At 72.1% G+C, this 56,047-nt stretch carries 56 protein-coding genes and 1 tRNA gene (2 of these 57 running past the window's edge); 32 read left to right on the top strand and 25 right to left on the bottom strand.

What is annotated here, in order from left to right; genetic code table 11:
* Positions 1-209 carry the start of a zinc-dependent metalloprotease gene (locus EV385_RS09135; protein WP_130509078.1) on the bottom strand. It extends 1,057 nt beyond the left edge of the window, so only the first 209 of its 1,266 coding nucleotides appear in the window; it begins with the start codon at positions 207-209; the stop codon falls past the left edge of the window.
* Between the two features lie 144 nt (positions 210-353).
* On the opposite strand from EV385_RS09135, the gene EV385_RS09130 reads away from it, so the two are divergent.
* From EV385_RS09130 to EV385_RS09120, 3 genes are all read left to right on the top strand, one after another.
* Positions 354-1,382, top strand: a complete 1,029-nt coding sequence (locus EV385_RS09130) for a YlbL family protein (RefSeq protein WP_130509077.1) — start codon at positions 354-356, stop codon at positions 1,380-1,382.
* A gap of 184 nt (positions 1,383-1,566) precedes the next feature.
* Positions 1,567-4,518 (top strand): UPF0182 family membrane protein, encoded by a 2,952-nt coding sequence (locus EV385_RS09125; protein ID WP_130509076.1) that lies wholly within the window; start codon positions 1,567-1,569, stop codon positions 4,516-4,518.
* A 128-nt stretch (positions 4,519-4,646) separates the two neighbouring features.
* Positions 4,647-4,723 (top strand) — tRNA-Met (locus EV385_RS09120).
* 94 nt (positions 4,724-4,817) lie between these two features.
* Here EV385_RS09120 and EV385_RS09115 read toward each other — a convergent pair.
* Positions 4,818-5,285, bottom strand: coding sequence for a site-specific integrase (locus EV385_RS09115; RefSeq protein ID WP_130509075.1), 468 nt, complete (start codon positions 5,283-5,285; stop codon positions 4,818-4,820).
* Between the two features lie 171 nt (positions 5,286-5,456).
* Between EV385_RS09115 and EV385_RS09110 the strand changes: the two genes are divergently transcribed.
* The 4 genes from EV385_RS09110 to EV385_RS09095 all read left to right on the top strand — a co-directional run bounded on the left by EV385_RS09110 (position 5,457) and on the right by EV385_RS09095 (position 9,876).
* Positions 5,457-5,876, top strand: a complete 420-nt coding sequence (locus EV385_RS09110; RefSeq protein WP_130509074.1) for a DUF6578 domain-containing protein — start codon at positions 5,457-5,459, stop codon at positions 5,874-5,876.
* Positions 5,877-6,852: 976 nt separating this feature from the next.
* Positions 6,853-7,929, top strand: a complete 1,077-nt coding sequence (locus EV385_RS09105; protein WP_130509073.1) for an ATP-binding protein — start codon at positions 6,853-6,855, stop codon at positions 7,927-7,929.
* Positions 7,930-8,067: 138 nt separating this feature from the next.
* Positions 8,068-9,168 (top strand): hypothetical protein, encoded by a 1,101-nt coding sequence (locus EV385_RS09100; RefSeq protein ID WP_130509072.1) that lies wholly within the window; start codon positions 8,068-8,070, stop codon positions 9,166-9,168.
* A 66-nt stretch (positions 9,169-9,234) separates the two neighbouring features.
* A complete protein-coding gene (locus EV385_RS09095; protein ID WP_130509071.1) occupies positions 9,235-9,876 on the top strand; it encodes a winged helix-turn-helix domain-containing protein in 642 nt (213 codons plus the stop codon).
* Between the two features lie 96 nt (positions 9,877-9,972).
* Here EV385_RS09095 and EV385_RS09090 read toward each other — a convergent pair whose 3' ends face one another.
* Complete coding sequence (locus EV385_RS09090) at positions 9,973-10,734, bottom strand: hypothetical protein (RefSeq protein ID WP_130509070.1); 762 nt, start codon at positions 10,732-10,734, stop codon at positions 9,973-9,975.
* 268 nt (positions 10,735-11,002) lie between these two features.
* Between EV385_RS09090 and EV385_RS09085 the strand changes: the two genes are divergently transcribed.
* Together EV385_RS09085 and EV385_RS09080 are read left to right on the top strand one after the other, a co-directional pair.
* Positions 11,003-11,425, top strand: coding sequence for an ArsR/SmtB family transcription factor (locus tag EV385_RS09085; RefSeq protein ID WP_130509069.1), 423 nt, complete (start codon positions 11,003-11,005; stop codon positions 11,423-11,425).
* The gene (locus tag EV385_RS09080; RefSeq protein WP_130509068.1) at positions 11,418-12,050 is read left to right on the top strand and encodes an SRPBCC family protein; all 633 of its coding nucleotides are present in this window, start codon (positions 11,418-11,420) and stop codon (positions 12,048-12,050) included. Before EV385_RS09085 ends, EV385_RS09080 begins: the two co-directional genes overlap by 8 nt.
* A gap of 67 nt (positions 12,051-12,117) precedes the next feature.
* Here EV385_RS09080 and EV385_RS09075 read toward each other — a convergent pair whose 3' ends face one another.
* Both EV385_RS09075 and EV385_RS33815 read right to left on the bottom strand, forming a co-directional pair.
* Entirely contained in the window at positions 12,118-13,674 is a 1,557-nt protein-coding gene (locus EV385_RS09075; protein ID WP_130509067.1) for a GGDEF domain-containing protein, read from the bottom strand.
* A 141-nt stretch (positions 13,675-13,815) separates the two neighbouring features.
* Positions 13,816-15,009 (bottom strand): lamin tail domain-containing protein, encoded by a 1,194-nt coding sequence (locus EV385_RS33815; protein ID WP_165449426.1) that lies wholly within the window; start codon positions 15,007-15,009, stop codon positions 13,816-13,818.
* A gap of 286 nt (positions 15,010-15,295) precedes the next feature.
* Between EV385_RS33815 and EV385_RS09065 the strand changes: the two genes are divergently transcribed.
* Positions 15,296-16,249 (top strand): pentapeptide repeat-containing protein, encoded by a 954-nt coding sequence (locus EV385_RS09065; protein WP_130509065.1) that lies wholly within the window; start codon positions 15,296-15,298, stop codon positions 16,247-16,249.
* Positions 16,250-16,931: 682 nt separating this feature from the next.
* On the opposite strand, the gene EV385_RS09060 is transcribed toward EV385_RS09065, so the two are convergent.
* Complete coding sequence (locus EV385_RS09060; protein WP_130509064.1) at positions 16,932-17,783, bottom strand: spermidine synthase; 852 nt, start codon at positions 17,781-17,783, stop codon at positions 16,932-16,934.
* A gap of 181 nt (positions 17,784-17,964) precedes the next feature.
* Here EV385_RS09060 and EV385_RS09055 point away from each other — a divergent pair, with 181 nt between their 5' ends.
* Positions 17,965-18,330, top strand: a complete 366-nt coding sequence (locus EV385_RS09055) for a hypothetical protein (RefSeq protein WP_242624787.1) — start codon at positions 17,965-17,967, stop codon at positions 18,328-18,330.
* A 20-nt stretch (positions 18,331-18,350) separates the two neighbouring features.
* Here EV385_RS09055 and malQ read toward each other — a convergent pair whose 3' ends face one another.
* Entirely contained in the window at positions 18,351-20,324 is a 1,974-nt protein-coding gene (gene malQ / locus EV385_RS09050; protein ID WP_130509063.1) for a 4-alpha-glucanotransferase, read from the bottom strand.
* Positions 20,325-20,417: 93 nt separating this feature from the next.
* On the opposite strand from malQ, the gene EV385_RS09045 reads away from it, so the two are divergent.
* Positions 20,418-20,669, top strand: a complete 252-nt coding sequence (locus EV385_RS09045; RefSeq protein ID WP_130509062.1) for a hypothetical protein — start codon at positions 20,418-20,420, stop codon at positions 20,667-20,669.
* Between the two features lie 21 nt (positions 20,670-20,690).
* Here the strand turns inward: EV385_RS09045 and glpK are convergent, their stop codons facing one another.
* The 3 genes from glpK to EV385_RS09030 form a co-directional block, all read right to left on the bottom strand.
* Positions 20,691-22,175 (bottom strand): glycerol kinase GlpK, encoded by a 1,485-nt coding sequence (gene glpK, locus EV385_RS09040; RefSeq protein WP_165449425.1) that lies wholly within the window; start codon positions 22,173-22,175, stop codon positions 20,691-20,693.
* A gap of 59 nt (positions 22,176-22,234) precedes the next feature.
* Complete coding sequence (locus tag EV385_RS09035) at positions 22,235-23,464, bottom strand: glycoside hydrolase family 16 protein (protein WP_130509060.1); 1,230 nt, start codon at positions 23,462-23,464, stop codon at positions 22,235-22,237.
* A gap of 123 nt (positions 23,465-23,587) precedes the next feature.
* Positions 23,588-24,238, bottom strand: coding sequence for a carbohydrate-binding protein (locus EV385_RS09030; protein WP_130509059.1), 651 nt, complete (start codon positions 24,236-24,238; stop codon positions 23,588-23,590).
* 205 nt (positions 24,239-24,443) lie between these two features.
* Here EV385_RS09030 and macS point away from each other — a divergent pair, with 205 nt between their 5' ends.
* Entirely contained in the window at positions 24,444-25,592 is a 1,149-nt protein-coding gene (gene macS, locus EV385_RS09025; RefSeq protein ID WP_130509058.1) for a MacS family sensor histidine kinase, read from the top strand.
* 34 nt (positions 25,593-25,626) lie between these two features.
* Entirely contained in the window at positions 25,627-26,256 is a 630-nt protein-coding gene (locus EV385_RS09020) for a response regulator (RefSeq protein ID WP_130513176.1), read from the top strand.
* A 15-nt stretch (positions 26,257-26,271) separates the two neighbouring features.
* Here EV385_RS09020 and EV385_RS09015 read toward each other — a convergent pair whose 3' ends face one another.
* The 6 genes from EV385_RS09015 to aroA all read right to left on the bottom strand — a co-directional run bounded on the left by EV385_RS09015 (position 26,272) and on the right by aroA (position 31,966).
* The gene (locus EV385_RS09015; protein ID WP_130509057.1) at positions 26,272-26,829 is read right to left on the bottom strand and encodes a DUF5709 domain-containing protein; all 558 of its coding nucleotides are present in this window, start codon (positions 26,827-26,829) and stop codon (positions 26,272-26,274) included.
* Between the two features lie 10 nt (positions 26,830-26,839).
* Entirely contained in the window at positions 26,840-27,613 is a 774-nt protein-coding gene (locus EV385_RS09010) for an ATP-binding protein (protein ID WP_130509056.1), read from the bottom strand.
* Positions 27,614-27,738: 125 nt separating this feature from the next.
* Positions 27,739-28,611, bottom strand: a complete 873-nt coding sequence (locus tag EV385_RS09005; RefSeq protein WP_242625261.1) for a hypothetical protein — start codon at positions 28,609-28,611, stop codon at positions 27,739-27,741.
* Positions 28,612-28,673: 62 nt separating this feature from the next.
* Positions 28,674-29,477, bottom strand: coding sequence for a histidinol-phosphatase (hisN, locus tag EV385_RS09000; protein WP_130509055.1), 804 nt, complete (start codon positions 29,475-29,477; stop codon positions 28,674-28,676).
* 93 nt (positions 29,478-29,570) lie between these two features.
* Positions 29,571-30,629, bottom strand: coding sequence for a ribosome small subunit-dependent GTPase A (gene rsgA / locus EV385_RS08995; RefSeq protein WP_207230078.1), 1,059 nt, complete (start codon positions 30,627-30,629; stop codon positions 29,571-29,573).
* 2 nt (positions 30,630-30,631) lie between these two features.
* Positions 30,632-31,966 carry a 3-phosphoshikimate 1-carboxyvinyltransferase gene (aroA, locus tag EV385_RS08990; RefSeq protein WP_242624786.1) on the bottom strand — a complete coding sequence of 445 codons (1,335 nt, stop codon included), beginning with the start codon at positions 31,964-31,966 and terminating at the stop codon, positions 30,632-30,634.
* An 86-nt stretch (positions 31,967-32,052) separates the two neighbouring features.
* Between aroA and EV385_RS08985 the strand changes: the two genes are divergently transcribed.
* The 5 genes from EV385_RS08985 (at position 32,053) to rsrA (ending at position 35,423) form a co-directional block, all read left to right on the top strand.
* Positions 32,053-32,733, top strand: coding sequence for an SOS response-associated peptidase (locus tag EV385_RS08985; protein WP_130509053.1), 681 nt, complete (start codon positions 32,053-32,055; stop codon positions 32,731-32,733).
* A 251-nt stretch (positions 32,734-32,984) separates the two neighbouring features.
* Positions 32,985-33,380 (top strand): WhiB family transcriptional regulator, encoded by a 396-nt coding sequence (locus EV385_RS08980; RefSeq protein ID WP_130509052.1) that lies wholly within the window; start codon positions 32,985-32,987, stop codon positions 33,378-33,380.
* 166 nt (positions 33,381-33,546) lie between these two features.
* Positions 33,547-34,167 carry an alpha/beta hydrolase family protein gene (locus EV385_RS08975; protein WP_130509051.1) on the top strand — a complete coding sequence of 207 codons (621 nt, stop codon included), beginning with the start codon at positions 33,547-33,549 and terminating at the stop codon, positions 34,165-34,167.
* Positions 34,168-34,329: 162 nt separating this feature from the next.
* A complete protein-coding gene (locus EV385_RS08970) occupies positions 34,330-35,139 on the top strand; it encodes a sigma-70 family RNA polymerase sigma factor (protein ID WP_130509050.1) in 810 nt (269 codons plus the stop codon).
* Positions 35,136-35,423 (top strand): mycothiol system anti-sigma-R factor, encoded by a 288-nt coding sequence (gene rsrA, locus EV385_RS08965; protein ID WP_130509049.1) that lies wholly within the window; start codon positions 35,136-35,138, stop codon positions 35,421-35,423. The genes EV385_RS08970 and rsrA overlap by 4 nt, the downstream gene beginning before the upstream one ends.
* A 73-nt stretch (positions 35,424-35,496) precedes the next feature.
* Here rsrA and EV385_RS36080 read toward each other — a convergent pair whose 3' ends face one another.
* Positions 35,497-35,571 carry a 50S ribosomal protein bL37 gene (locus tag EV385_RS36080; RefSeq protein ID WP_369752275.1) on the bottom strand — a complete coding sequence of 25 codons (75 nt, stop codon included), beginning with the start codon at positions 35,569-35,571 and terminating at the stop codon, positions 35,497-35,499.
* Between the two features lie 154 nt (positions 35,572-35,725).
* Between EV385_RS36080 and EV385_RS08955 the strand changes: the two genes are divergently transcribed.
* Positions 35,726-35,947 (top strand): biotin/lipoyl-binding carrier protein, encoded by a 222-nt coding sequence (locus tag EV385_RS08955; RefSeq protein WP_207230076.1) that lies wholly within the window; start codon positions 35,726-35,728, stop codon positions 35,945-35,947.
* Here the strand turns inward: EV385_RS08955 and EV385_RS08950 are convergent.
* Positions 35,928-37,643 carry a tetratricopeptide repeat protein gene (locus EV385_RS08950; RefSeq protein ID WP_130509046.1) on the bottom strand — a complete coding sequence of 572 codons (1,716 nt, stop codon included), beginning with the start codon at positions 37,641-37,643 and terminating at the stop codon, positions 35,928-35,930. The genes EV385_RS08955 and EV385_RS08950 overlap by 20 nt on opposite strands.
* A 200-nt stretch (positions 37,644-37,843) precedes the next feature.
* Between EV385_RS08950 and EV385_RS08945 the strand changes: the two genes are divergently transcribed.
* On the top strand, positions 37,844-38,878 hold the full coding sequence (locus tag EV385_RS08945; protein WP_130513174.1) for an SIS domain-containing protein: 1,035 nt from the start codon (positions 37,844-37,846) through the stop codon (positions 38,876-38,878).
* Between the two features lie 24 nt (positions 38,879-38,902).
* The gene (locus tag EV385_RS08940; protein WP_130509045.1) at positions 38,903-40,435 is read left to right on the top strand and encodes a sensor histidine kinase; all 1,533 of its coding nucleotides are present in this window, start codon (positions 38,903-38,905) and stop codon (positions 40,433-40,435) included.
* 64 nt (positions 40,436-40,499) lie between these two features.
* On the opposite strand, the gene EV385_RS35635 is transcribed toward EV385_RS08940, so the two are convergent.
* Entirely contained in the window at positions 40,500-42,764 is a 2,265-nt protein-coding gene (locus EV385_RS35635; RefSeq protein ID WP_130509044.1) for a glycosyltransferase family 39 protein, read from the bottom strand.
* Positions 42,765-43,108: 344 nt separating this feature from the next.
* On the opposite strand from EV385_RS35635, the gene EV385_RS08930 reads away from it, so the two are divergent.
* From EV385_RS08930 to EV385_RS08915, 4 genes are read left to right on the top strand one after another with little or no spacing between them, the layout of a single operon-like run.
* Positions 43,109-44,803 (top strand): nitrite/sulfite reductase, encoded by a 1,695-nt coding sequence (locus EV385_RS08930; RefSeq protein ID WP_130509043.1) that lies wholly within the window; start codon positions 43,109-43,111, stop codon positions 44,801-44,803.
* Complete coding sequence (locus EV385_RS08925; RefSeq protein WP_130509042.1) at positions 44,800-44,997, top strand: IS1 family transposase; 198 nt, start codon at positions 44,800-44,802, stop codon at positions 44,995-44,997. Before EV385_RS08930 ends, EV385_RS08925 begins: the two co-directional genes overlap by 4 nt.
* Positions 44,994-45,755, top strand: a complete 762-nt coding sequence (locus EV385_RS08920; RefSeq protein WP_130509041.1) for a phosphoadenylyl-sulfate reductase — start codon at positions 44,994-44,996, stop codon at positions 45,753-45,755. The genes EV385_RS08925 and EV385_RS08920 overlap by 4 nt, the downstream gene beginning before the upstream one ends.
* Positions 45,737-46,594, top strand: a complete 858-nt coding sequence (locus EV385_RS08915) for a sirohydrochlorin chelatase (protein WP_130509040.1) — start codon at positions 45,737-45,739, stop codon at positions 46,592-46,594. The genes EV385_RS08920 and EV385_RS08915 overlap by 19 nt, the downstream gene beginning before the upstream one ends.
* Positions 46,595-46,855: 261 nt before the next feature.
* On the opposite strand, the gene EV385_RS08910 is transcribed toward EV385_RS08915, so the two are convergent.
* Together EV385_RS08910 and EV385_RS08905 are read right to left on the bottom strand one after the other, a co-directional pair.
* Positions 46,856-47,110 carry a WhiB family transcriptional regulator gene (locus EV385_RS08910; RefSeq protein ID WP_020513708.1) on the bottom strand — a complete coding sequence of 85 codons (255 nt, stop codon included), beginning with the start codon at positions 47,108-47,110 and terminating at the stop codon, positions 46,856-46,858.
* Positions 47,111-47,527: 417 nt separating this feature from the next.
* The gene (locus tag EV385_RS08905) at positions 47,528-48,478 is read right to left on the bottom strand and encodes a diacylglycerol/lipid kinase family protein (protein WP_130509039.1); all 951 of its coding nucleotides are present in this window, start codon (positions 48,476-48,478) and stop codon (positions 47,528-47,530) included.
* Between the two features lie 68 nt (positions 48,479-48,546).
* Between EV385_RS08905 and EV385_RS08900 the strand changes: the two genes are divergently transcribed.
* Entirely contained in the window at positions 48,547-48,945 is a 399-nt protein-coding gene (locus EV385_RS08900) for a hypothetical protein (RefSeq protein ID WP_242624785.1), read from the top strand.
* 100 nt (positions 48,946-49,045) lie between these two features.
* Positions 49,046-49,798 carry a FadR/GntR family transcriptional regulator gene (locus tag EV385_RS08895; RefSeq protein WP_130509038.1) on the top strand — a complete coding sequence of 251 codons (753 nt, stop codon included), beginning with the start codon at positions 49,046-49,048 and terminating at the stop codon, positions 49,796-49,798.
* A 28-nt stretch (positions 49,799-49,826) separates the two neighbouring features.
* On the opposite strand, the gene EV385_RS08890 is transcribed toward EV385_RS08895, so the two are convergent.
* The 3 genes from EV385_RS08890 to sodN are packed head-to-tail and all read right to left on the bottom strand — an operon-like array spanning position 49,827 to position 51,183.
* Positions 49,827-50,240, bottom strand: a complete 414-nt coding sequence (locus tag EV385_RS08890; protein ID WP_130509037.1) for an ATP-binding protein — start codon at positions 50,238-50,240, stop codon at positions 49,827-49,829.
* Positions 50,241-50,269: 29 nt separating this feature from the next.
* Complete coding sequence (locus tag EV385_RS08885; RefSeq protein WP_130513172.1) at positions 50,270-50,722, bottom strand: GNAT family N-acetyltransferase; 453 nt, start codon at positions 50,720-50,722, stop codon at positions 50,270-50,272.
* 56 nt (positions 50,723-50,778) lie between these two features.
* The gene (sodN, locus tag EV385_RS08880) at positions 50,779-51,183 is read right to left on the bottom strand and encodes a superoxide dismutase, Ni (protein WP_130509036.1); all 405 of its coding nucleotides are present in this window, start codon (positions 51,181-51,183) and stop codon (positions 50,779-50,781) included.
* A gap of 85 nt (positions 51,184-51,268) precedes the next feature.
* On the opposite strand from sodN, the gene EV385_RS08875 reads away from it, so the two are divergent.
* From EV385_RS08875 to EV385_RS08865, 3 genes are all read left to right on the top strand, one after another.
* Positions 51,269-51,577 (top strand): S26 family signal peptidase, encoded by a 309-nt coding sequence (locus EV385_RS08875; RefSeq protein WP_130509035.1) that lies wholly within the window; start codon positions 51,269-51,271, stop codon positions 51,575-51,577.
* A gap of 152 nt (positions 51,578-51,729) precedes the next feature.
* Positions 51,730-52,983: an NAD(P)-dependent malic enzyme gene (locus EV385_RS08870; protein WP_130509034.1), complete on the top strand. Its 1,254-nt coding sequence runs from the start codon at positions 51,730-51,732 to the stop codon at positions 52,981-52,983.
* Positions 52,984-53,282: 299 nt separating this feature from the next.
* Positions 53,283-54,233: a zinc-binding dehydrogenase gene (locus EV385_RS08865; RefSeq protein WP_130509033.1), complete on the top strand. Its 951-nt coding sequence runs from the start codon at positions 53,283-53,285 to the stop codon at positions 54,231-54,233.
* Between the two features lie 132 nt (positions 54,234-54,365).
* On the opposite strand, the gene EV385_RS33810 is transcribed toward EV385_RS08865, so the two are convergent.
* Positions 54,366-55,802: an alpha/beta hydrolase family protein gene (locus EV385_RS33810; RefSeq protein WP_165449424.1), complete on the bottom strand. Its 1,437-nt coding sequence runs from the start codon at positions 55,800-55,802 to the stop codon at positions 54,366-54,368.
* 134 nt (positions 55,803-55,936) lie between these two features.
* On the opposite strand from EV385_RS33810, the gene EV385_RS33805 reads away from it, so the two are divergent.
* On the top strand, positions 55,937-56,047 hold the 5' portion of the coding sequence (locus EV385_RS33805; protein ID WP_165449423.1) for a hypothetical protein. The gene runs 54 nt beyond the window's last position; the window shows 111 of its 165 coding nt (coding positions 1-111); the start codon lies at positions 55,937-55,939; the stop codon falls past the right edge of the window.

The raw sequence follows: 56,047 nt of genomic DNA, 5'->3' as shown, positions 1-56,047 counted from the left end.
TTGCGCTCGACGATGGTCACCGCGGGGTCACCCGCCGCGGCAAGCTGACTGGCCGCCACCTGGCGGGCCAGGTCCCAGTTCACCGGGCCGTCGCCGGGGGTGGCGAACATCTGCTGCAGCTGAGCCATGAACTGCTGCATCTGCTGGGGGTCGGAGGGGTCGGGCGGCTGGGCGCCGGGCAGCGAGAAGCCGAACGGGATATCAGGCACGAGTCCACGGTACGCGTGAACCGCCCGCCCGGACCTGACGCAGGTGTCCGCTCAGAGAGAACTCAGCAGGTTGCCAGCCACGGCCCAGCACGGCTCAAGTCCCAGCTCAGGGAGAACTCAGCATGGTTGGATACGCTTCCGCGCATGAGACGTCGCGGTGTCACGGTCATCCTCGGCGCCCTGATCACCGCGCTGCTCGCCGTCGGTGTCATGGCCACGCCCCTGCCCTACGTGGTGCTCAAGCCGGGGCCGACGGTGAACACGCTCGGCACGGACAACGGCAAGGAAGTCATCCAGGTGACGAACGCCGCCACCTCGACCTCCGCCGGCCAGCTGCGGATGACGACGGTGGGGGTGCAGCCCGACGTCGAGCTGATCTGGGCGATCCGGGGCTGGTTCAGCAAGGAGCAGGCGGTCGTGCCGCGCGAGCTCATCTACCCGCCGGACCGCAGCGAGAAGCAGGTCGAGCAGGACAACAAGGAGGAGTTCCAGTCGTCGCAGAGCACCGCCGAGACGGTGGCGCTGCGCGAGCTGGGCTACCCCGTGCAGACGTACGTGAAGAAGGTCACCGCCGGTGGCGCGTCGGAGGGCAAGCTGCGCGACGGTGACGTCGTCACGACGGTCGACGGCACCGCGGTCACCAGCCCGGCGAAGCTGACCGAGCTGATCCGGGCCAAGCCGGCGGGCGCCACGCTGGCCGTGGCCTACACCCGGGACGGCAAGCCGGGCACGGCCTCGATCACCACCAAGGCGGACAAGGACGGCAAGACGCCGCGAATCGGGGTGGAGATCGAAAAGCGGCAGCCGCACCCCTTCAAGGTCGCGATCGCCCTGGACGAGGTCGGCGGGCCCAGCGCGGGACTCATGTTCACGCTCGGCATCATCGACAAGCTGACCCCGGCGGACCTCACCGGCGGCAAGATCATCGCCGGTACGGGGACGATCGACGACGACGGCAACGTGGGGCCGATCGGGGGAATCCCGCAGAAACTCGTGGGCGCCAAGGAGGCCGGGGCGCAGCTCTTCCTCGTGCCGGCCGACAACTGTGCGGAGGCAATGCGCAACTCCGTCCCGGGCCTGCCGATGGCCAGGGTGGCCACCGTGGACGACGCGCTCACGGCGGTGAAGACGTTCACCAGCGGTGGCACGCCGGCCCCGTGCCCGGCGGCGTGAGTGGGGGCCGCCGTGTGGCCTCGCCGAGCATCGCCCGGCCGCGCAAGAATCGGTCCGGGTGTACCGGGTACTACACCCGGGCGGCATCGTAATGTGAGTCACCGGCCGGCCGCCGCGGCCGGCGACCGGCGAGACCGAGTGTGTGGAGCCAACGTTGGTCATGCGTAACAGTCCGCTGCCGAGGATGAGCCGTCGTGGTCGCGTGACCGTGGGCGTCCTGGTGGGGGTCTTCCTCCTTTTCACGCTGCTCGGCTGGGGCATCGACGCGTACACCGACTGGCTGTGGTTCAACGAGGTCGCGTTCACGAACGTCTTCACCGGGGTCCTGCTGACCCGGTTGCTGCTGTTCGTGGCGATCGGCCTCGCCATGGCCCTGATCATCGGCGCGAACCTGTACCTGGCGTACCGGCTGCGGCCCATGCTGCGTCCGCACTCCGCCGAGCAGGCCACCCTCGAGCGGTACCGCATGATCATCGCCCCCCGGATCGGCACCTGGATCGCGGTGGTCTGTGCCGTTATCGGACTCTTCGCCGGGCTGAGCGCGCAGAGCCGCTGGAAGGACTGGATGCTGTTCCGCAACGCCCAGCCCTTCGGCGTCAAGGACCCCCAGTTCAAGGTGGACATCGGGTTCTACGTCTTCGAGTTCCCGTTCTGGCGCTACCTGCTCGGGGTCGGCTTCACCGCGATCGTGCTGTCGGTCATCGGGGCGCTGGCCGTGCACTACATCTTCGGTGGCGTCCGGCTGCAGGGCGTCGGGGACCGGATGACGGCGGCCGCACGTGCCCACCTGACCACCCTCGTGGCCTTCTTCGTGCTGCTCAAGGCGGTCGCCTACATCCTCGACCGGCGGGCCCTGCTGCTCGAGCAGCACGTCTCCCCGGGCCTGTACGGCGCCGGCTACACCGACGTCAACGCGCTGCTGCCCGCCAAAGAGATCCTCGTCTACATCTCCATCGTCGTGGCGATCGCGATCATCGTCTTCTCCAACGCGGTCATGCGTAACCTCGTCTGGCCCGGCGTCGCCCTCGGCCTGCTGGCCATCTCCGCGGTCGCGATCGGCGGCATCTACCCGCTCGCGGTGCAGAACTTCCAGGTCCAGCCGAGCCTGCAGGACAAGGAGGCGCCGTACATCGCGCGCTCCATCGAGGCGACCCGGGCCGCGTTCGGCCTGGACAAGACACAGGTCAGCGAATACCCCGCCTCGAACGCCGTCCCGCCGGCCAACCTGCCCGCCAACATCAGCGCGCAGAACGTCCGGCTGATCGACCCGCAACTGGTGTCCGAGGCCTTCACCCAGTCCCAGCAGGTGCGCGGCTTCTACGACTTCGGCCAGAAGCTCGACGTCGACCGCTACGACATGAACGGCACCACCCGCGACTACGTGGTCGGCGTCCGCGAGATCAACGACAGCCAGCTCACCCCGCAGCAGCGCAACTGGCTCAACCGGCACACCGTCTTCACCCACGGGTACGGGCTGGTGGCCGCCCCGGCCAACCAGGTCTGCGGCGGCGGCCTGCCGTACTTCGTCTCCGGCTTCCTCGGCACGGGCCAGCAGGCCAACTGCTCGTCGCCGAAGGAAGAGATCAAGGTCGACCAGCCGCGGGTCTACTACGGCGAGCAGGCCTCCGAGTACGCCATCGTCGGGCAGGCCGACAAGAACAAGAACGTCGAGTTCGACCGCCCGCAGCCCGGCGACAACAACGCCGAGGAGCGGTACACCTACACCGGCACCGGCGGCGTGCCGATCGGCTCGACGTTCCGCCGCTTCGTCTTCGCCATCAAGAACGCGGAGAGCAACTTCCTGCTCTCAGACGCGGTCAACAGCAAGTCCCGGCTCATGTACGTGCGCGACCCGCGTACCCGGGTGGAGAAGGTGGCGCCGTTCCTGACCATCGACGGCGACCCGTACCCCGCCGTCGTGGACGGGCGGATCAAGTGGATCCTGGACGGCTACACGACCTCGTCGTCGTACCCGTACTCGCAGCAGATCAACCTGCAGCAGCAGACCCGCGACGAGCTGACGAACCAGGGCACGTTCGCGCTGGCCCGCGACAACGTCAACTACATGCGCAACTCGGTCAAGGCCACCGTCGACGCGTACGACGGCACGGTCACCCTGTACGAGTTCGACGAGCAGGACCCCGTGCTCAAGGCGTGGAACAAGGCGTTCGGCGGGCACCTCGTCACGCCCAAGGCCGACACCCCGCCCAACCTCGCCGAGCACTTCCGGTATCCGGCCGACCTGTTCAAGGTGCAGCGCAACCTGCTGGCCCGCTTCCACGTCACCAAGCCCGCCGAGTACTTCAGCGGGCAGGACTTCTGGCAGGTCCCGAACGCGCCGGACAACCCCGACCGGCAGGTCCAGCAGCCGCCGTACTACCTCAACGTGCAGCTGCCGGGCCAGGAGGGCACCCGGTTCCAGCTCACGTCGGCGGTGACCCCGAACAACCGGCAGAACCTGGCGGCGCTGATCTCCGGCTCGTACGTGGACAACGAGCCCCGCCTGGAAGTGCTGGAACTACCGGACCAGACGGCGATCCCCGGCCCGGTGCAGGTCCACCAGAAGATGACCAACAACGCGGCCGTACGTTCCGAGCTCACCCTGCTGTCGAACAGCAACCAGAGTCAGGTCCTGTTCGGCAACCTCATCTCTCTGCCCATCGGCAACGGGATGCTGTACGTCGAGCCGGTGTACGTCAAGAGCGGGCAGGAGAACGCCGTACCCCTGCTGCAGAAGGTCCTCATGTCGTACGGCGACGGCGGCGAGTACGTCGTCCTGGCCGACAGCCTCAAGGCGGGTCTCGACGAGCTCGTCGCGCAGGGCAAGAACCAGAGCGGCCCCAGCACCGGCACCCCGGCCAAGCCGCCTACGTCGGGCACCCCGCCCGCGTTGACCGGGCAGCTCGCCCAGGCCGCCGCGGAACTGGATCAGGCCATCGCCAACGTCAAGGCCGCCCAGCAGTCCGGGGACTTCACCCGCTGGGGTCAGGCCATGCAGGCACTCGACCAGGCCATGGCCAACTTCCAGAACGCGCAGAAGGCGGCCGGAACCGGCACGCCGTCCGCCAGTCCGTCCACACCGGCATCCGCAGCCCCATCGGCACCACCGTCCGCGAACCCGACACCGGGTAGTTGAGCTGCTCGTTTGTGGTGAAGGCCCCGTCGCTTGCGCGGCGGGGCCTTCGTCGTGAGGGGGGTGTGGCGGGCGTCTCGGGGGGTGGTTTTGCGGGCGGCTGCGGGGGTGCGCTAGTGTTAACGAGCCGACGCGGGGTGGAGCAGCTCGGTAGCTCGCTGGGCTCATAACCCAGAGGTCGCAGGTTCAAATCCTGTCCCCGCTACCAGGGAAAAGGCTCCCGGAGAGATCTTCTCCGGGGGCCTTTCGCATGGGGATGTAACCCGATCGGTAACCATCGGGCCTCGGTAACCGTGTGCCGGTTACGTCCCGGTGTTGTTCTTCTCGTCCTCGTCGGGCTCCGCGGGCAGTTGCCACGCATCCCCGAAGATCACCCCGGCCACCTTGTCGGCGGCGGGCTGATCGCGGCCGGTGGAGCGGTGGGTGTAGACATCAGTGCGTACGCCATGTTGGCGTGCCCGATCCGGTCGGCGACCACCTTCGGCTCGACCCCCGCGTCGAGCGAGAAGCGTGGCGTAGGTATGTCGCACGTCGTGCAGCCGGATCAGGGGAACGTCGGCCCGGTCCACCCTGAGCCAGGCGTTCAGTTCCTCAGCGGTCCAGGTCTTGCCGCGTTGCCGGGCGCTGGTGCGTCGTTCGCGCGGCAGGCTGGCGTGTACCGCTGGATTGGACGCCAGGTATCCCCACGCCACCGCGTCGCTCAGTGCCCGGTGCAGCATCCGGTGCACGTTCTTGACCGTCTTGGGTGCCAATCCCGGTGTAGTTGCCACCGGGAGGCGTCCGCGCCGGCTCGGCAGCCAGGTCGTACCCGGCAGCGGACACGACAGTTCTCCTTTGCAGGTTAACGCGGGTCGGGATCTCGGTCAGCGGCACCCGAGAGCGGCGTGGGGCTCCCGGGTATTGGCGTGGCGCGGGGTGGATCAAGGCAGCAGACTGCGGGGGTGGAGTTGAACGTTTGGGTGGACGGGTGGCAGATGCAGTGCTGCGGGGAGCCGTTCTCTGTCGGGTCGGATGTGTCGTGGACGCTGCGTTGGGAGCCGGACTGGGAATGGCTGTCGGTGCTGCTCGGCGACCAGGGCGCTGCGTCGATGGACGCTGCTGAGGACCACCACGAGGACGTCCCGGAGGGCACCCCGGAAACCGTGGGGACGGTGCGGTCGATCACGGCAGTGCATTGCCGGTACGCGCCGTCGGGCGCCCCCCGTGAGCTGGTCCCGGTCCCGGGGTCTGGGGTCCTCACACCGCTGTCCAAGGCGGACGGCTGGACGAAAGACCGCGACGAGCTGCGGTTCGTCGGCTACCTGGTGCGGATCGCCACCGATGCCCAGCCGCCCGACCCGGCGAGGCCCGCTCTCGGCTGAGCACCGTGACCCCTTCACGCGACCGGGCGAGTTGAACCGCGTGGGAGAGCAGGGCGCGCAGGTCGGTCAAGGCGGCGTGGAGCTGGGCCCGGGCGGTGCCCAACACAACGCTTGCTCCGGTCGGCATTCCGGGACTGCGGGTACGCATGTCATGTTGAGCGTTCGCAGAACGGCGCGTAAGTCATCGGCGGTGTAACCAGACCTGTAACCGGGGCGTCCTGGTACGGGGTGGCACCGGCGGGCCGGCGTGAGACGCTCGCGAACGATGACGCTGGTCAGGTGGGAGAAGGTCGGAATCCTCGCGACGGTCGAGACGGCTAAAGATCCGCTCATAACCCAGAGGTCGCAGGGTCAAATCCTGTCCCCGCTACCACGGGAAACGGCCCCTCAGAGATCTTCTGAGGGGCCGTTTCCATGCCCGTTGGGAACGGATCAGGGCACCTTAAGCCGCCAGAGGCTGACGAGAGCGCCGAACGAGACGAGGACCCCGACGTCGAGCACCCCGGCGATGAGGACGCGGACGACGACAGCCCAGTTGAGAGCTCGGCCCTCTCGACTATTGGGCGGTGGATCAAGATCTGGGTACGGGCATGGCGATTTGAACCATTGATGTTGGTGTCGCCGCTGCCTGTGGAGACGGTTCGGGCCGCGGCTGATCGAGGGCCGCACCACCTATCTGTCGGATCACGTTGGAAGCCGCCATGGGAGGAGTCCGGAACTCCTGGCGGCCGGTGATGCGGGGCCGTCTCGAACCGTGTGGCACACAAATCGGCCTTCGTGAGGGAACCTACTTGCGGTCGTAGCTGACGAGCCGGGTGGAGACCGGGGAGGCCGGCATCCCCGGGTACCGGCCATGGCGGGGCGAAAAGCGGCGCTGACAGTCCCCGGCGACGGTCGACGATCAGGAACCAGCCGCGATCCGCGCCGCCGCGAGACAGATCCTCATCCTCCCCGGCTCGCGGCCGATGAAACTGCGGTGAACCGGCAGGGGGTGAACCATGGTGCGGCTGGTGCCGAGGAACTCTCGGCTGCCCTGCTCGCCTTGGAGGACCGGGTCATCGTCGACGCTGCCGCGGGCTACTCGGCCGCGGTAGAACTCGAACGCCGGGCCGACGCTCAGGGCGACGAGGCCCTGCTCATGCGGGCCCGCCTGTGCTGGATCGACATGCTGCGGCGTACGGGTGACTTCCGGGAAGCCGCCCGGCAGATCAAGGGCATCCACGCGTGGGCCCGTAAGCGCGGCGACCGCCGGCTGCAGGCGCGTATCCACCTGGTGTGGGCGAACATCGAGTGGCTGTCCGGCAACCGGGCCAGGACCCTGAGGCACGCGCAGAGCTCTGTCGAGCTGCTCGATGAGACGGCCACCCCGCACATGCGGATCTGGCACCGGCTGAGGCTGGCCAGTGCCCTGGCCGAGAACGGCGGCATGGACGCGGCGCGGCCGTACTACCGCCAGGCCGAGGAACTGGCCCGGGAGCTTCACGAGTGGGAACGGCTCACCGTGGTGCTGAACAACTGGGCCTACGGTGAGTACAGGTCAGGTGACTTTCCGCTGGCCGCTGAGGTGGCGCGGCGGATGCAGGACCACGCCGTGGCGCGCGGCTACCACCTCGACGCGGGCGCGCTGGACACCATCGGAGCCATCCAGATCGCCAACGGCGAGTACGCCGAGGCCGAGCAGACGATGCAGGTGTGCATCGCCCGCTACAAGAGCGCCGGCGTCAACGATGCCGACGAACTGGCCGAGTACCTGCTGACCCTGGCCCGGGCTCAGCGTGGCCTGGGCGCGACCGCCCGGGCGCTGGTGAGCGTGGACGCCGCCCATCAGCAGTGCGTCGAGCGTGACCTGCGGGAAATCCTGGTCCGGGTGTACCAGGAGAAGGCGGAGCTGCACGCCGTCCGGGGTGAGCAAGCCCTGGCGCTCGACGCGAACAAGGCCTTCGTCGCCGCCCGGGACAGCCTGTCCCGCCCGCGGCGAAGACACATGCGCTTTACCCCGCACGCGATATTCCGGACCCGCCGAGCTCTGCGCGCGAACCGGGCCGCTGAGTGAGCGGGCGCGCTACCGTCTTGCCCGATCGACCACGCGGTTGAACGCCGGATGATCATCATCGTGGGAGCCTGCCGGGTAGGTGCGCTCCCTTGCCCGACAGATTCTCATCATCGTGGGCTGGCGGCCGATCACTCTGTGGTGAACAAGCTGGGGGTGGACAGCAGCGGGGCCGGCGCCGACGAACTGTCGGCTGCCCTGCTGGCGCTCGAGGATCGGGTCATCGTCGACGCCGCCGCCGGGTACGCCGCCGCGGTGCAGCTCGAACGGCGGGCTGAGGCCCTCGGCGACGAGGCCCTGCTCATGCGGGCCCGCCTGTGCTGGATCGACATGCTCCGGCGCACCGGTGACCTCCAGGAAGCCGCCCGGCAGATCAAGGGCATCCAGACGTGGGCGCGTAAGCACGACGACCGCCGGCTGCAGGCGCGCGCCCACCTGGTACGGGCGAACATCGAAAGGCTGTCCGGCAACGCGGCGAAATTCCTGGGATACACGCGGAGCTCGGTCGAGTTGCTCGATGAGTCGGCCACGGCGCACATGCGGATCTGGCACCGGGTCAGGCTGGCCGACGCGCTGGCCGAGAACGGTGACATGGACGCGGCGCGTCCGCGTTACCACGAGGCCGAGGACCTGGCCCGGGAGCTCCGAGAGTGGGAGCGGCTCACGGTGGTGCTGAACAACTGGGCCTACGCCGAATACGAGACCGGGAACTTCCCGCAGGCCGGGGAGGTCGCGCGGCGGATGCAGGAGCACGCCGTGGCGCGCGGCTACTACTTCGACGCGGATGCGCTGGAGACGATCGGGGCGATCCAGATCGCCAACGGCGAGTACGCCGAGGCCGAGCAGACGTTGCAGGTGTGCATCGCCCGCTACAAGGGCGCAGGACCCAACGATGCCGAGGAACTGGCCGAGTACCTGCTGACCCTGGCCCGGGCCCAGCGTGGGCTCGGCGCGACCGGCCGGGCGCTGGCGAGCCTTCAGGCCGCCCACCAGCAATGCACCGAGCTCGGTCTGCGGCAACTTCTGGTCCGCGTCTATCAGGACAAGGCGGAGTTGTACGCCGTCCGGGGTGAGCATGCCGAGGCGCTCGCCGCGCAGAAGGCCTTCATCGCCGCCCGGGACAGCCTGTCACCCCGGCAGCGGAAACCCGTGCGCCGGATCCTGCGCACGATCTTCCGAACCAACCGCGATTGGCGAGCAAGCGGAGCCGTTGACGCGCTCGGGCCATCAGCGAGCCGTTAGGGCAGGTCGGACCAGGATGGTCACGGATCGACCCTGACCTGCCCGGATGGTTTGAACTGCGTACCGGTGACCACCGAGGATGTCGGGATGACGGGCGACGTACGCGACCGAATTCTCGAGCTGCTGAGCAGCGGACCCGCCACCGTGGCCGGCCTTGCCACCAGGCTCGACCTGCCCGGTGGCGTCGTCAGCTATCAGCTCAAGCTGCTCGAGCAGGCCGGGCTGGTATGGGTCGGCGCCTCCCGCACGGTGCGCGGCGTGCCGACACCGGTGTACGTGAGCACGGCGGCGGCGGTCCCGCCTCCGCTGGCGGCCCCGGCGCCGTTGCCCGGACTGACCTGGACCGGCACGGGCCGCTTCCCGGCCCCGGTGTGGACCACGGACCTTCCCGCAGATGCCCCCACCGGATCGATGTCCCCGGCTTCGGAGCGTGGCGGGAACCTCGTGCCGGAGCCGGAGGTCGCAGGCGCCGGGTCCGCGATTCCGGACCCGCGAAGGTCGAACCCGCGCAGGCCGGACCCGTTCCCGCCCCGGGTCGACGTCCGCCGGGTTCCGCTCGACGACGCCACGTTCGCCGAGTTCGCCGCCCGCCTTGACGCGCTCACCCGGGAGTTTGCGGCACGGGCGGCGCCCGGTTCCCCGGCTGCTGAGGTGGCCGTCACCTTTTGCCGGCCGCCCGGTGCGCCGGCCCTCGGCTACGGGTCCTGACTCGGCCGTCGGTCTGATCTGGGCCAGCGTCACCCTCGAAGGCCGCGATGTGGTGGCGCTGTCGGCCATCATGGCGGTGCAGCGGTGCGGGCCCTGTCATTCCTTGGCTTCCGGGTGTCGCTCCTCGATGTATCGCTTCGGGTACGGGACGAGCGAGTCCTTGCCGCTCTTGATCGCCTCGAAATCCTCCACGACCTGCCGGAGCGCCGTGTCCTCGGCGATGTTCGAGGAACTCCACACCTGGGCGTCCGTCAAACGGCCTTTGATCGTGCCGTACTGGGTCGCCAGTTGCCGCGCTTTGCCGGCTGCTTCGGAGTAGTTCTTGACCCTCGGGATGATCGCGCAGGCCGCGGCCGCGAAGGCGGCGGCGGAGGCCGCGGTCTGTGCCCACCGCGAATTCGACTCGGCCAGGAATCCCCAGATGGTGAGGCCCGTGACCATGCTGAGGAACGCCGCCGCGAGCGCGTAGGTGTCGGACTTTCGCTGCATCTCGTTCGCGTACCGGGGTAGGCGGATCGCCCAGTACTTCGAGCTGTCGAGGCATTCGTCGATCCGGTCCCGGCTGATCGGCGCGGCGGTCACCGTCGGCCGCGCGGCATACATCGGCTGAGGTGCTGCACTTCCCGGAGTCGCCGACTGCGGCGGCGTTGCGCCGGGGGGAACAGGCGACGGCGGGGCCGCGTACATGTTCGGCGGCGGGGCGGCGGCCGTTTCCGGAGTCAGGATCGTCGGCCCCGCGGAGTTGTTTGTTCCGCCTCCCAGGATCGGTGGCGGGCCGGAGGGTGGTTTCATGCCCGGCAGAATGGGGCCATTGGGGGAAACGGGCGGTTCTTCTGCTGTTTGCGGCGACCTGGCCATTTAAGCTCCCTTCGCTAGACAATCGCCTACCGCATGCGTGATGAGCAGGCTCCATCCAGGGGGAGTGGACACAGGTACTGTAGCCACCGGTTCACGGCTAAGGAGGGGTTTCTGCCCACTTGGTCGGCCTCGGCTCTGCTGCGCTGTCACGCGCGTAGCCGCCTTTTCCTGTCTGACTTTTCGCAGCTGCCTGTCCTTAGAGGACGGCGCTGCGATACCTAGTGTCTAAGCCTGGACTTATATACGGCTGGACTGATAGCGTGACCGGGTGCATGCGTTCGACGTGCTCGGCGATCCCATCCGCCGGCGCATCCTGGAGCTGCTGGCCGACGGCGAGCAGACCTCCGGCGCGGTCACCGAGGTCATCCGGGCCGAGTTCGGCGTGTCCCAGCCCGCCGTCTCGCAGCACCTGCGGGTGTTGCGGGACAACGGATTCGCGACCGTCCGCGCGGCCGGCGCCCGCCGCCTGTACACGGTGGACGGTGCCGGTCTGCGGCAGGTGGACGCGTGGCTGGGGCCGTTCCGCCGGTTCTGGACGCCGCACCTCGCCGCGATGGCCACGGAGGTGGCCCGGGGCAGGCGCACGCGTCGCCTGGCCGCCGAGCGGGCACCCGTCGAGGGGGTGCCGAGCCAGACCGACGGCACGGCACGTACGACCGAATCCGACGTTCCTGGAGTCAGTGATGATTGACGCGAAAGAACAGATCAACGCCGTACGCCGCGCACTGGGCGGCCGGGTGCTGGAGGCCGGTGAGGCCCGGGTCCTCACGATCAGCCAGGTGTACGACACGGACATCGACGATCTGTGGGACGTGCTCACCACCGCCGAACGGATCGCACGCTGGTTCCTGCCGGTCTCCGGCGACCTCCGCGAGGGCGGGCACTACCAGCTGGAGGGCCAGGCCGGCGGCACCATCACCCGCTGCGACAAGCCGCGCTCGTACGCGGCCACCTGGGAGTACGGCGGCAACGTGAGCTGGATCGAGGTCCGGCTCACCCCGGAGAGCGCCGACCGGACCCGGTTCGAGCTGGAGCATGTCGCCCACGTCGAGGACGAGTTCGCCGACCAGTACGGTCCCGGCGCGGTCGGTGTCGGCTGGGACTCGGGTCTGCTCGGTCTCGCCAACCACCTCGCCGACCCCACGGCGCCGCGCGACCCGGAGGCCATCGCCGCCTGGATCGCGTCGCCGGAGGGCCGGGAGTTCATGTGGCTCAGCAGCGAGGCCTGGGCGGAGGCCGACATCGCGGCGGGGGCCGACCCGGAGCGGGCCCGGAAGCAGGCGGCCCAGACGTACGCCGCGTACACGGGCGGCTGAGGCGGTCCACCGGTGCGGACTGCCCGGCAGCGGGCGACGGGCACGGGACCGGCCGGGACCGTAACGGTCAGGCGGTGTGCTGACTCTGGTCCGTGACGGAGGTCCGGGGCTGCGGCAGCGTCGGCGATTCGGGGTGGGGAGCGGCGGCGAAGCGGCGTACCACGCTCTTGCCCGCCGCCTTGGCGGCGTACAACGCGTGGTCGGCTTCCCGGAGCAGGCGGTCGATGCTGTGCCCCGCGCCCCGCGCGGTCGTCATGCCGACGCTCGCGCCGACCCGGACCTGGGTGTCCGTGGTCGGCACGGGCGCGGCGAGCCGGCCGATGATGCGCGCGGCGATCAGCTCGGCCTCGCCGGGATCGTTCAGGTTGGGCAACAGTACGGCGAATTCGTCGCCGCCGAGGCGGGCGGCGGTGTCGGTGCCGCGCAGCGCGTCGGGCAGGCGACGGCCCACCGCGATCAGTACGGCGTCCCCGGCGGCGTGGCCGAGCTGGTCGTTGACCGGCTTGAACCCGTCCAGGTCGACCAGCAGCACCCCGGTGTGGTCGTCCGGGCCGGCGGCGGCGAGCGCCTCGGCGGCGCGGCCGTGAAACGCCGTACGGTTCGGCAATCCGGTCAGCGCGTCGTGGTGCGCGGCGTGGCGCAGGCGTTCCTGCTGCTCGTCGAGGTCGCTGAGCAGCCGCTTGATGGTGAGCAGACTCAGGAACTGGCGCAGCATGGCCAGCCCGGTGCTGCTCACCAGCGCCCAGACCAGCACGGGGCTGAGCGTCCCGGTGCGCAGGTACAGGCCGCTGACGGCGCAGATGGCCAACGCCACGGGCACGTACGGCAGGGCGGTCCAGAAGCCCGCCAGCGCCCGGCGGCCGGAGGAGTCCGCCGCGCCCACGGTGCTCCGGCTGGCCAGGGCGACGAGCAGGCCGCCGGTGAGGTACAGCGCGCCGACGCCGGTGGCGTACCAGGGCGCGCCTCGGGTGGAGTTGTGGGTGGAGCCCACGGCGGCCAGGGCGAACAGCGCCAGCGCGGCGGCCAGCAGGTGCAGCGCGCGCCCGTCGGCGCTGGCCTGGATGCGCGACATGAGGGTGAGGGCGAGCGCGGCCGCGATGATCTCCGGCAGCAGGGTCAGCACGAAGGTCAGCTGGTTGCCCAGCGGCAGGGTGGCCGTGGCGGGCGGAATGACGAACTGCCAGACCAGCGCGAACAGGGAACCGGCGACCGTGGCGACGTCGATCAGGTGGGTGGTCCCGGCCATCGCGCCCGGCAGGGGCGGCGCGGCGAGGGCGATCCCGACCAGGGCCACGGTGGCGGAGCCCACGGAGAGCAGGTCGGCCAGGTTGGGTTTGCCCGGCTCCAGGCCGAACGCCGCGTACCCGGTGTAGAGGGTGTAGGACGCGCCGAGCAGGAGCGAACCGACTATGCCCAGCGCCCACCCGGCCCGTTGCCGTCCGGTGTGGGCGCGGCTCTGCCGGAGGAAGCCGATGGGGGCGAGGAATCCGGCGATTGCGATCGGCACGCTGGCGATCACGAGGCCGAGGCGGGTGGAGAGCAGCGGCAGGATCAGCTGGAGCGCGACGCCTGCCAGCACGGCAGCAGTGACCGGGGTCACCACGCGGTGCCTCAGGTCACGCACGTTCCCCCCTGATGTCAGCTGTTGTCGCTGTCCATCGACGCCATCTGGCGGGACTTGAGGGTACGCAGCGTGAGCTGGGCCAGGAAATGCATCGGCGGCCCCGGATTCGCAGTGAACCCGGAGCCGCCACACATCACCTGCTCAGCAGGTCGTGACCTTCCGGTCACGCGTCCACTTGCAGGAATCGATCGTCTTGGTGCCGAACCGCAGGTACGCGGTGTCGCCGCCGTTGTTCCAGACGTAGGCGCGCTTGCCCCAGTACCGGTCACCGGCGTTCGGCTTGCCGTTCGTGCCCTTGCCGGTGTGCACGTAGACGTTCTTGCCCGCACCCAGCGAGTACGAGCTGGTGAACGTGTACGTGTTGCCGGACTTGTCCCGGACGGTCCACCCCTTCAGGTTGATCGTCTTCGACGTCTTGTTGGTGAGCCGGAACCACTCGTTGTTCAGTCCGGACTTGCCGTGGTACTGGATCTTGGTGAACTGAACGTCGCCCACCTTCGGCGCGGCCGGCTTGGGCGCCGGGGGCTTGGGCGCCGGAGGCTTCGGCGCCGGAGGCTTCGGGGGCGTGGGCGTGGGCGTGGGCGTCGGGGTGGGGGTCGGCGTCGGGGTGGGGGTCGGAGTCGGCGTGGGCGTCGGGGTCGGCGCGGTGCCGGACACCGTGATGGTCTTAGCCGGCGAGTGGTTCGCGAGGATCGCGGTGTTGGTGTCGGCCCCGATGTACGCCCGGTAGGTCTGCGCGGTGCCGGCGCCCTGGTTGGTCAGGACGGTGGAGTAGATCCCGGCAAGGTCGGTGACGCCGTCGGCGACGGTCGTCCAGGTGCTGCCCGTCTGGCGCTGCACCTCGACGGGCAGGAAGGGCTGGTTGGGATTCGCGGCGACCTCCGCGGAGACCGTGCCGCTCGTCGTCGAGGCCAAGGTGAGCGTCGGGATCACCTGCACCGACACCTTGACCGTGTTCGAGAAGTCCGGGCTGTTGCCCTCCTTGACCTTGAAGAGGAAGCCACTGTCGACGTTCCGGCGAATGGTGAACGCCCCCGAGGTGGACGCCGTGGCGGTCACCGGACCGCCGGTGTCCCAGTTCGTGGCGACATAGAAGTCGTTGAACACGAACGCGGATTCGTACAGGGTAACCGTGGCGCCCGGGGTGGCCTTGCCGGTGATGGTGATCTCCGAGAAGCCGACCGTCGAGGCGGGCGCCGAGATGGTCGGCGCGGTGGCGGCCTGCGCGGGCGATCCGATCGCCACAGCGGCAAGGCAGGTGGCGGCCGTCAGCGCGGCCAGGGTGGTACGTCGGGCGCGTCGGTCGGTCGTGACCGACGTGTCGCGAGAACGCATTGACTTGTCTCCTTCGGCGGTTCGCGGCCGGGCACCCGGAGGCGCGCGCCAGCGACCGCCGTTGTGGGCGGTTGGTCGCCGCAGACTAAGTGTCTGACTGTGGGTAGTCATACATCTCGGTGGTTCTCCTTGCTGTCCGCTCGGCCGAACCGCCTGGCCCGTACGGCTTCACCTGGAGAAGCGTCACCAAAACGGGTGGTCGACGCGAGGTGATATTTCCGGAATGTCGTAACTGTTCGTGGTTGTCGTTAGTCACGTTCCGCTAGTTGTTACGGTGGGACCCGTCATGTCTGAGGATCAAGAGGACCGGTCGCTGCGGGCCGACTGCGCGAACTGCGCCGGGCTGTGCTGTGTCGCGCCCGCGTTCGCGAAGTCGTCGGACTTCGCCATCGACAAGCCCGCCGGGCGGCCCTGCCCCAACCTGCGCGCCGACTTCCGCTGCGGCATCCACGCCGACCTGCGGGAACGCGGCTTTGGCGGATGCGTCGTGTTTGACTGCTTCGGCGCGGGCCAGCAGGTAACCCAGATCACCTTCGGCGGGCGGGACTGGCGCGCTCAGCCGGAGCTGGCCGGGCCGATGTTCGCGGCGTTACCCGTCATGCGCCAGCTGCACGAGCTGCTCTGGCTGCTCACCGAGGCCATGCGGTTGCCCGCCGCGCCCCGCCTGCACGACCGGCTGCGCGACGCCCGCGCCGAACTCCGGCGGCTCACCGAGCTGAGCGCCGACGAGCTGACGGCACTGGACGTGGACGCCCAGCGGCGGCGGGTCAACCCCCTGCTGCAACAGGCCAGCGAAGCGGCCCGGGCCGGGCTGCGGCGCCGCCCCGACCACCGCGGCGCCAACCTGATCGGCCGCCGGCTGGCCCGCTCCGACCTGCGCGGGGCGAACCTGCGCGGCGCCCTGCTGATCGGCGCCGACCTGCGCGGCGCCGACCTGCGGCTGGCCGATCTCACCGGCGCGGACCTGCGGGGGGCCGACCTGCGCGGCGCCGACCTGGCGGACGCGCTGTTCGTCACCGCGGCACAGCTCGCCGCGGCCCGGACTGACGAGACCACCCGCCTCCCGAGTTCGCGGCGAACCGGGCAGTCGCCCGGCGCGGCGCCTCCCCCCGCGGCGGGCCCTGCGGCTCCGAGCCCGGACGGGTCTCCGAGCCCGGACGGGTCTCCGGGGCCGGACGGTTCACCGGCAGCGCGCACGGCAGCGACACGGTCTGCCCGGCGCCGCCCTCGTGGTTGCTGAACTCCGGGCCGATCAGCAGCCGCGACAGCAGCCGCGCCTGCGGCGTGGAGAGCCCCAGCTTGTCCGCGTGGTCGATGCGGAACCGGGCGATGGCCTGGCGGATCACGTTGGCCAGCCGGTCGGCGTCCCGGACGGCCTCCACGTCGCCGCCCGCCAGCACGAGCGCGGGCCAGCTCCCATCGGGTCCCGCGCACACCAGTTGGACCTGGCTGATCGACCCGGCCCGCCCGGTGCCCGGCGCGCCGGGTTGCACCCGCACGTGCCACGGCCACTGCCAGCGCAGCTCGCCTGAGGCGACCTCCAGATCGTCGGGGGAGATCGACGATGCGTACGCGTACCGCAGGCGCCGATCCGTCACCAGCACCTCGGTCGACTCCGGCACGGCCCAGCGGGGCAGCGCCGCGGCCCGGTCGAACGCGTACTCGGCGACCGCGGCCCGGCCCCGCCACAGGGCGCGTTCACCGCCGCGCAACGGAGCGAACACGTCCACCGGATCGGGCGGGACGGACATGGCGGACCCCCTCCGCGTCGCGACCGCGCCCGGCGGGGCGGGGCCGACTCGATTACATCGGCGCCCCGAGCCGCCCACAAGCGGGCGACCCCGACTTTTGCCGGATCACGGAACCTCGGCGCGGCGGGGCCCGAAAGGTTGAACCTTCGGACGACCCCGGCCGTACCTCCCTCAGGCGCGCGAGCGGAAGAGGCCGTCCGGCGGCGCCGGGGACGGCACCGCCGCGTCGTCACCCACCGGGGCGGCGCCCCCGGCGAACCGGTCCAGATCGGTCTCCACCCGTCCCGGGAACCAGTCGCCCGCGGCCCGCCGCGCCAGCTCCGGGACCGGCGGCGGCGTACGCCCCGCCAGCAGCACCAGGTTGCCGAAGCGGCGGCCCCGCAGCACCGCCGCGTCGGCCGTGACGCAGGCCTGCGGCAACACCTCCCGGACCGTGGCGACCTGGGCGCGGGCGTGGCGCAGCGGGGGGCCGTCGGCCACGTTCGCGACCAGGAAGCCGGTGGGGGCCAGCACCCGGGCGATCTCCCGGGCGAACTCCACCGAGGCCAGGTGCGCGGGGGTACGGGAGCCCGCGAAGACGTCCAGCACCACCACGTCGTACCCGCCGGGGCGCATGCCCGCCAGCTCCGCGCGGGCGTCGCCGACGCGTACCCGGATCCGGGCGGACGGCGGCCACGGCAGCCAGGTACGGACCAGGTCCACCAGCGGGCCGTCGATCTCCACCACGCGCTGCGCCGAGCCGGGACGGGTGGCCGCGACGTACCGGGGCAGGGTCAGCGCCCCGCCGCCCAGGTGCAGCACCCGCAGCGGCTGCCCGGCCGGGGCCAGCAGGTCCAGGGCGGCGCCGATGCGGCGCACGTACTCGAACTCCAGATGTGTCGGGTCGGCCAGGTCGACATGCGACTGCGGGGTGCCGTCCAGCAGCAGCGTCCAGCCGGACCGGCGGTCCGGGTCCGGCACCAGCTCGGCCAGGCCCGACCCGACGGTCGCGACCCGCCGCTCCGACCGTCTGCGCTGCGCCACGCGAGGCAGTATGCCGGTCGCCCGCCCGCCGCCGGCGCGCTGGGCGGCGGGCCGCTGTCGCGCACCGGTGCGGGTGAATGTGAAGCGGCTTTGCGCAAAACGGTCATCGGGCGCACCCGTCGCGTTCCACACTGACCCCAGCGGAGCCGTCCGGGCGGACGGGCCGGGGCGGGGGTGAGCGATGTCGGGCAACGCGCCGACCGGGATCGTCGGCGACGGGCGGGCCGAGATGGTCGGCGACGGGCCGGATCCGTCGCCGGTCGTGGTCACGCTGCCGGTCAGCCGCCCGCTACGGATCCGCCGCTACGCGTCGGACGAGGGGCCCGGCTACTGGCGCTGGGACTGCGCCGACTGCGGCGAGTACGGCGGCGGGCGCCACCACACCGACGCGGTCACCCGGGCGATGCGGCACTGCGGGGAGCACCCGCACCACCGGTCGTCGCTGCTGCCACCGATCCGCTGCCGTCAGGCGGAACCCGCCCGGACGGTGCACCCCATGCTGTTCGCGGTGGACGACGACCCGCCGCCCCCGCCGCTGGACATCTGAGCCCTACCGCCGGGTGTCACTCATCGCGGTACGCCCTCCACGGTCGTGGTGGGCCGGGGCGCACCGAGCACCTCGGCGACGCGCCGGACCCGGGGATCGGCGCGGATCTGCTCCAGGCTGGCGGCGAGCGGCATCCGCCAGTTCGGATACTCCCGCGTCGTGCCGGGCAGGTTGGGCTGTCGCGGCTCGCCGAGTACGTCGTACAGGGATGCGGTGACCAGGCGGCACGGGGTCCGGGCCAGGAACGCGTGCAGCGCCTCGACGATCTCCTCCGGGTCGCTGTCCGGGGTGATCAGGCCCTCGGCTCGCAACGCCGCCAGCAGCCGGTCCCGGTCCTGCGCGGCCTGCCGCTCCTCCTCCGCGACCGGTCCGGTCAGCAGGCCCAGCTCGGCGCGGACGCGCACCTGCTCCCCGCGCAGGAACCCGGCCGCGGTGGGCAGGTCGTGAGTGGACACGCTGGCCAGCGCGTTGCGCGGGTAGCGGGCGGCGGGCAGGTAGCCGCCGTCCGGGTCGTCGCGGTCGCGGGTGAACCACAACACCGCCGAGCCCAGCATGTTCATCCGGGCCAGGCCCGCCGTGACCTCGGGCAGCACCGTGCCCAGATCCTCGCCGACCACCACGGCACCGGCCCGCTGTGCCTCCAGCGCCAGGATGCCGAGCATGGCGTCCGGGTCGTAGCGCACGTACGTGCCGTCGGCGGGGCCCCTGCCCGGCGGCACCCACCACAGCCGCCACAGCCCGGCCACGTGATCCACCCGCAGGCCCCCGGCGTGCCGGAAGATGCGGCGCAGCATGTCCCGGTACGCCGCGTACCCGGTCTCGACCAGCCGGTCCGGCCGCCACGCGGCCAGCCCCCAGTCCTGGCCGAGCTGGTTGAACGCGTCCGGGGGCGCGCCCGCGTGCACCCCGTCGGCCAGCACGTCGCGCAGCAACCAGGCGTCCGCACCGCCGGGGTCGATCCCGACCGCGAGGTCGTGCACGATGCCGACCGGCATCCCGGCCGCCTGGGCCGCCGCGCGGGCGGCGCCGAGCTGCTCGTCCACCAGCCGCTGCAGCCAGACGTGGAACGCCACCCGGTCGCGCAGCTCGGCGCGGGCCGCCCCGACCGCCGCGGTGTCCGGGCGGCGCAGCTCGGCGGGCCACTCCCGCCAGTCGGGGCCGTGCCGCTCGGCCAGGGCGCAGAACGTGGCGAAGTCCACCAGACCGGGGTCGGCGTCGTCGGCCGGAGCGGCCAGCGGCCAGAGCAGTTCCAGGGCCGCGCGTTTGGCCCGCCACACCGCGCTGTAGTCGATCAGACCGTCGCCGGGCGGTGCCGGGCGCAGCGCGTCCACCCGGGACCGCAGGGCGTCGTCGGCCCGCCGGTACTCCGGGGTGTCGGCGATCCGCAGGTACAGCGGGTTGGCGAAGCGGCGGCTCGACGGAAAGTACGGCGACTCGGGAACCGGCAGGGTCGGGGTGGGCGCGTGCAGCGGGTTGAGCAGGACCAGCCCGGCGCCCTGGGCGACCTCGCGGACGAAGGTCACCAGGTCGCCGAGGTCGCCCATGCCCCAGGACGCGGCCGAGTGCAGCGCGTACAGCTGCAGCATCCAGCCCCACGTCTGCGGCGGCTCGGGCAGCGCCGCCGGGACGACGACCAGGGTCGCCTCCCGACCTGCGCTGCTCATCCGGTGCCAGCCCAGCGGCAGGTCGGCCGGGACCATGCCGGTCACGGTGCGCCGCCCGCCGTCCTCGGTGACGATCGTGGCGGGCGCCGCCAGCGGGTACGTGCGCCCGTGGCGCACCACCACCGTGCCGGGCAGCCGGCGTTGCCGCCGGGCGCGGCGTACCGCGCCCAGCTCGCGGGCGAGCCCGGCCGGGGTGCGGGCGTCGACACCGAGCAGGCCCAGCACCGCGATCACGGTGTCCGGGGAGACGGCGCGGCGTTCGCTGTGCCAGTCCTCGTACCAGGTGGCCACACCGTGCGCCGCGGCCAGCGCCGCCAGATCAGCGTCCATTCCGCTCCCTTTCCCGGTCGGTTCGCCTCCTACCCTGCCGGACCGGCGGCGGTTCCGCGCGTACCGGTTGCGGACTTGCGCCACGATGTACCCATGTCTTCTGCAGTGACATGGTGGTCGCGGCTGACCGCGGCGGTGACCGGTGCGGTCCTCACGCTGGTGGTGCCCGTGCATGCGTGGGCGGCCAGCAACGGCGTCGCCGACGTGGCGTTCGAGGCGGTCAAGTACCGCCGCCGCCGCTCCGGCTTCGGCTTCTTCGGTTTCGCGGCGCTGTGCTGCCTGCTCGTGGTCGGGGGGATCGTCCTGGTCGTGGTGTTGATCATGCGGAACCGCAAGCGTCGCTGACGGCTGTGCCGGCGGCCCGGATCACATCCAGTTGAGCGTGCGGTCGACCGCCTTGCGCCACTGGGCGAAGTCGCGTTCCACCTCGGCCCGGTCCCGCTCCGGCCGCCAGTCGCCGGCGCGCTGCCAGTTGGCCCGCAGCGTGTCGGTGTCCGGCCAGAAGCCGACCGCCAGCCCCGCCGCGTACGCCGCGCCGAGGCAGGTGGTCTCCGCCACGACCGGGCGCACCACGGGGACCCCGAGCACGTCCGCGAGGAACTGCAGGAGCAGTTCGTTGCCGGTCATGCCGCCGTCCACCTTGAGTGTGGTCAGCGCGGTGCCGCTGTCGGCGTTCATGGCGTCGACCACCTCGCGGGTCTGCCAGCCGCTGGCCTCCAGGGCGGCGCGGGCCAGGTGGCCCCGGTTGACGAAGCCGGTCAGGCCCACCAGTACGCCACGGGCGTCGGCGCGCCAGTGCGGGGCGAACAGTCCGGAGAACGCGGGCACCAGGTAGCAGCCGCCGTTGTCCGGCACGGTCTTCGCCAGTTCCTCCACCTCGGGCGCGGTCCGGATGAGGCCGAGGTTGTCGCGCAGCCACTGGATCAGCGAGCCGGTGACGGCGATGGCGCCCTCCAGCGCGTACACCGCGGGCTGGTCGCCGATGCGGTAGCCGACCGTCGTGAGTAGACCGTGGGCGGACGTGACCGGGCGGGTGCCGGTGTTCAGCAGCAGGAAGCTGCCGGTGCCGTACGTGCACTTCGCCTCGCCGGGGGCGAAGCAGGTCTGGCCGAACAGGGCGGCCTGCTGGTCGCCGAGCGCGGCGGCCAGCGGCACCCCGGCCAGCGGGCCCTCGGTGATCTCGCCGTACACCTCGCTGGAGGAGCGGATCTCGGGCAGCATCGCGGCGGGGATGCCGGTCGCGGCGAGGATCCGCGGATCCCAGTCGAGGGTTTCCAGGCTCATCAGCAGGGTACGGCTGGCGTTGGTGACGTCGGTGAGGTGGCGGCCGGTGAGCTTCCAGATGAGCCAGCTGTCCATCGTGCCGAACAGGACCTCACCGGCCTCGGCCCGCTCCCGCAGGCCGGGCACGTTCTCCAGCAGCCAGGCGAGCTTCGAACCGGAGAAGTACGGCGCCAGCGGCAGCCCGGTGCGCCGCCGGAACTCGTCCTCGCTCATCGCTGCGGCGAACCGGCGCAGCTGCTCATCCGTACGTGTGTCCTGCCAGACGATGGCGTTGTGCACGGGCTTGCCGGTGTCGCGGTCCCAGACCAGCGTGGTCTCGCGCTGGTTGGTGATGCCGACGGCGGCGAGCTGGTCGGCGGTGATCGATTCGACGGCGAGGGCCTCGCGGACGACGTAGTCGACGCGCTCCCAGATCTCGTCGGCGTCGTGCTCCACCCAGCCGGGACGGGGGAAGATCTGCCGGTGTTCGCGCTGGGCGACGGAGACGACCGTGCCGTCGGCGTCGAAGACGATGCAGCGCGAGGAGGTGGTGCCCTGATCGATGGCGGCGACATATTCCTTACTCACGCGTAAAACCGTAGGCGAAAGACCGGCGGCGCGGGGCCGCCGGCCGTTCACGATTTTCGTCAGGCCCTGCTCCATTTCTGGTTCGCCGTCCCGGCGCAGTCCCACAGTTGCAGCTGGGCGCCGTTGGCGCTGTTGACGTCCTTGATGTCCACACACCGGTTCGCGGAGATGTTCACCAGGTCGCCCGCGGCCGACAGGGTGAAGCGCTGCACCGGGTTGCCGTTGCAGGTGACCAGCTGGATTCCGGTGCCGTTGGCGGTGCCCGCGCCGGCGGGATCCATGCACTTGCCCATGGCGCGCAGGGTGCCGTCGCCGTGGAACGTCCACTGCTGGGCGGCGGTGCCGTTGCAGTCCCACATCTGCAGGCGCGCCCCGTCGACCGGGTTGGCGCCGGGGATGTCGACGCACCGGTTGTTCAGCGCGGACCGCAGCGCGGTGCCGCCGGCGTCGTTCCACGCCGAGACGCGGACGTAGTCGACGAGCATGGTCTGCGGGAAGACGGTGCCCGCGTCCGGGTTGCCCGGCCAGTTGCCGCCGACCGCCACGTTCATGATCATGAAGAACGGGTGGTCGAAGACCCAGGTGTTGCCGTTGAGGTTGGCCGGGGTGACCCGGAAGTACTCCTGGCCGTCGAGGAACCAGACGATGAGGTTCGGCGACCATTCGATCGCGTACGCGTGGAAGGCGTCGCCCAGCGGCGCGCCCAGCGTGCGGCCGCCGCCGATGCCGCCCGCGCCGGAGTAGCCGGGCCCGTGCACCGTGCCGTGCACGGTGTTGGGCTCCTTGCCGATGTTCTCCATGATGTCGATCTCGCCCGAGTTGGGCCAGCCTACGCTGCCGAGGTTGTCGCCGAGCATCCAGAACGCGGGCCAGATGCCCTGTCCTTTGGGGACCTTGATGCTGGCCTCGAACCGGCCGTACTTCTGGGTGAACTTGCCCGAGGTCAGGATCCGGCCGGAGGTGTACGTGCAGGTGCCGTACCAGCACTGGTAGTTGGCCGGGTTCTCCTTGCGGGCCGTGATGGCGAGGTGGCCCTGGCCGTCGCGGTACACGTTGCGGGTGGAGTTGGTGTAGTACTCCAGCTCGTTGTTGCCCCAGCCGCCGCCGCCGATGTCGAAGTTCCACCTGCTGGAGTCGATCGCCGAGCCGGCCGAGCCGTCGAACTCGTCCTGCCAGGTGATCGCGCCGACGGCGGCGTCGGCCTGGTCGTTGCGGGAGACGGCGCTGAGGGCGCCCGCGAGTGTCGTCGCGACCACGGCGGCCGCGAGCAGGAATCTGGTTGTCCGCATGGGGGATTCCTCCGGGGAAAGAGGGGGGCATGCGTTAACAACCATTTAATAAGTTGTGTTAACAAGTCAACCCGTTGCCGGTTCCGGAACCGGCAACGGGTTGCGAGGGGGCCGCGGGTGGCGTCAGTCGACCCGCTCGAACAGCTCCTTCAGCTTCGACGGCTCCCAGCCCGGCAGCGCCGTGTGCGCCTCCTTCGCCCGGTACACCTTGCCGTCGAACGACACGAGGTCGCCGGCCGCGTACGCGGTGCGCAGCTTCCACTTCGGCGCCGAGACCTTGGTCGGGGTGGCCGAGGGGCTCTCGGACTGCTTGACCGGCTCCAGCGTGGTGGCCGTGGGCTCCGGCTCGGTCGCCGTGGGCTCCGTGGACGCGGACTCGGTGGGAGTCGGCTCCGTGGACGGGTCCTCGCTCACCGACGGCGACGTCGGGGTCGGCGGCACGGTGGTCGACCCCGACGGGGACGGGGTGGGGAACCACTCGTCGTCGGCCGGGCGGGCGGTCCAGGTGCGCCGGCACTCGCGGTCCCGGAAGGTGCGGCCCTCCGCGTTGGTCCAGCGCCAGACGTGGCGGCCGTCGCGGCGCTCGCAGACGGTGATCCGGCCCGCGCGGTTCTCGTGCGCCGAGCCCGCGCGGTTCTCGTGTGCCGAGGCCGTGTCGTTGCGCGTGGGCAGGTAGAGGGCGGCGGCCAGGCCGGCGCCCACGACGGCGAGCGCGAGCAGGACGCGGGGGCGGCGCAGGAACGTACGACCGGCGTGTGCGGCGGCACGGTGCATGGGGATGAAACCTCCGTGGGCGGCGGACGTTTTGTTCGGCCGTTTGTTCGGCAGGGCAACTTTTGAAGATCCGGGTCGGTCACGCAAGTCCGAGCTGCAGACTTAAGGAACGCTTAAACCTTCAGGCCGGAGAGCGTTCTCTGCGTAATCGATTCGTGATGGGCGCGCTCCCGGTTTCGGGCCCGGATGTGGGATGGTCGGCCCCATGACCAACTCGGGGGCGGACGCGGGCGGCCTGCAGGCGCCGCTGTGGCGGGCCATCGCCGTCTACCGGATCGCCGCCCTCGTCTACGTCGCCGTCCTGGTCGTACGCAACGTCTCGAACTACGACGAGCGCTGGGCCGTGCTCGCCTGGCCCGTACTCGCCGTGACCGCCGGCTGGACGGTCTTCACCACCTACGCGTACGCCGACCCGGCCCGGCGCCGGGCGCCCCTGCTCGTCGCCGACCTGCTGGTCACCATGGCCGTGATGGCCTCCAGCGTGTGGATCGTCGGCCGCTACGGCCTGGAGCACGGCAAGCCCACCCTCGCCGTGGCCTGGCACGTCGCCCCCGTCATCTGCTGGGCGGTGGCCTGGGGCCGCCGGGGCGGCGTGATCGCCGCGCTGATCATGGGCGCCACCGACCTCGTCGTCCGCGCCCACTACGACCAGGCCGCGTTCACCGGCACGGTGCTGATGCTGATGGCGGCGTTCGCAGTCGGCAGCCTGGTCCGGCTCGCCGTGGTCTCCCAGGAACGACTCCAGCGGGCCATCGAACTGGAGGCCGCCACCCGCGAACGCGAACGGCTCGCCCGCGACATCCACGACTCCGTGCTACAGGTGCTGGCCCTGGTCAAGCGGCGCGGGGCCGGACTCGACGGGGAGGCCGGGGAGCTGGCCCGGCTCGCGGGGGAGCAGGAAGCCGCGCTGCGGGCGCTGGTCACCAGCCCCACCGCCCCGGCCGTGGACGACCACGCCGAGATCGACCTGATGACGCTGCTCGGGCCGTACGCATCGACCACCGTGTCGGTCGCCGCGCCCGCCGACGCGGTCCGGCTGCCCGGCCACACCGCCCGCGAGGTCGCCGCGGCCGTGGCCGCGGCCCTGGACAACGTGACCCGCCACTGCGAGCCCGGCACCAAGGTGTGGATCCTGGTCGAGGACGAGCCCGGTGAGGTGCTCGTCAGCGTCCGCGACGAGGGGCCCGGCATCGCGCCGGAGCGGCTGGCCGAGGCCGCCGCGCAGGGCCGCCTCGGCGTGGCCCAGTCGATCCGGGGCCGCATCGCCGACCTGGACGGCAGCGTGACCATCACCGCGGCACCCGGCCAGGGCACCGAGGTGGAGCTCGCGGTGCCCCGCAAGCCGATATCGTGACCCGGTGGAGCAGCAGCACACCCCGGTACGGGTCATGGTGGTCGACGACCACCCCATGTGGCGCGAAGGGGTCAGCCGGGACCTCGCCGCGGCCGGTTACGACATCGTCGCCACCAGCGGCGAGGGGCGCCAGGCGGTGCGCATCGCCGCCGCCGCCCGGCCCGACGTCGTCGTGCTGGACCTCCAGCTCCCGGACGTCTCCGGCGTCGAGGTGATCCAGGGCCTGCTGGAGGCCGTGCCCGGGGTGCGGGTGCTCATGCTGTCCGCCAGCGGCGAACACCACGACGTGCTGGCCGCCGTCAAGGCCGGGGCCACGGGCTACCTGCTGAAGTCGGCCGGGACCGCGGAGTTCCTGGAAGCCGTCGGGCGCACCGCCGCCGGTGACGCGGTGTTCACCCCCGGGCTGGCCGGGCTCGTGCTCGGCGAGTTCCGCCGGATGGCGACCGAACCGGCCCCCGCCGAGGGTCCCGCCCCCAAGCTGACCGAGCGCGAAACGGAGGTGCTGCGGCTGGTCGCCAAGGGGCTGTCGTACCGGCAGATCGCCGAGCGGCTCGTGCTCTCGCACCGGACGGTGCAGAACCACGTGCAGAACACCCTCGGCAAGCTCCAGCTGCACAACCGGGTCGAGCTCACCCGGTACGCGATCGAGCAGGGCCTCGACTAGGAGCCCGGGACCGGCCTAGGAGAAGCCCGGGGCGCGGGTCTCGTGCATCGCCAGCTCCTCGGCCGAGGCGCCGCCGCCCGCCGCCCCCGCGTCGTACGCGATGGCGTCGCGCTCGTCGTCGAGGCCGGAACCCTCGTCCGGCTCCACCAGGCGTCCCACCGGGCGCGGGGAGTCGTCGTCGAGCTGGCCGTCGTCGTAGAGCGAGATCGCGGAGTTCGGGTCCGAAGTCGGGCTGGGCCCCCACACGTCCGCCGCCAACGGGGTGCTCGACGTGTCCGCGTCGTCGATCGTGTCGTCGAACCAGTCCCGCTCGGGTGTGCGTTCCACGCCGACATCCGGCTCCTCCTGGCGCAGCCGGTACGCCAGCGGCTCACCGCGGCGCGCCTCCTCGGCGGTGTCGCCGTACCGGTTGGAGCCGCCCGGGCCGGCGCCCGCCAGCGCGGCCGGGTCCGGCCCGTCCGCCCACCGGCCGGTGCGCACCTCGTCGTTCGCGGTGGAATCGTCGTCGGCGGTGTCCGGCAGCCCGGACGACTCCGGGTCCGTCACCTCGAGCGGGTAGTCGTTGTCGCGCATACCAGTCGGTTTACCCCTGCGCGGGGTCCGCCATACCTGCCGCAAGGCCCGATCGGGAGGGGCCGGATGACTCCTCCGCGGCCAGGATCGCCCACACCACCTTGCCGTCGCTCAGCGGCAGGGTGCCCCAGCCCCGGGTCACCGCGTCGATGAGCAGCAGGCCCCGGCCCCCGTACGCGGTGGGAGCCACGGGGCCCGCGAAGCGCGGCTGCCCCGCCGAGTGGTCCCGGACCGCCACCGCCATCGTGTCCGCGTACCGCGTCAACACGACCGTCAGCGGGGTACCGGCGTGCGCCACCACGTTGTTGGCGAGTTCGGTGACGACGATGCTGCCCGCGCCGGCCAGCTGCGGCAGCTCCCACCGGGCGCACGCCTCGGTGACCAGCTCCCGGGCGCGGCGGGCCGCCCCGACCACCGGCTCCAGGTCAAGGGACAGGCGGCGGCCGGGCGTCGGCGGGCCCAGCGACGCGGTGGCCGTCGCCACGCTGGGGCACACCGTCAGCCCGGTGTTCTGCCACGGGTGGGGATCCGGGGCCGCGAGCACCAGCTGGGCGGCGGGCCAGACCGTCGTCTCCCGCACCACCCGGCGCAACACCCCCGGCGCGTCGGGGTCAGTGACCGTCAGTCCCGCCACGTCGACGAGCACGGCCTCCGGGGCTTCGGCGAGCACGTCGAGCAGGGCCGCGCGGACGGCTGCCGCCTCGCTCCCGGCCAGGACCCCCGTGAACCGGACGACCGGGTGGACCTGCGCACGGTCCACCACGTGTCCGACCTCGCTCGCCATGATCACTCCATTGTGCCGATGGCCGCGATTCGGACGCGAGCTACCGGGCTTACTCCGAATTCTCGTACACGCCTGGGCCCGGTTTACCCCACGGCCCGCCGGGTCATGCGTGATCCCCGGCCGGGTCACAGACCGGCCGTGCGCACGCCGGGCCGCTCGGCGGCCCGGCCGCCCGGATGGCCGCCCGGTGCGGTGGCGTGGTGGTGCTGCGGCTCCGCGTACCGGGTCAGGCCCAGCACCGCCGCCAGCGTGACCACGAACCCGACGGCGGCCATCCACTCCCGGCCCGGGTAGATGCGGTCACCCAGCAGCAGCAGCCCGACAATCGCCGCGGGCACGGCGCCCGCCGCGTCCATCGCCGCCACCGCCGCCGTGGTCGAACCCCGCTGCATCGCCAGCCCCAGCAGCAGCTGGCCCACCAGCGAGTGGGCGATCAGCAGGTAGAGCAGCGGATTGCCGAGGTAGCCGGTGACCGAGTGCTCGCTCGCCAGCGGCCGGGCGGCGATCGCGGCCGCCGAGAAGCCGATCCCGGCCAACGAGCCCAGCACCACGGATCCGAGTGCGCCGTGCAGGCGTACCGCGAAGAAGCCGAGCACCGCCAGCGCCACCAGCGTGACCGCCAGCGCGATCACGGCGGCCGCGCCCAGCGGGCGCGCGGGCGCCGGCTCGGCCGCCAGCACCAGGGCGGTGATGCCCGCCAGCAGCAGGCCCAGCAGCGCGATCTCCGCCCGGGGCAGCACCCACTTCAGCACCAGGACCCCGAGCAGGGCGGTCACGCCCAGCCCGGCCGCGACGCTGGCCTGCACCAGGAACAGCGGCAGATCGCGGCGGGCCAGGAAGGCCAGCACGAAACCCAGCACCTGACAGATCAGACCCAGCACATACGTACGGTGACTGGCCAGGCGCACCAACAGGCTGGGATCGAACGTGTGGTGCACGGTCGTGCGCGCCGCCGCGATCGACTGCAACAGGTTGGCCACGCCGTATGCCGCGATCATCGCCGCGAGACAGAACCAGCCTGTGGACACCACAGCGAGGATAGACCAGCGCCTGGTTCCGCTCAGGCCGGTTCGCCCGCCAGGCGGGTGAGCACCTCCTCGTGCAGGTGCCCGTTGGTGGCGATCGCGCTGCCGCCGCCCGGCCCGGGCCGGCCCTGCAGGTCCGTGAAGGTGCCACCGGCCTCCCGCACGATCGGCATCAGCGCGGCCACGTCCCACAGCGACAGCTCCGGCTCCACCATGACGTCCAGCGCCCCCTCGGCCAGCAGCATGTAGCCGTAGAAGTCCCCGTACGCCCGGGTGCGCCACACCTGGAGCAGCAGGTCCAGCATCGGCTCCAGGCGGCCGTTCTCCTTCCAGCCGGACAGGCTGGAGTAGCACAGGGAGGCATCCGCCAGGCGGTTCACGGCCGACACCCGGATCCGGGTGGCGCCCGCCTGGTGGCGGCCCGCGTACGCGCCGTGCCCCGTCGCGCCCCACCACCGGCGGCCCAGCGCGGGCGCCGACACCAGGCCCGCGACCGGGACGTCGTCCTCCACCAGCGCGATGAGCGTGCCCCAGATCGGGACGCCGCGGATGAAGTTCTTCGTGCCGTCGATCGGGTCGATCACCCAGTGCCGGGACCCGCTGCCCGCGCCGGGCATCGACATGCCGTACTCCTCGCCGAGCACCCCGTCGCGCGGGCGGGCCCGCGCCAGGGTCGCGCGGATCGCCTTCTCCACCGCGGTGTCCGCATCGGAGACCGGGGTCAGGTCCGGCTTCGACTCGACGTGCAGATCGAGCGCCCGGAACCGGGCCATCGAGATCGAATCGGCGGCGTCGGCCAGCAGGTGGGCCAGGGAGAGATCGTCGGAGTACCCAGACATGCCGGAAACCTAGCCGATGATCGCGGCCCGCCCCGCCTACGACCCGGCCCCGCGCGTCGCCAGCGTGGTCCGGCGCGTCCCGAGGGCCGGCGGTCAGGTTTCCGGGCGCTCCTCGCGGGGGTCCTCACCGGCGCGGGAGGCCAGCAGGCGGCGGTAACTCGCCAGCCGCCGCTGGTCCGCGTGGCCGGCACTGACCCAGGCGTCCAGCGTGCAGTCCACGTCGGCCGGGGTGTGGCCGCAGTTCGGCGGGCAGTCCAGCGTGCCCTCGACGAGATCGGGGAAGCCGTGCAGCAGGCTCTCGGCGCTCACGTGCGCCAGCCCGAAGCTGCGGATGCCCGGCGTGTCGATGATCCAGCCCGGATCCGCGCCATCCGTGCCGGACGGGGGCAGGCGCAGGGCGACCGCGCTGGTGGAGGTGTGCCGTCCCTTGCCGACGGCGCTCACCGCGCCGACCGCCCGCAAGGCGTCCGGCACCAGGCGGTTGACCAGGGTGGACTTGCCCACCCCGGAATGGCCGACGAGTACGGAGATCTGCCCGGCGAGCCGCTGCCGCAGCGGGGCCAGGTCGCTGTCGGGGCGCACCAGCACGTACGGCAGGTCCAGTTCGGCGTAGTAGTTCAGCACCGCCTCGGGGCCCGCGAGGTCGGCCTTGGTGAGGCACAGCAGCGGCTCGACGTCCGCGTCGTACGCCGCGACCAGGCACCGGTCGACGAACCCGGTCCGCGGCGGCGGATCGGCCAGGGCGCTGACGATGACGAGCTGGTCGGCGTTGGCGACCACGACCCGCTCCAGCCGGCCCTCCGGGGTGGTGTCGTCGTCGTCCGCGGTGCGGCGCAGTACGGATCTGCGTTCGGCGATGCGCACGATCCGGGCCAGGGCTCCGGGCGCCCCGGAGGTGTCGCCCACCAGCGCCACCCGGTCGCCCACCACCACCGACTTGCGGCCCAGCTCGCGGGCGCGCATCGCGGTGACGATGTCGTCCTCGGTCGGGGCGTCGGGGCGTACGCAGCCGTACCGGCCCCGGTCCACGCTGACGACCAGGCCGTCCACCGCGTCGGAGTGTTGCGGGCGGGTACGGGTACGCGGCCGGGAGGACCGGCCCGGTCGGATCCGGACGTCGTCCTCGTCATACTCCCGCTTGCGTCCCGGCAGGTTCAGCTCCTCGCCACGAGTCCCGCCCAGAGTTCGGGGAACTCGGGCAGCGTCTTCGACGTACACGCTACGTCGCTGAGATGAACGCCCTCGACCGCCAGGCCGACAACCGCCGCGGCGTGCGCCATGCGGTGATCGGCGTACGTCTCGAACAGTGCCGGGCGCAGCGGGCCGGGCGTGATCTCCAACCCGTCGGGGTGCTCGACGACGTGGGCGCCGAGCTTGGTGAGCTCCCGGGCCAGCGCGGCGATCCGGTCGGTCTCGTGGCCCCGGATGTGCGCCACTCCCCGCAGGTGCGAGGGCCCGTCGGCCAGCGCGGCCAGCGCGGCGACCACCGGCGTCAGCTCGCTCACCTCGGACAGGTCGGCGCGCACACCGCGCACCGTGCCCGTCCCGCGTACGGTGAGCCCGTCGGCGTCCTGCTCGACCCGCCCGCCCAGCGCGGTGAGCAGCTCGGTGACCTGGCCGACCGGCTGCCAGCTCTCCCGGGGCCAGCCGGCGAGCGTGACCACGCCGCCGGTCACCAGGGCGGCCGCGAAGAACGGCGCCGCGCCGGACAGGTCGGGTTCGATGGTCCACGTCCGGCCGCGCAGCGCGCCCGGCTCGACCGCCCACACGTCCGGCACGCTGTCGTCCACGGCCGCTCCGGCGGCCCGGAGCATGTGGGTGGTCATCCGCAGATGCGGGGCGGAGGGCACCGGCGGACCCTCGTGCCGCAGCACCAGGCCCTTGGCGAAGCGGGGCGCCGACAACAGCAGGCCGGAGACGAACTGGCTGGAGGCGGAGGCGTCGATGACCGCCTCGCCGCCGTCGACCAGGCCCCGGCCGCGGACGGTCAGCGGCAGCCCGCCGGTGGGTGACGCGTCGAGGTCGGCGCCGAGGGCGCGCAGCGCGGCGACGATGGGGCCCAGCGGGCGGTTGCGGGCGTGCGGGTCGCCGTCGAACGTGACGGTGCCGTCGGCCAGCGTGGCGACGGGGGGCGCGAACCGCATCACCGTGCCGGCCAGGCCGACGTCGATGTGGGCGGGGCCGTGCAGCGGGCCGGGCTCGACCGTCCACGTCTCGTCGGAGGTCGTGTCCACGGTGGCGCCGAGGGCGCGCAGCGCGTCCGCCATCAGCGCCGTGTCGCGGGCGCGCAGCGGGCGCTCGATCCGCGAGGGCTCGGCGGCCAGGGCGCTGAGCACCAGCGCGCGGGCGGTCATGGACTTCGAGCCGGGCAGCCGGACGGTCGAGCGCACCGGGCCGGTGGCGATCGGGGCGACCCACGGGCGGGTCGCGGCGGCCGGGCCGGCGGGCGACGGGCTGGCGGTGGCCGACTGGCCGGGTTCATCAGTCACGGCCCCCATTGTGCCGGGGGCGGCCGACAGTTCCCCGGCGTGTTCCCGCCCCCCGGGACGGGGCGCGGCGGCGTACTGTCTGCCGCATGTGCGGCCGGTATGCGACGACACGCAGCGACGCTGATCTCAGCGCGCTGTTCGATGCCGCGAACGTGACCGCCGGGCTCGGCCCGAGCTGGAACGTCGCGCCCACCGACCCCGTGCCCGTGGTGCGGATGTCGCGACGCCACGGCGGCCGGGTGCTGGACACCGCGCGCTGGGGACTGGTCCCGCCCTGGGCGGCCGACCTGCGCGGTGGCGTCCGCATGATCAACGCGCGGGTGGAGACGGTCGCCACCTCGCCCGCGTTCGCACCCTCGTTCGCCCGGCGGCGCTGCCTGGTCCCCGCCGACGGGTGGTACGAGTGGGTCCGCACCGGCAATCAGCGGCAGGCGTACTACATGACCCCCGCCGACGGTTCCGCGCTGGCGTTCGCGGGCCTGTGGTCGGCGTGGGGTCCGGACTCGGTGCTCACCTGCACGGTGCTCACCACGGCGGCGCTGGGGTCCCTGGCCCGGGTGCACAACCGGATGCCGGTCGTACTGCGGCCCGAGCGCTGGGCGGCGTGGCTGGCCGGCGGGGATGGCGCCGAGGCGCTGGCGTCACCGTCCGATACATCGACGGATATCGAGGTAAGGGCCGTGCGGCCCGACGTCGGCAACGTCCGCAACAACGGGCCTGAGCTGGTCACACCCCCGTCCGAACCGGCCGAGGCAACCCTGTTCTGACCGTAGTCGGCTATCCGACGGTTACCGGTGAGTTGTTTACGGCATGTTACGCCGCGTCATGATCAGGCGTCGATTCACGAAGATTGTCCCATTCTGGCGACGGCCGTCTTGGCGAACTTAGTTACAGGACGCACAAGCCCCTTGTTCTGATCTTCATTCCTGCGATACAAACCACCGCCGGTGTGGTTACGAGTTCGCAGGGTGCGGACGTCGCGACCACGTTCACCGGGTCCCACGGGGGAGGTGGGCAGATGACTCGGGCACGGATGCCGCGTCCGCACGAGGTCGCCATCGCACGGCGCGACCTGAGACTGCTTCGGGCGATCGACGAACGACGGTCGGACGAGGCCTGGCGTATCCGCGGCGCATGCCGCAGCGTCGATCCGGAGGTGTTCTTTCCGGCGCCGAACGAGCCGTCCGACCGCGCGATCGCGCTCTGCGGTACGTGCGACGTCCAGGCGCCATGCCTGGCCCGGGCGCTGCAGGTGGGGGACTGCCACGGCGTGTGGGGCGGCACGACACCGCGCGAGCGCCGCGCCATGCTGGTGGCCTGGCGTGAGCGGGTCGGGCCTGACGGCGAGCCGATCGACGACGGCCCCGACGCCGAAGACCGACGCCTGCTCAGCCTCATCCCGGTCAGCCGCTGACACCTCATCCCGCAGGCCGGGGCTGCATCCCGCAGGCCGGGGCTGCTCGTCCGGATCTTGAAGACATCGGGTCCGGAGCTGACCGGAAGTCTGCGAACTTCGCGCGGGGATGCACTTCGCGCGCGGGGATGCAGATTCCGCGATCACCGCGGGCGACAATGACGTCGTGCGCAGCGACACCACCACCGGCGACTACACCGTCGAGACGCCACGCGGCCCGGCGGGCATCCGGGTCAGCGAACCGGAGGGCCCGCCGCTCGCCCTGCTGGTGCTCGGGCACGGCGCGGGCGGCGGAGTGGACGCCCCCGACCTGACCCGGGTGCACGACGCCGCGGTCGCGGCCGGGCTCCGCGTCGCCCTGGTCACCCAGCCGTACCGGATGGCGGGGCGGCGTGCCCCGGCGCCTGCGGCGCACCTCGACGAGGCGTGGACCGCGGCGGTCGGGCACCTCGCCACGCCCGGACTGCCGCTGATCTGCGGCGGCCGCTCCAGCGGCGCGCGGGTCGCCTGCCGTACGGCCGGGGAACTCGGCGCGGTGGGCGTGCTGGCGCTCGCGTTCCCGCTGCATCCGCCGGGGCGGCCGGAGCGCAGCCGCGCGGCGGAGTTGCCGCCCGAGATCCCCACACTGGTGGTGAACGGTGACCGGGATCCGTTCGGGGTGCCCGAACCGGTCGGCGCCGTGCGGGTGGTCGTCCGCCCCGGCGCCACGCATGATCTGCGCAAGGACCTCGCCGGGACGGCCGACGCCGTGCTCGGCTGGCTGCGCGAGCACCACTGGGCACGCTGACCCCGCCCGTCCCGGCAAATCGTGTGGTTAACGCGTACTTTTGTGCCGTTTGCCGTGGGCCAGTTTCATGATCATGCAGGTCAGGGCCCCGGTGAGTGGGAATGTGTGCAAGATGCAGGCGGTTGCAACACGCGGACAGCCGTTCGTCGGAAGGGGTTCAGGGTGCGTGCCGAAACCGGATGCGTCGAGCGCGACGGCGAGAAGCAGCGGCAGGTACGGGAGCTGTTGGCCGCCCCGAACTGGCCCGCGGTGCAGCCGCCGCTGACCCCCGCACCATCGGTGAGTGTCAGCACACCGGCGGTTTTGGGAACTCTGGACGGGGCACTACCCGTATCCTCGGCGGGGCGGCCGAGGGGAGACGGACGGGTGACGCCAGCAGAACGGACCGATGAGCGCCGCGCGCGATTCGAGCGCGACGCGCTGCCTTTCGTCGACCAGTTGTACGCCGCGGCCCTGCGGATGACCCGCAACCCGGCCGACGCCGAGGACCTGGTGCAGGAGACCTTTCTGAAGGCGTTCTCCGCGTTCCACCAGTTCGAGGAGGGCACCAACCTCAAGGCGTGGCTGTACCGCATCCTCACCAACACCTACATCAACTCGTACCGGCGTAAGCAGCGGCAGCCCGTGCAGGCGCCGACGGACGAGATCACCGACTGGCAGCTCGCCGCCAGCGAGTCGCACACCTCCGCGGGTCTGCGCTCGGCCGAGACCGAGGCGCTGGACCGCCTGCCGGACAGCGACATCAAGGACGCGCTGCAGGCGCTGCCGGAGGACTTCCGCCTCGCCGTGTACCTCGCCGATGTCGAGGGCTTCTCGTACAAGGAGATCGCCGACATCATGGGTACGCCGATCGGGACGGTGATGTCCCGCCTGCACCGTGGCCGTCGCAACCTGCGCAAGCTGCTGGAGCAGTACGCCGCGGACCGGGGCATCACGCGCGGCACGGACGCGCCGGCCCGGCAGGAGGCATGAGCGACGTGAACGGCGAAGAGCAGAAGCCGGACTGCGGTGCCGTCCTCAGCGAGGTCTACCTCTACCTCGACCTGGAGTGCAGCGAGGAACGCCGGACCCTGATCAAGAAGCACCTCGACGACTGCACGCACTGCCTGCACGAGTACGGCATCGAACACGAGGTGAAGGCGCTGGTCGCCCGGTGCTGCGGCGACGAGGTGGCGCCGCGCGAGCTGCGCGAGCGGCTCCGGATCAGGCTGAACGAGCTGGTCATCGAGGTGGAGACCCGCGAGTTCCTGCCCTGACAATCGGGGAAAACAGACGCGGGAGGGCCGGCAGCGGTGCGCTGCCGGCCCTCCCGTCGTATCGCGGCCAGGCTCAGGAGTTGGGGCGCTTGCCGTGGTTGGCGGAGCTCTTCTTCCGGGCCTTCTTCTTGCGGGCCTTCTTGGCCATGTCGGCCTCCTCTTCGTGGCAGGTCGTCGCGCCTGATCGTAGTCGTCCGGTCCGGCCGGTCTGCTGGCGGCGGCCCGGCGGCCGGGCCGCCCGGATTCCCCCATCAAGGGCTCGTGATTGGATAATCTCCACCCGACAGCGTCGACGAGGAGGAATCACCATGGCCGACGAGATCCGTGCCGAGATGGTGGCCAATGTGTGGAAGGTCGTGGCCGCCGCCGGCGCCGAGGTCGCCGAGGGTGACACGCTGGTGATCCTCGAGTCGATGAAGATGGAGATCCCGGTGCTGGCCGAGTCGGACGGTACGGTGGCTCAGCTCGCGGTCAACGAGGGCGACGTCGTCCAGGAGGGCGACCTCATCGCGGTGATCGAGTAAGCCGGGCGCTGAGCCAGCCCCACAGCCGCCGTCCCGGACGGCGGCCGCGCTGGCGCGGGATGGCGGCCAGCGCGCTCTCCTCGGCGCGCACCACCGCCGTGGCGAGCTCCTCCGCGGCGGGGCCGAGCGCGGGGGTCGCGAGCGCCAGTTGCGCCACCGACCAGGCGATGCCGGTCGGTTCCGTCGTGGCGGGGGTGGCCACCACCTCGGCCAGGGTCCGCCCCGCCAGGTCGGCCACGTCCGCCCGCGCGGTCGGCTCCACCCATGCGTACGTGACGAGGGCGAACAGTGCCGCCTCGGTGATCGCGTCCGTGCCGCCCGCGGCCAGTTCCACCAGCAACCGTCGCCGCCGGGATCCCGGCCACGGCTCGTCCGCGCCGTGGTGCAGCAGGCCCAGGCAGGCCCAGACGTAGACGCAGCGGGTCCAGCGGGCGGGATCGTGCTCGGCCAGGGCCCGGCCGACCTCCGTGTCGGGTGCGGCCGGCGGGTGGGCGATGAGGGCCAGCAGTTCCTGCGGCTCGACCAGCAGCAGCCCGACAGCGGCGTCGTACGCGGCGGGCGGGTGTGGCCACAACGGGTGCGCCACCCGCTGCAGCCGCTGCACCGCCGTGGCCGAGGGCCGGGGGACGGCGTGCCGGGCCACCGTGGGGTAGGCGGCCGAGGGCCGGGGCGCCGGTGGACGCGAGACCGTGGGGAAGCGGCGCCGCGGGTCGGGGCCTGAGTCCGGGGCGGCCGGGACCCGGCTCAGCCACGGCACGTCCTGGCAGCATTCGGCGAGGTCGGTGTGCTCGTGGGTGTCGTCCGGGTGGTAGCGCTGGAAGTCGGCGAGCCGGACGAGGTGCTCCACGTCCCCGTCGGCCTGGTAGCGCAGCCGGTGACCGGTGTGCACCGCGCAGTCGAAGTCGGGGTCGCGGGCCAGCGCCCGGTCCACCCAGGCGAGGGCCTCGTCGAGCCGGCCCTGGGCGGCGAGGGTGCCGGCGATGTCCGCGTACACGGAGAGGTCGTCGGGGTCGTGCACGACCGCGCGGCGCAGCGCGTCGAGGGCCTCGGGCAGCCGGCCGGCGCTGCGGTACGCGTACCCGAGCCAGATCTCGCCCAGTTTGGACGGCCTCGCCCGGACGCCGCGGGCGGCCCAGTCGACGGCGAGCGCGGCGTCGCCGATCCGGCGCGCCAGCGCCGATCCGGCGCCGAGCAGCAGGTGGTGGGTGGGCTGGGCGGCGATCGCGTGCCGGACCACCGTCAGGTACGGCAGCAGGGCTGCGCGGTCCTGCTCGGGGGCGGGGTCGCCGACCGCGGTGCACAGCCGCATGACCATGCGGGCCAGCATGTCCGGATCGATGCGGGCGCCCAGGGAGGGCTCGCTGACCCAGGGCACGCCCGCCCAGTCCATGCCGGGGGTGTGCCCGCTGGCGGCGGCCAGCAGGGGCAGGCCGTCCTCGGGGCGCCCGGCGGCGGCCAGCAGGTGGGCGCGGGCGACGACCGTGCCGACGAACGCGTGCTGCCCGAGCGGGAACAGCTCCAGGCCGCCGTCCGCACGCGCGGCCAGGCGGCTGAGCAACTCGTGGGTTTCCGGCAGGGTGGGTGCCTGCGCGATGGCACCGGCGAGGTGATCGGCCGCGTGGTGCATCTCGCCGCGGTCGAGGGCCGCGCGGGCCTGTTCAAGGTCGCGGTCGGCGGAGCTTCGGGGGTCTTCCATGGTGCTGCGCCAACCTTTCGCCGTCGCGCGGCATGCGCCACGACGCGAGCCTAGGCGACGGCGATCGATATGTCAGGCCGGGATCTGCGCATTGTTGCGCGAAACATTGTGCTTGCTCGCTCTTTCGTGCAAGACTGCGCACGAAACGCGCGGGACCGTGCATAGGGGAGGGCTTTTCAGTGACGCAGCGAGGCCAGGGCATGGCGGCCGACATCGCGGAGCAGCCGGCGGGGATGGCCCGCCTGCTCGACCGCGAAAACGCCGCCGCGATCGCGGCCGTGGGGGCCCGGGTGGCCGCGCGCCGGCCCCGCCATGTGATCTTCGTCGGCCGGGGCACCTCCGACCACGCCGCCCTGTACGGCGCGTACCTCACCGAGATCCGGCTCGGCCTCCCCGTCGGCCTCGCCTCGCCCAGCGCGATCACCCTCTACGGCGCCCGGCCCGACCTCTCCGACGCCCTCGTCGTCGGCGTCAGCCAGAGCGGCGGCTCGCCCGACCTCGCCGGTGTGCTCACGGTCGCCCGGCAGTCCGGTGCGCTGACCCTCGCGGTCACCAACAACCCCGACTCGCCCCTGGTCGCCGCCGCCGAGCTGGCCATCGACATCGCCGCCGGCCACGAACGCGCGGTGGCCGCCACCAAGACCTACACCGCCGAACTGCTCGCCCTGCTCCTGCTGGTCGAGGGCGTCCGGGCGGGCGACGGGGTGCTGCCGGCCGACGAGCGCGCCGCCCTGGAGAAGCTGCCGCAGCTCGCCGAGGAGGTGCTGGCCGACAACGCCGCCGACGCGCTCGCCCAGCGCTACCGCTTCGCGTCCCGCCTGGTCGCCACCGGCCGGGGGTACGCGTACCCGACGGCCCGGGAGACCGCGCTCAAGCTGATGGAGACGTCGTACCTGCCGGCGCTCGCCTTCTCCGGCGCCGACCTGCTGCACGGCCCGCTGGCCATGGCCGACCCGGACGTGCCGGTGCTGGCCGTGGTCGGCGACGGTCCGGGCGGCCAGGCCATGCGGGACGTGGTCAACCGGCTCGGCGAGCGCCGCGCCGACGTGGTCACCGTCGGCCCGGCGGACGTGCCCGGCGCCGCCGGCCGGCTCGCCGTCCCCGCGGTCGACGAGCGCTACGCGCCGCTGCTCGACATCCTGCCGCTGCAGAAGCTGGCCCTGGCCCTGGCGCTGGCCCGTGGTGAGGACCCGGACGCCCCGCGCGGCCTGAACAAGGTCACCACGACGTTGTAGAAACGGGCATGGCAGGCTTGATCCGTGTCCACCCTGCGTGACCTCGCCGAGGAGCACACCGACCTCCGCCCCGGCGACATCGATCACCTGCACCGCCTGGCCGGCGACTGGCAACTGCTGTCCGACCTGTCCTTCGCCGACCTGCTGCTCTGGGTGCCGGTCCGGCCCCCGGACACCCGGCCCCGGTCGTTCCTGTGCGTCGCCCAGGTACGGCCGACCACCGCGCCGACGGCGTACCAGGACGACCAGGTGGGCAGGATCGTCGGCGGGCCCGAGGTGGCGCACCTGGACATCGCGTACGCGCAGGCCCGGATCTGGCGCGAGGGAGACCCCGTCTGGTACGGCGACACCCCCGCCCGCCACGAGGCCATCCCGGTGCGCATCCGGGGCGAGGAGGAGCACGGCGAGGTCGTCGCGGTGATCGGCCGCGACACCAACCTGTCCACCGCGCGTACCCCCAGCCAGCTCGAACTGAACTACCTGACCACGGCCGACGACCTGGCGCAGATGGTGGCCGATGGGACCTTCCCACCGCCCCGGCACCCCGGCGAGACCACCTCCGCGCCCCGCGTCGGCGACGGGCTGATCCGCCTCGACGCCTCCGGCAAGGTCACCTACGCCAGCCCGAACGCGCAGTCGGCGTACCGGCGGCTCGGGTTCAGCGCGCACCTGGTCGGCGAGGAACTGGCCGAACTGACCCGGCGGCTGGCCGCGGACCCGCTGGAGGGCACGGACACCGCCGAGCGGATGCTGGCCGCGCTGCGCGGCGAACATCCGGCGCGCAAGGAGTTCGAGGCGCGCGGCGCGACCGTACTCATGCGCGCCCTGCCGCTGATGCCCGCCGGGGTGCCGATCGGCTCACTGGTGCTGGTCCGCGACGTCACCGAGGTACGCCGCCGCGACCGCGCGCTGATGACCAAGGACGCCACCATCCGGGAGATCCACCACCGGGTCAAGAACAACCTGCAGACCGTGGCCGCCCTGCTGCGCCTGCAGGCCCGCCGGGTGGACAACTCCGAGGCCCGGATGGCGCTGCAGGAATCCGTACGCCGGGTCGCCTCCATCGCCCTGGTGCACGAGACGCTGTCGATGTCCAGCGACGAGGCGGTCGAGTTCGACGGCATCGTGGACCGGGTGGCCAGCGCCGCCACCGAGGTCGCGGCGACCGAGAGCGCGGTGACGATGCGCCGCGAGGGCACCTTCGGGGTGCTGCCCGCCGAGATCGCCACCTCCCTCGTGATGGTCCTCAACGAGCTGCTCATCAACGCGGTGGAACACGGCTTCCCGGGCGGCGAGGACGGGGAGGCGCCGGTGCTCCCCGAAGGTCCCGGCGAGGTGGTCGTGGCCGCGCACCGCTTCCGCCAGCAGCTGCACGTCACCGTGGCGGACAACGGTCGCGGCCTGCCCGAGGGGTTCCGGGCCGACGCCAGCGGGCGGCTCGGCCTGCAGATCGTCCGGGCGCTGGCCACCGGCGAGCTGCGCGGCAGCATCGAATTGCGCAACCGGGCCGGCGGCGGCACCGAGGCAGTGCTGGTCGTGCCGCTCGGCAAGCGCTGAGCATCGTCCGCGCGGTTCGCGGCCGCGTCAGCGCCGAGCATCGTCCGCGCGGTTCGCGGCCGCGTCAGCGCCGAGCCGGACGCGGCCGGGGCAGCATCAGCGCCACGGTGAAGCCGTCGAAGCGCCAGCGCTCGGCGACCCGGTAGCGGGCGGTGACGGCGTCGCGTACGCCCTCGGATAGCTGATCGGTCGTCCCCGCGCGGCGGCCCGTCGCCAGGTCGTCGGCGCTCACCACCCACAGGCGGCGCGTGCCCGCCAGGCAGTCGGCCGGCACGTCGCACTCGGTGGGCCACAGCGACGCGTTGCGCACCGCGTCGGACTGCAACAGCACGTCGCGTGGCCCGGCACCGCGCAGGTAGTAGCGCATCGCCATGTCGGTGAACTGCCAGCCCTGCCGATGCGCGTAGACGACGCCGTCGCCCGGCACCGACCAGGCACCCAGCAGCCCCGCGACGGACCGGTAGTCCAGGCCCGAGTGCCACTTCCGCAGGTCGTTCTGCGCGGGCAGGCCGACGAGGGCGAGCACCAGCACGACCGCCAGCGCCGCCGGCAACCGCAACCCGGCCAGCGCCCGCCCCGCCAGCACGCACAGCAGCGGGACCATGAAGACCAGGTACCGGCCGACGAACATCGGCGCGACGAGCTGATCGGCGGCGAACAGCAGTGCGTACGGCAGGAGCACGCAGAGCCAGAGCAACCGGCTCCAGCGTTCACCGGAGTCTGGTGTGCCGCGCCGGGGCAGCGCGAACACCGCCAGGGCGCACAGCGCACCGCCGACCAGGCCGGAGATGAAGATCGAGGTGGGCACTTCGGCGAGCGCGTCCGGTGTCGCCCGGGGCAGCCAGTTCAGTTGTGCCTCGCGCTGCGGCGCACCGAGCAGCGCGAGTGGCAGCACACCGGCGCACCCGGCCGCCGCGGACCCGGCCCACCACAGCAGGCGCATCCGGTCGTGGCGGGTGGTCAGCACCGCCACCGCGACCACGTGCCCGGCCAGCAGCAGCACACCCACCGGGTGCGACCAGCCCAGCAGCAACACGCACCCGGCGTACGCCGCCCAGCGCCACCACCGGGGTCGGGCGAGCGCCGCGACCAGGGCGAGAGTGGCGAGAGTGGCGAACAGGGCCGCCAGCGCGTACCCGCGAGCCTCCTGGGCGTACCGGGACACCACCGGCAGCGTGGCCACGAGCAGGCCCGCGAGCAGGGCGGCCCGGTGGCCGTACAGGCGGCGGGCCAGCAGGGCGGTGGCCGCCGCGGTGGCCGTCATGGCCAGCATCGAGGGCATCCGCAGGGCCGTCACCGAGTCGCCGAACCAGCCGACCCAGTAGTGCAGGAACAGGTAGTACGGCAGCATGACCGCGTCGATCGTGTGTCCCAGAGCGACGATCTGCGGCACGGTTCGTACGGCGACGTCCCAGCTGGCGAACTCGTCACGCCACGGCGGTGCCTCGCCCGCCCGGAACCACACCACGAGCGCGGTGACGATCGTCGGCACCACCCAGCTGAGCACTCCGATCAGCGCCCGGCGCGGGTCCACCTTCGATGCCGGACGCCCCGGCGCCGCCGCCTCCGGCGACCCACCGGGTCGGGTGGCGGTGGTGGGCTCGGCGACGGCGGTGGCTACGGGCGGGGTGGTGGCCTTCGCCGGGGTGATGGTCCTGGGCGCCGGGGCCGTGGTGGGTGAGGTGGCATCCGACCGGGTCGGAGCCTTGGGCGAGCTGGACTGAGACCGGGTGGCAGCCCCGGGCGAGGTGGCCTTGGTGCTGGTCGTGGCCTCGGGCGAGGTGGCCTTGGCGCTGGTCGTGGCCTCGGGCGAGGTGGCCTTGGCGCTGGTCGTGGCCTCGGGCGAGGTGGCCTTTGAGCTGGTCGTGGCTTTGGAGGGGGCGGCCTTCGAGCTGGTGGCGGCCTTGGGCGACGCGGCTTTTGACCCGGCTCGAGCCTTGGGCGAGGTGGCCTTGGGTGAGGCGGCCTTTGATCGAGCGGCGGCCTTGGGTGACGCGGCCTTGGACCCGGCTCGGGCCTTGGACGAGGGGGCCTTGGGTGAGGCGGCCGTTGATCGAGTGGGGGTCTTGGGCGAAGTGGCCTTGGACCCGGCGGCGGGCTCTTCTGGCGCGGCTTCCTCCGGGGCGGCCTTTGGCGGGGCGGCGGCTTTTGGGGGCGCGGCTTTTGGTGGAGCGGCCCTGGACTGGGCGGGGGCCTTTGCCCGAGTGGCCTTCGCGGGGGTGGCCTTGGTGCGGGGCCGGGCCTTTGGTGCCCCGGCCGTGTCCGTGGGGGCGTCCGACGACGGTGGCGTGGCGGCCTCGGTGGGGCGGTCGCCGGACGTGGTCGTCATCAGGACAGGATTCCAAACGGCTGAGTCCTCGTGTGGCCCGGCACGACATTCGGTGCCGGTGGTGTGCCAGGACACCCTCCCGGATTCTGGACCGGACTGGCCCACAAGAGGCGCGCATGAGAGGCTGTCCGCATGACCGCTGCAGTTGACCGCCGCTTCGTGGCCCGTCGCCACGTCGACTACGGCCGCGTCCGCAGCGCGATGTGTCCGGCTTCCTGACGCCGCCCGATCGCTGATTTCGGGCGCGCCCGACGCGCCGGCCTTCTCCAGACATCGATGTCGCGAGCCCCTCGGGGTGGCCGTCCGCCATCGGCGTGCCCTCGAAGACCCGGAGGACCGCCGACATGGCGCTCGACAGCATCACCGCTGCGAAGCCCGCCGCCCGCCCCCGCAAGGCGCGCGGCGAGGGCCAGTGGGCGCTCGGACACCGTGAGCCGCTGAACCCGAACGAGCGGATCAAGAAGGACGACAACCCGCTCAACGTCCGCGCTCGCATCGAGAACATCTACGCGCACCAGGGCTTCGCCTCGATCGACCCGCAGGACCTGCGCGGCCGGTTCCGCTGGTGGGGCCTGTACACCCAGCGCAAGGCGGGCATCGACGGCGGTCGTACCGCCGTGCTGGAGCCGCACGAGCTCGAGGACGAGTACTTCATGCTCCGCGTGCGCATCGACGGCGGCCAGCTCAACCTGGCCCAGCTGCGCACGATCGCGGGCATCGCCACCGAGTTCGCCCGCGACTCGGCCGACATCACCGACCGGCAGAACATCCAGTTGCACTGGATCAGGGTCGAGGACGTGCCGGAGATCTGGCGCCGGCTGGAGGCGGTCGGCCTGCAGACCACCGAGGCGTGCGGCGACTGCCCGCGCATCGTGCTGGGCAGCCCGGTCGCCGGGGTGGCCGTGGACGAGGTGATCGACCCGACCCCGGCGATCGACCAGATCATCGAGCGCTTCGTCGGCGACCCGAAGTACTCGAACCTGCCGCGCAAGTTCAAGTCGTCGATCTCCTGGCTGGTGGACACGCCGTACGAGACGAACGACATCGCGTTCATCGGGGTGGAGCACCCGGTGCACGGGCCCGGCTTCGACCTGTGGGTCGGCGGGGGACTGTCCACCAACCCGCGGCTGGCCGAGCGGCTGGGCGCCTGGGTGCCGCTGGAGGAGGTGCCGGACGTCTGGGAGGGCGTGGTCGGCATCTTCCGCGACTACGGCTACCGGCGGCTGCGCAACCGGGCCCGGCTGAAGTTCCTGCTGGCCGACTGGGGTGTGGAGAAGTTCCGCGAGGTGCTGGAGAAGGAGTACCTGGGCCGGGCGCTGGTGGACGGGCCCGAGCCGGACCTGCCCGCCAAGCCGGTCGACCACATCGGCGTGCACAAGCAGGTCGACGGCCGTAACTACGTGGGCGCGGCCCCGGTCGTGGGGCGTTCCTCGGGTACCCAACTCGCCCGGCTCGCCGACGTGGCGCAGGCGCACGGGTCCGACCGGGTGCGGCTCACCCCGTACCAGAAGCTGTTGGTTTTGGATGTCGCCGACGACCAGGTCGAGTCGCTGGTCGCGGGCCTGCGCGGGATCGGCCTGGAGGCCAGGCCGTCGGCCTGGCGGCGCGGCACGATGGCCTGCACCGGCATCGAGTACTGCAAGCTGGCCATCGTCGAGACCAAGGCCCGCGGCGAGGAGCTGGTCGCCAAGCTGGAGGAGCGGCTGCGCGAGTTCGACGCGGACATCTCCATCCACATCAACGGCTGCCCGAACGCCTGCGCCCGCACCCAGGTCGCCGACATCGGTCTCAAGGGCCAGCTCGTCATGAACGAGCGGGGCGAGCAGGTCGAGGGCTTCCAGATCCACCTCGGTGGCGGCCTCGGCATGGCGCAGGGCCAGACCGCCGGCTTCGGCCGCAAGCTGCGCGGCCTCAAGGCCACGGCAGAGGAGCTTCCCGCGTACGTGGAACGGATCGCCCGGCACTACCTGGCCGGACGGGCCGACGGGGAGTCGTTCGCGAGCTGGGTCGTGCGCGCCGACGAGGAGTTGCTCAAGTGAGCGACGCCCGGTCGACACCCCTCTACTGCCCCTACTGCGGGGACGAGGACCTGTACCCGCACGAGGCATCGCACGGCGCGTGGGAGTGCCACTCCTGCGCGCGTGTCTTCACGGTCAAGTTCAACGGGCTGCTCGCCGCGCGCCTGAAGGGTGTGGCGAGCGACGACGACGCTGTCGAGGGAGCTAACCGATGACTGTCGTGACCGCCACCGGCCTGGGCCTGGTGTCCCTGGGAGGATCCGCGCCGGCCGACCCGACCCGCCGTACCCCGGCCGAGCTGGAGGCCCTGGCCCGCGACGCGGCGTCGGCGCTGGAGGGCAGGCCGGCCGAGGAGATCGCCCGGTGGGCCACCGACACGTTCGGTGCGCGGTTCTGTGTGACCAGCTCGATGGCCGACGCCGTGGTGGCGCACCTGTTCTCCCGGGTCACCCCCGGCGTGGACGTCGTCTTCCTCGACACCGGCCTGCACTTTCCGGAGACGCTGAAGGTGCGCGACACGGTCGCGCGCACGATGAACGTCAACGTGCGTTCGATCCGGCCGCAGCTCACGGTGGGGCAGCAGGACGGCGAGCTCGGGCCCCGGCTGTTCGCCCGCAACCCGGACGAGTGCTGCTTCCTGCGCAAGGTCGAGCCGCTGGAGCGGGCCCTGGTGGACTACGACGCCTGGGCCACGGGCCTGCGCCGCGACGAGTCGCCGACCCGGGCCAACACGCCGGTCGTGACGTTCGACGCGCGCAAGGGCAAGGTCAAGGTCAATCCGATCGCGGCGTGGCGCCAGGCCGACGTGGACCGCTACATCGCCCGCTGGAACGTGCCGGTCAACGAGCTCTTCAAGAAGGGGTACGGCTCGATCGGCTGCTGGCCGTGCACCAGCCGTACGAAGGCCGGGGAGGACCCGCGCGCGGGCCGCTGGGCGATGTTCGAGAAGACCGAATGCGGCCTGCACGTCTGACTCCGGCGGTTACCGGCTTCGCGGTGCCCGACGGTTCCGCTCGGCCGGGCGTGGTGCTGGCCGCGCACGGCAGCCGTGACCCCCGGGCGGCGGCCGCGACGCGGGCGCTGAGCCGGGCGGTGGCGCGCCTGCGGCCGGACTGGGACGTGCGTGCCGCGTACCTCGACCACAGCCTGCCCCGGCCCGCCACGGCGCTCGCCGGGGTGGCGGCGGCCGGGGGTGAGCGAGCGGTGCTGGTGCCGCTGCTGCTGACGGCGGCGTACCACGGGCGGGTCGACGTGCCCGCCGAGGTCGCCGCCGCGCGGGCGGACGGGCTGAGCCTGGAGGTGGCTGTCGCCGAAGTGCTGGGGCCGGTCGCCGGGGCGGTCCCGCCGTTGCTGCTGGACGGGCTGGTGCGGCGCCTGCCGGGGGGCCCGTCGACGGCCGGGGGCCTGGTCCGGCGGGCTGATGGCCTGGTCCGGCGGGCTGATGGCCTGGACGTGGTGGTGCTGGCGGCGGCGGGCACCCGCGACGCCGCCGCGCGGGAGACGGTGGAGCAGGTGGCCGCGGCGCTGGGGGAGCGGCTGGGCCTGCCGTGCGGGGTCGCGTACGCGTCGGCGTCCCCGCCGGCCGCCGGTGAGGCCGTGGCGCGCCTGCGGGCGGCCGGGGCGCGCCGGGTCGGCGTGGCCTCGTACTTCCTGGCGCCGGGGCGGTTGTACGACGCCGCGGTGCGGTCCGCGCGTTCGGCCGGGGCGGTGGCCGTGGCGGAGCCGCTCACGGATGCGCCGGAGCTGGCCGAGCTGGTGGTGGCGCGGGCCGCCGAGGCGGCGGCCGGGCTCGCGGTGGCCGTCGCCGCGTGACGCGGCCGCCCGGCACAGCGCCGAGTTGATCCGGGACGTCGGGCGATCGGGTCGGGAACGCCTGCGACGGAAGACACACCCTCAGTGGCAGTGCTAATCGTCTCAGTAACGATTGGCCGCAATTTCGAGATCATTTCGCGAACGGGGCTTGACCTGATTCGCGGGCTGCGCCGCCATTGCGCGCGGTAATCAACCCGAAACAGCACGACGCCCCGGGCCGGAACGGCTCGGGGCGTGAAATGCGGTGGTGCGGGGGATGGCTCAGGCGGTGGGAGCGCCGACCCGGAGGCCGCCGCGACGCTTGACGGCGCGCCGCTCGTCTTCGCTCATACCGCCCCATACGCCGGCGTCCTGACCGGACTCCAGTGCCCAGGAGAGGCATTCCGAGGTCACGGGGCACCGCCGGCACACGGCCTTGGCCTGCTCGACCTGCAGAAGCGCGGGGCCGGAAGTCCCGATCGGGAAGAACAGCTCCGGGTCCTCGTCGCGGCAGATCGCATCGTGGCGCCAGTCCATGGCGGCAACACTCCTTGTTTCCGGATGGGGTAGTAAACGTAGTGCTGACTTACCTATTTGCATACGCATGGCGAACCGACGGGCTGCATCCGTTCGATCACCAGTGCGTGAGCAAGCTATTTCGTTACACAGAGCCGTTCCGGGCTTCTCGATTAGGAACGTGCACGGGCGGCATCCGGTTACTTCTTATCGCTTGTGAATGCTTTCACGAACTAGCGCGATGTCAAGGGTAGCGCTCGGAAAATCTCCCAGCGGGTGAGCTAGCTCACGACCCCTTTGTCCGGTTCTGGGGGTTCCTCCAGTCCCGGCTGACGACCGCTCCCATCAATGTAGTACCGTGCCGCGCCGCGCGCGGACGTTTTCCCTGTGTTTCTGAATACGGATCGTGAGGCTCCTTCCCTCCCGCTTACCCGGTACTCAGCAGACCACACGCAGCGCTTCGGGAACGGACACGAAGTGCACCTTCTGGCGCTCGCCCAGGTAGTCGCCGTCCAGATGGAACGGTTGGGGCCGGGTGGTGACGACGGTCATCTCCGCCTGGTCGTGCAGCCGGAGCACCTGGCGCCCGTGCGGAGTGCCCGCGCGGCGGGCCAGTTGCGTCACTGTCCGTGTTGTGCTGGAGACACCTAGCTGTCGTAGGGCCAGCACGTCAAGTCCCAGATCGAAGGATGCGTCCGGATTCGGGTTCACTGCGCGATCGCCGACGTATGTCCACGGCGCGGTGTTCTGCACGATGACAGTGCTCAGTCCCGATTCCGTCTCTTCTCCCGGGCGTTCCACGGACAGGGCCGGATTCTTCCGGTCGTCGCCACGGAAGAACTGCCCGATGGTCGCGCGAACGTACAGTGCGGGCGTCGAAGTGCGACCCCGTAAGCGGGCCTGTTCGACCGTGCGCACCACTGCCGCATCCAGTCCCATTCCGGCGCAGAACGTGAAGTAACGGTCATCTGCCCGGCCCAGTCCGACCAGCCGGTGCCGGCCGTCGCGCAGCCCGTCCAGGATCACGCTGGTGGCGTCCGCCCAGTCGCGCGGCAGACCGAGCGCGCGGGCGAAGACATTCGTCGACCCGCCCGGCACCACCGCGAGCGCGGGCAGCCGGTGCGCCGGGCTCCCCGCCTGCTCCTCCTCCACCGCGTCCGCGGTGAGCAGGCCGTTGACCGCCTCGTTCACGGTGCCGTCGCCGCCGAGGGTGACCACGACGTCCACCCCGTCGTCGGCCGCGGCGCGGGCCAGCGCCATCGCGTGTCCACGCCGCAACGTGTACTCGACGGTTAGGTCCACCTCGCTGCGCAGTGCCCGGACCAGCACGTCCCGGCTGCGCTCACTCGTCGTGGTGGCCTTTGGGTTAACCACCAGTAGGGCACGCATGCGCGGCACTGTACCCGCCGAGCGGCGCGCGGTCAGTCCTCGATTATTGCGGCCGGTAGGGTGCAGCCGTGACCGCGCCGCCGCCCCCGCGTACCGCCCTGCCCGCCACCCTCGCGGGAGCGGTCGGCGTGCTCGGGCTGGAGGCCGGTGGGCTGGCCGTGCTCACCGCGTACCTCATCGTGCTGGACGTCACCGCGGACAAGCAGAGCGTGACCGTCGCGATCGCGTTGACCGCGTTCGCCGCGCTCGGCGCGGCCGCGCTCGGCCTGCTGGCCCGCGCCCTGTTCCGGCGCTCGGCCCGGGCCCGGGGGCCCGCCGTGGTCGTGCAACTCTTCCTGCTGGCGACCGGCGGCTTCCTGATCCAGACCGGGCCCGCCTGGCTCGGGGTGCTCCTGCTTCTGCTGGCCGTGGCCACGATTGTCCTCATCGTGCTGCCGCCCAGCACCAGGGCGCTCGGACTGGATTGATACTCGTCTCGCCGGATCTTGGATCTTCGCACCCCCGAAGGGCCTACGCTGGGACGGGCCGAGGCAAATCGAAGCGACAGCGCTTCGGGGGTGATGACCAGTGACCGGATCGACGGTGCGCCCACCGGCGTACCAGATGCTCGCCGACGAGCTCCGCACCGAGATCACCTCCGGCCGTCTGCGGCCGGGGGAACGTCTACCGCCCGAACCGGAGCTGTGCATCCGCTCGGGCGTCAGCCGCAGCACGGTCCGCGAGGCGCTGCGGCTGCTGGCCAGCCAGCACCTCATCATCACCACCCGGGGCGTGACCGGCGGCAGCTTCGTGGCGCACCCGGACGCCGCGCAGATCTGCGAGGGCCTCACCACCGGGCTCACCCTGCTCACCAACTCCGCGACGGTGGGCTTCACGGACGTACTGGAGTTGCGCACCGCGCTGGAGGTGCCCGCGGCGGCGATGGCGGCACACCGCCGCACCGACACCGACGTGGCGTTCCTGCGCGCCGCGATGTTCGACCCGGCCGGAGACGACGACGCCCGCATGTGCGGCGCCGCCGCCGCGTTCCACGCCGCGGTCTGCAAGGCCACCCGCAACCCGCTGTTCGAGCTGGTCACCCGGCCGGTGTACGACGCGTCCTGCGGCGACGACGTGATCCGCGACCTGCCCGAGGGCTACTGGGCCGAGGTCGACCGGGACCACCGGGAGCTGCTGGCCCGGATCCTGGCGCGCGACCCGGACGGGGCCGCCACGGCCGCCCGTATCCATCTCGAACACGTCGCCGAGGCGAACCGCCGCTCGCTCGAGCTGAACGGCGACCACCAGCGGACGCCGGCCACCAGCGTGCAGAGTGCCTAGCCGGCCCGGTGGTCGGCCCGCCGGATGGCTAGCTGCCCGAGCGGCGGGTGACCAGGCGGATCATGGCGCGCCGCCCGTCCGCCTCCGCTGACGCGGCGGTGGTGAGGGCGGTCAGCACCTTCCACGCGAAGGAGGACTCGGCCGGCAGGCGCGCGCCCCGCACGGTCGAGACGGACACCTCGACCGTCAGCGCGTCCTCGGTCACCGCGAAACGGCAGGCCAGCTCCGCGCCCCGGGTGGCGATCGCCAGCAGCATCGCGCACGCCTCATCGACCGCGATGCGCAGATCCTCGATCTCGTCCAGCGCGAAGTGCAACCGCGCCGCGAGCCCCGCGGTGGCCGTCCGGAGCACGCTCAGAAAGCCGCCATCGGCGGGCACCGTGAGCAGCACGACGTCATCTTCCGTCGCCGGCTCGGGCTGTGTCGTCGTCGCGTGAGTCACCGCACCCCATCCTCCCAATGGAGGAGACTCTAGCCGCTGCCGGTGGAGGCCCGGGAGGCCCGTTCAGCGAGCAGGTGCAGCGGCTCGCCCGCGAGGCGGTACGGCAACCAGTCGGCGGTGACGGTGGCGCCGATCGCGGCGTAGAACCCGGCGGCCGGATTCCAGTCCAGCATCACCCACTCCAGGCGGCGGTAACCGCGTTCCACGCAGATCGCGGCGAGCGCGGCCAGCAGCGCCGTGCCCGCGCCGGAGCCGCGCGCGCCGGGGCGGACATACAGGTCCTCCAGGTGGATGCCGTAAGTCCCCTCCCAGGTGGAGAAGTTGCGGAACCACAGGGCGAAGCCGACCGGGAGGTCGTCGGCGTCGACCGCGACGTGGCCGAACAGTGCGGGGGCGGGGGCGAACAGGGCCGCACCCAGCTGCTCCGCGGTCAGGTGGCACTGGTCGGCGGCGCGTTCGAAGTCGGCGAGTTCGTGCACCATCGCGACGACGGCCGGCACGTCATCGGGACGCGCCGGCCGTACGGTGACGTCGTGGGTCACGCCTGCTTGGTCTCCCAGAAAATCTTGGAGATCTCCTCGATCTTGCCCAGGAGCTGCTCGGCGACCGCCGGGTCCATCGACCCCTTGGTGCCGGAGGCGCCGGCCAGCTTGGTGGCCTCGTTGAACAGCTGGTGCAGCTGCGGGTACTTCTCGAAGTGCGGTGCCTTGAAGTAGTCGGTCCACAGCACCCAGAGGTGGTGCTTGACCAGCTCGGAGCGCTGCTCCTTGATGCCGATCGCGCGGGTGCGGAACTCCGGGTCGGTGTTGGCCTGGTACTTCTCGGCGATCGCCTTGATCGACTCGGCCTCGATGCGGGCCTGTGCCGGGTCGTAGACGCCACACGGCAGGTCGCAGTGCGCGCTGACCAGGGTGCGCGGCGTGAGAATGCGCGGAAGTCGCATCAGGACCCCTCCATACGTTTGCGATGATCCGTGTCTGACCCTACCCCTTACACCTCCGGCCACACGCGACGCGGGACTTGATGCCATGAGCTTGCAACTGCCGCTGTTCGCCGTACTTGTGCGGGGTCCTTCCATGGTGCCCACCCTGCGCGACGGCGACGCCCTGCTGGTGCGGCGCGGCGGCCGCGTGCGCCCCGGCGACGTGGTGGTCGCGCGCTTCCGGTCCCGGCCGGACCTGCTGGTCGTCAAGCGCGCGGTCGAGGCCCGCGACCAGGGCTGGTGGGTACACGGCGACAACGAGTTCGTTGCGGACGACTCGCGGGCGTTCGGAGTGGCAGATGTCATCGGACGGGTCGTGTTTCGCTACTGGCCGCGACCGGGGTGGCTAAGTTAATCTTGGCTGACCGCAGCACACCGAAGTCTTGCGGCCCTTATGAGCATTACCGCTCAAGTGTTGTGTCTAGCGACCTCGTTCCGGGTGACCCCCGCATCGCAGGTCGGCCGGCGCCCACTCGCGCCCAGGCCGGCTGGCAAATCGACCTTCCGATGCGCCCTGGAGTCCCCGTGTCTATTTTCAGCTTTGAAACCGACCCTGCCCTGGCCAGCGACCCGGTCTTCGACCTGCACCGGCGCGGCAAGATGGCCATCTCCTGCACCGTCCCGCTGAACAGCCGCGACGACCTGTCGAAGGCGTACACCCCCGGCGTTGCCCGGGTGTGCGAGGCGATCGCCGAGACCCCCGAACTGGCCGCCGACTACACCTGGTCCGGCAACGTCGTCGCCGTGGTCACCGACGGCTCCGCCGTGCTGGGCCTGGGCAACATCGGCCCGAAGGCCGCCATGCCGGTCATGGAGGGCAAGGCGGTGCTGTTCAAGCAGTTCGGCGGCGTCGACGCGGTGCCGATCTGCCTGGACACCCAGGACACCGAGGCGATCGTCGCCACGGTCAAGGCGCTCGGGCCCTCGTTCGGCGGCATCAACCTGGAGGACATCAGCGCCCCCCGGTGCTTCGAGATCGAGCGGCGCCTCGACGAGGCCCTGGACATCCCCGTCTTCCACGACGACCAGCACGGCACCGCCGTCGTCGTGCTCGCCGCGCTGCGCAACGCGGTCACCGTGCTCGGGCGGCGCTTCGCCGACCTGCGCGTCGTCATCAGCGGCGCGGGCGCGGCCGGGGTCGCGATCACCAACACGCTCATCGCGGCCGGGGTCCCCGGCGCCAACATGATCATCTGCGACTCGCGCGGCATCATCCACGCCGACCGCCCCGGCCTCACGGCCGAGAAGGCGGAGCTGGCCGCGAACACCAACGTCTCCATGCGTACGGGTGGGATGCGCGAGGCGCTGATCGGCGCGGACGTGCTGATCGGGGTGTCCGGCGGGGCGATCGACGAGGAGGCGCTGGCCGGCATGGCCCCGGGCGGGATCATCTTCGCCCTGGCCAACCCGACTCCCGAGGTTCACCCGTCGATCGCCGCCAAGTACGCGGCCATCGTCGCGACCGGGCGCAGCGACTTCCCCAACCAGATCAACAACGTGCTGGCGTTCCCCGGGATCTTCCGGGGTGCCCTGGACTGCCGCGCCACGACGATCACGGACCGGATGAAGGTGGCCGCCGCCGAGGCGATCGCCGAGGTCGTCGGCGAGGATCTGCGGCCCGACACGATCGTGCCGTCGCCGCTCGATCCGCGCGTGGCCCCGGCCGTGGCGGCCGCGGTGGCGCGGGCTGCCGAGCTGGACGGCGTGGCCCGCTGCGTCGCGGCTCCGGCCACTCTGGCCGCGGCTCCCGTCCCGGCCTGACGTTCCGTCTATCCGTCCCGCCTGACGTTCCGTCTACGCGTCCCGCCTGACGTTCCGTCTACCCGTCCCGGCCTGACGTTCCGTCTACAAGCCGGCGGCCTTATGGCCGCCGGCTTGTGCGGCTTTGGCCGGTTTGATGCTCTGCCGGGTGGGATGCCTTCAGATCTTGGAGAGTGCGGGTTCGGAGCTGACCTGAACTCCACAATTTCGGGCTGCCGAGGGTGGGCGAGGCGTCGCTGGGACGACGAATCGGCCACATGGGACACCGTGGGTGGAGAGCGGGCCAGTAGGCTCGCGTCATGCGTGCCGCCTACGCCTCCGTGACCAAGCCCGACGACCCCCTGGCCGCACTTGCGGTCGGTGACCAGCCCGAGCCGTCACCACCCGAGGGCTGGGTGACCGTGGAGGTGCGCGCCAGCTCCCTGAACCACCACGACCTCTTCTCCCTGCGCGGGGTCGGCCTGCCCGCCGACCGGCTGCCGATGATCCTGGGCTGCGACGCCGCCGGGATCGACCCGGACGGCAACGAGGTCGTCGTCTACCCGGTGGTGCCCGATCCGCCCGACCCACGCGGGTTCTCGCTGCTGTCCGAGCGTCATCCCGGCACGCTGGCCGAGCGGGTGGCCGTACCGGTGGAGAATCTGCTGCCCAAGCCGGCGGGGCTGTCGTTCCTGGACGCGGCGTGCCTGCCGACGGCGTGGCTGACGGCGTACCACATGCTGGTGACCCGGGGCCGGGTGGCGGACGCCGAGGCGGTGCTCGTGCAGGGCGCCGGCGGCGGCGTCGCCACGGCTGCCGTCGTGCTGGCCTCCGCGCTCGGCAAGCGGGTGTACGCCACCAGCCGGGACGCCGCCAAGCGGGAGCGGATCGCCGCCCTGGGCGCCACCGCGGTCGAGCCCGGAGCCCGGCTGCCCGAACGGGTCGGCGTGGTCATCGAGTCCGTGGGCGCGCCGACCTTCGAGCACTCGCTGAAGTGTGCCGAGCCGCAGGCGCGGATCGTGGTCTGCGGTGCGACCGGCGGGCATCTCGCCACCGTGGACCTGCGCCGGGTGTTCGCCATGCGCCTGGAGATCCTCGGCAGCACCATGGGCAGCCGTGACGAGCTGGCCAGCCTTCTCGACCTGGTGGTCCAGCGCAACATCCGCCCGGTGATCGACTCGACGTACGGCTTCAGCGCGGTGGCGGACGCGTTCGCCCACCTGCACTCGGGTGACGTGTTCGGCAAGGTCGCGATCGACCACCTGCACTGATTGCCCCGCCCGGCCACCTGCGGCCGACCCTCGAAGAGGGTGGGAGGAAGGTGGAGGGTGCCGCTGTCGAGGGCGAGGGCGGCCCGGCTCAGCCCGGCGCTTGCGCGGTGCCGCGACGAACCGGCGGGTGCGTTACGGGCGGTCCTCGAAGGGGCGGTGGAACCCGCCCTCCCGACGGCTGGACGGCGGCGCGGTGCCCTCAGGAACCTTCTCCGTGGCCGGGAAGCTGCTGGCGGGCAGCCGCCATCGGGTCCCCTCCTCGTGGGTCAGCGCCCAGCGCAGAAAGTCCGTGACGATGACGTTCATCTGCTTCCAGCCGTAGCGGCCGGGCAGCATGTAGCCGGCGTGGTGGGCGCGGGGGATCAGCACGTACGACTTCGGCCACGGCACGGCGTCGAACGCGGCCCGCCCGTGTGCGAGCGGGACCACGTGGTCCGAGTCGCCCTGCAGGAACAGCATCGGAGCCGGGCGCCCGGCGAACGCGCCGGGCGCCCGCCACCCGGCGATGACCACACCCGCACGGAGCCACCGTGGATGTCCCGCGGTGAACAGGCCGGTCGTCGTGTACCCGCCCGCCGAGTGCCCCACGGCGGCGACCCGGTCCCGGTCGATCCGGCCGTACAGCGGGTCGTCGGGTCGGCGGTCGAGGCGGCGGATCTCCTTGAGGACGTAGCGGGCGTCGGCGGGCTGGTGCACGATGTCGGACCGGCGGAAGCGTGGGGCGCCCGCGCAGGTGTGCGGGAACGCGGGCACCGCGACGACGAACCCGGCCGCCGCCCAGGTCGCCGCGGCGGGGGCGTACCGCTCGGGGGTGCCGGCGAGGCCGTGACTGAACAGCACCAGCGGGAATCGGCCCGGCGCCGGAGTGGCCAGCGGCTGGCCGGGCAGCGCGGTGGCGGGCGCACCGGGCAGCGTCGCGGGACAGGGCTCGCGCGACGCTGGTGCGGCGGCCGCCGCCGAGGCCGGCGCGATGTCGGAGCTGGCCGCCTTGGCCGTACTGGGCGCGCTGGGCACGGCAGCAGTGCTGGGGCTCGGGCTGGGGCTGGACCGGGTGGCAGGCGCGGACCCCGAGCTGGACGCGCTGGGCCCGGACCCCGAGGCGGACGCGGCGGGACCGGGCGCGTGGGATCCGGCGGTGGGGCCGGGCGGGTTGGTCAGCGCGTTGGCGACGGTGGCCGGGCGGCGTCGGGAGGTGGACGCGGCGGGAGGGCTGGAGGTGCGGAGCGCAATCGCTACGGTGCGTGCCGCCGGGGTGGGCGCGGGCCCGGCGGTGAGCGTGGCCGGCACGGTCACGGCTGCGGGGACGAGGCGCGGCGGGCCGGACGCCGGGTAGAACAGCAGGGTGCGCAGCGGGCGGTCAGCGCCACGGGACAGCACCAAGGTCCGCACGCCGACCGCGTACCGGGGCGCGTTCGGCGCTGAGCTCGGCGCCGTGGAGTGGGGTCCGGGAGGGCGTTCGGCGGCGTGTGGCCGGGTCAGGCGGGGCACCGATCGTTCCGCGGCCCAGGCGACGGCCGGCACGGCGAGCACCATGACGATAGCCGTCCGGAAGATCCGTTTTGTTCCCACGTCTCGACCGTAGGCGGGAGTCGTCCACCGAGGAGTGATTTCCGGCGATGCGGGATGTTCTCGCTGGCAGACGTCGCGTCGATCACCGCCCGCGGGGTGTTGCCGGGATGCGCCGCTTCGCTATTGTCCTGCCCATGCCTGACAACTCCGTCGACCCCAGCGGCAACACCGAGGCTTTCCGCGCCTTCACTCAGAACACCACCCCGGAGGAGCCGGCGGCTTCCAAGGTTCCACTCATCGTGGGT

The sequence above is a fragment of the Krasilnikovia cinnamomea genome (genome assembly GCF_004217545.1).
In the GTDB taxonomy this organism is placed as follows: Bacteria; Actinomycetota; Actinomycetes; order Mycobacteriales; family Micromonosporaceae; genus Actinoplanes; species Actinoplanes cinnamomeus.
The sequence above is the reverse complement of the archived record's forward strand: the minus strand, read 5'-3'. Positions and strand labels throughout refer to the sequence as shown.

Bases quoted from the DNA above. Each gene is read 5' to 3' on its own strand.
- EV385_RS09130 (WP_130509077.1), top strand. From the start codon at position 354: ATGAGACGTCGCGGTGTCACGGTCATCCTCGGCGCCCTGATCACCGCG.
- EV385_RS09125 (WP_130509076.1), top strand. From the start codon at position 1,567: ATGAGCCGTCGTGGTCGCGTGACCGTGGGCGTCCTGGTGGGGGTCTTC.
- EV385_RS09090 (WP_130509070.1), bottom strand. From the start codon at position 10,734: ATGGCCAGGTCGCCGCAAACAGCAGAAGAACCGCCCGTTTCCCCCAAT.
- EV385_RS09080 (WP_130509068.1), top strand. From the start codon at position 11,418: ATGATTGACGCGAAAGAACAGATCAACGCCGTACGCCGCGCACTGGGC.
- EV385_RS33815 (WP_165449426.1), bottom strand. From the start codon at position 15,009: ATGCGTTCTCGCGACACGTCGGTCACGACCGACCGACGCGCCCGACGT.
- EV385_RS09065 (WP_130509065.1), top strand. From the start codon at position 15,296: ATGTCTGAGGATCAAGAGGACCGGTCGCTGCGGGCCGACTGCGCGAAC.
- EV385_RS09055 (WP_242624787.1), top strand. From the start codon at position 17,965: ATGTCGGGCAACGCGCCGACCGGGATCGTCGGCGACGGGCGGGCCGAG.
- malQ (WP_130509063.1), bottom strand. From the start codon at position 20,324: ATGGACGCTGATCTGGCGGCGCTGGCCGCGGCGCACGGTGTGGCCACC.
- EV385_RS09045 (WP_130509062.1), top strand. From the start codon at position 20,418: ATGTCTTCTGCAGTGACATGGTGGTCGCGGCTGACCGCGGCGGTGACC.
- EV385_RS09035 (WP_130509060.1), bottom strand. From the start codon at position 23,464: ATGCGGACAACCAGATTCCTGCTCGCGGCCGCCGTGGTCGCGACGACA.
- EV385_RS09030 (WP_130509059.1), bottom strand. From the start codon at position 24,238: ATGCACCGTGCCGCCGCACACGCCGGTCGTACGTTCCTGCGCCGCCCC.
- macS (WP_130509058.1), top strand. From the start codon at position 24,444: ATGACCAACTCGGGGGCGGACGCGGGCGGCCTGCAGGCGCCGCTGTGG.
- EV385_RS09020 (WP_130513176.1), top strand. From the start codon at position 25,627: ATGGTGGTCGACGACCACCCCATGTGGCGCGAAGGGGTCAGCCGGGAC.
- EV385_RS09015 (WP_130509057.1), bottom strand. From the start codon at position 26,829: ATGCGCGACAACGACTACCCGCTCGAGGTGACGGACCCGGAGTCGTCC.
- EV385_RS09010 (WP_130509056.1), bottom strand. From the start codon at position 27,613: ATGGCGAGCGAGGTCGGACACGTGGTGGACCGTGCGCAGGTCCACCCG.
- EV385_RS09005 (WP_242625261.1), bottom strand. From the start codon at position 28,611: ATGATCGCGGCATACGGCGTGGCCAACCTGTTGCAGTCGATCGCGGCG.
- hisN (WP_130509055.1), bottom strand. From the start codon at position 29,477: ATGTCTGGGTACTCCGACGATCTCTCCCTGGCCCACCTGCTGGCCGAC.
- EV385_RS08985 (WP_130509053.1), top strand. From the start codon at position 32,053: ATGTGCGGCCGGTATGCGACGACACGCAGCGACGCTGATCTCAGCGCG.
- EV385_RS08980 (WP_130509052.1), top strand. From the start codon at position 32,985: ATGACTCGGGCACGGATGCCGCGTCCGCACGAGGTCGCCATCGCACGG.
- rsrA (WP_130509049.1), top strand. From the start codon at position 35,136: ATGAGCGACGTGAACGGCGAAGAGCAGAAGCCGGACTGCGGTGCCGTC.
- EV385_RS08950 (WP_130509046.1), bottom strand. From the start codon at position 37,643: ATGGAAGACCCCCGAAGCTCCGCCGACCGCGACCTTGAACAGGCCCGC.
- EV385_RS08945 (WP_130513174.1), top strand. From the start codon at position 37,844: ATGGCGGCCGACATCGCGGAGCAGCCGGCGGGGATGGCCCGCCTGCTC.
- EV385_RS35635 (WP_130509044.1), bottom strand. From the start codon at position 42,764: ATGACGACCACGTCCGGCGACCGCCCCACCGAGGCCGCCACGCCACCG.
- EV385_RS08930 (WP_130509043.1), top strand. From the start codon at position 43,109: ATGGCGCTCGACAGCATCACCGCTGCGAAGCCCGCCGCCCGCCCCCGC.
- EV385_RS08920 (WP_130509041.1), top strand. From the start codon at position 44,994: ATGACTGTCGTGACCGCCACCGGCCTGGGCCTGGTGTCCCTGGGAGGA.
- EV385_RS08915 (WP_130509040.1), top strand. From the start codon at position 45,737: ATGCGGCCTGCACGTCTGACTCCGGCGGTTACCGGCTTCGCGGTGCCC.
- EV385_RS08910 (WP_020513708.1), bottom strand. From the start codon at position 47,110: ATGGACTGGCGCCACGATGCGATCTGCCGCGACGAGGACCCGGAGCTG.
- EV385_RS08905 (WP_130509039.1), bottom strand. From the start codon at position 48,478: ATGCGTGCCCTACTGGTGGTTAACCCAAAGGCCACCACGACGAGTGAG.
- EV385_RS08885 (WP_130513172.1), bottom strand. From the start codon at position 50,722: ATGGTGCACGAACTCGCCGACTTCGAACGCGCCGCCGACCAGTGCCAC.
- sodN (WP_130509036.1), bottom strand. From the start codon at position 51,183: ATGCGACTTCCGCGCATTCTCACGCCGCGCACCCTGGTCAGCGCGCAC.
- EV385_RS08875 (WP_130509035.1), top strand. From the start codon at position 51,269: ATGAGCTTGCAACTGCCGCTGTTCGCCGTACTTGTGCGGGGTCCTTCC.
- EV385_RS08870 (WP_130509034.1), top strand. From the start codon at position 51,730: ATGCGCCCTGGAGTCCCCGTGTCTATTTTCAGCTTTGAAACCGACCCT.
- EV385_RS08865 (WP_130509033.1), top strand. From the start codon at position 53,283: ATGCGTGCCGCCTACGCCTCCGTGACCAAGCCCGACGACCCCCTGGCC.